Annotated in this window: 42 protein-coding genes and 1 other RNA gene (1 of these 43 cut by a window edge); 22 read left to right on the top strand and 21 right to left on the bottom strand. The window is 51.3% G+C overall.

Annotation, left to right across the window (positions count from 1 at the left end; all coding sequences use genetic code 11):
• Positions 1-176: 176 nt before the first annotated feature.
• The 9 genes from cyuA to tdcA form a co-directional block, all read right to left on the bottom strand.
• Positions 177-1,487: a cysteine desulfidase gene (gene cyuA / locus FEK66_RS19265; RefSeq protein WP_130210816.1), complete on the bottom strand. Its 1,311-nt coding sequence runs from the start codon at positions 1,485-1,487 to the stop codon at positions 177-179.
• A 27-nt stretch (positions 1,488-1,514) separates the two neighbouring features.
• Positions 1,515-2,846, bottom strand: coding sequence for an amino acid permease (locus FEK66_RS19260; protein ID WP_130210814.1), 1,332 nt, complete (start codon positions 2,844-2,846; stop codon positions 1,515-1,517).
• 277 nt (positions 2,847-3,123) lie between these two features.
• The gene (gene tdcG, locus FEK66_RS19255; RefSeq protein ID WP_131160925.1) at positions 3,124-4,488 is read right to left on the bottom strand and encodes an L-serine ammonia-lyase; all 1,365 of its coding nucleotides are present in this window, start codon (positions 4,486-4,488) and stop codon (positions 3,124-3,126) included.
• A 69-nt stretch (positions 4,489-4,557) separates the two neighbouring features.
• A complete protein-coding gene (locus tag FEK66_RS19250) occupies positions 4,558-4,947 on the bottom strand; it encodes an enamine/imine deaminase (protein WP_064529572.1) in 390 nt (129 codons plus the stop codon).
• Positions 4,948-4,960: 13 nt separating this feature from the next.
• Positions 4,961-7,255 (bottom strand): 2-ketobutyrate formate-lyase/pyruvate formate-lyase, encoded by a 2,295-nt coding sequence (tdcE, locus tag FEK66_RS19245; protein WP_130210810.1) that lies wholly within the window; start codon positions 7,253-7,255, stop codon positions 4,961-4,963.
• 33 nt (positions 7,256-7,288) lie between these two features.
• Complete coding sequence (gene tdcD, locus FEK66_RS19240) at positions 7,289-8,497, bottom strand: propionate kinase (protein WP_130259083.1); 1,209 nt, start codon at positions 8,495-8,497, stop codon at positions 7,289-7,291.
• Between the two features lie 25 nt (positions 8,498-8,522).
• Positions 8,523-9,854, bottom strand: coding sequence for a threonine/serine transporter TdcC (gene tdcC / locus FEK66_RS19235; RefSeq protein ID WP_130210806.1), 1,332 nt, complete (start codon positions 9,852-9,854; stop codon positions 8,523-8,525).
• Between the two features lie 21 nt (positions 9,855-9,875).
• Positions 9,876-10,865: a bifunctional threonine ammonia-lyase/L-serine ammonia-lyase TdcB gene (gene tdcB / locus FEK66_RS19230; protein WP_130210804.1), complete on the bottom strand. Its 990-nt coding sequence runs from the start codon at positions 10,863-10,865 to the stop codon at positions 9,876-9,878.
• Positions 10,866-10,960: 95 nt separating this feature from the next.
• Positions 10,961-11,899, bottom strand: coding sequence for a transcriptional regulator TdcA (gene tdcA / locus FEK66_RS19225; RefSeq protein ID WP_130210820.1), 939 nt, complete (start codon positions 11,897-11,899; stop codon positions 10,961-10,963).
• Positions 11,900-12,212: 313 nt separating this feature from the next.
• Between tdcA and tdcR the strand changes: the two genes are divergently transcribed.
• Positions 12,213-12,443: a transcriptional activator TdcR gene (tdcR, locus tag FEK66_RS19220; RefSeq protein WP_214251106.1), complete on the top strand. Its 231-nt coding sequence runs from the start codon at positions 12,213-12,215 to the stop codon at positions 12,441-12,443.
• Between the two features lie 235 nt (positions 12,444-12,678).
• Here tdcR and rnpB read toward each other — a convergent pair.
• The 5 genes from rnpB to garP all read right to left on the bottom strand — a co-directional run bounded on the left by rnpB (position 12,679) and on the right by garP (position 17,369).
• An RNA gene (rnpB, locus tag FEK66_RS19215) (RNase P RNA component class A) lies at positions 12,679-13,055 on the bottom strand.
• 32 nt (positions 13,056-13,087) lie between these two features.
• The gene (gene garK, locus FEK66_RS19210) at positions 13,088-14,233 is read right to left on the bottom strand and encodes a glycerate 2-kinase (RefSeq protein WP_130204650.1); all 1,146 of its coding nucleotides are present in this window, start codon (positions 14,231-14,233) and stop codon (positions 13,088-13,090) included.
• A 95-nt stretch (positions 14,234-14,328) separates the two neighbouring features.
• A complete protein-coding gene (gene garR, locus FEK66_RS19205; RefSeq protein ID WP_130260155.1) occupies positions 14,329-15,219 on the bottom strand; it encodes a 2-hydroxy-3-oxopropionate reductase in 891 nt (296 codons plus the stop codon).
• Between the two features lie 29 nt (positions 15,220-15,248).
• The gene (gene garL / locus FEK66_RS19200) at positions 15,249-16,019 is read right to left on the bottom strand and encodes a 2-dehydro-3-deoxyglucarate aldolase (RefSeq protein WP_135407948.1); all 771 of its coding nucleotides are present in this window, start codon (positions 16,017-16,019) and stop codon (positions 15,249-15,251) included.
• Positions 16,020-16,034: 15 nt separating this feature from the next.
• Entirely contained in the window at positions 16,035-17,369 is a 1,335-nt protein-coding gene (gene garP / locus FEK66_RS19195; RefSeq protein WP_064529564.1) for a galactarate/glucarate/glycerate transporter GarP, read from the bottom strand.
• Positions 17,370-17,743: 374 nt separating this feature from the next.
• Between garP and garD the strand changes: the two genes are divergently transcribed.
• A complete protein-coding gene (garD, locus tag FEK66_RS19190; RefSeq protein ID WP_130204644.1) occupies positions 17,744-19,315 on the top strand; it encodes a galactarate dehydratase in 1,572 nt (523 codons plus the stop codon).
• A gap of 62 nt (positions 19,316-19,377) precedes the next feature.
• Here the strand turns inward: garD and agaR are convergent, their stop codons facing one another.
• Positions 19,378-20,202, bottom strand: coding sequence for an aga operon transcriptional regulator AgaR (agaR, locus tag FEK66_RS19185; protein ID WP_130204642.1), 825 nt, complete (start codon positions 20,200-20,202; stop codon positions 19,378-19,380).
• A gap of 248 nt (positions 20,203-20,450) precedes the next feature.
• Here agaR and kbaZ point away from each other — a divergent pair, with 248 nt between their 5' ends.
• From kbaZ to FEK66_RS19115, 14 genes are all read left to right on the top strand, one after another.
• On the top strand, positions 20,451-21,731 hold the full coding sequence (kbaZ, locus tag FEK66_RS19180) for a tagatose-bisphosphate aldolase subunit KbaZ (RefSeq protein ID WP_135493001.1): 1,281 nt from the start codon (positions 20,451-20,453) through the stop codon (positions 21,729-21,731).
• Positions 21,732-21,753: 22 nt separating this feature from the next.
• Positions 21,754-22,227 (top strand): PTS N-acetylgalactosamine transporter subunit IIB, encoded by a 474-nt coding sequence (gene agaV, locus FEK66_RS19175; protein ID WP_135495189.1) that lies wholly within the window; start codon positions 21,754-21,756, stop codon positions 22,225-22,227.
• A gap of 10 nt (positions 22,228-22,237) precedes the next feature.
• On the top strand, positions 22,238-23,017 hold the full coding sequence (gene agaW / locus FEK66_RS19170; RefSeq protein ID WP_000406209.1) for a PTS N-acetylgalactosamine transporter subunit IIC: 780 nt from the start codon (positions 22,238-22,240) through the stop codon (positions 23,015-23,017).
• Positions 23,007-23,885, top strand: coding sequence for a PTS N-acetylgalactosamine transporter subunit IID (gene agaE / locus FEK66_RS19165; protein ID WP_001295548.1), 879 nt, complete (start codon positions 23,007-23,009; stop codon positions 23,883-23,885). The genes agaW and agaE overlap by 11 nt, the downstream gene beginning before the upstream one ends.
• 17 nt (positions 23,886-23,902) lie before the next feature.
• On the top strand, positions 23,903-24,337 hold the full coding sequence (gene agaF / locus FEK66_RS19160) for a PTS galactosamine/N-acetylgalactosamine transporter subunit IIA (RefSeq protein ID WP_135495190.1): 435 nt from the start codon (positions 23,903-23,905) through the stop codon (positions 24,335-24,337).
• Positions 24,334-25,467, top strand: coding sequence for an N-acetylglucosamine-6-phosphate deacetylase (nagA, locus tag FEK66_RS19155; protein ID WP_135495191.1), 1,134 nt, complete (start codon positions 24,334-24,336; stop codon positions 25,465-25,467). Before agaF ends, nagA begins: the two co-directional genes overlap by 4 nt.
• 349 nt (positions 25,468-25,816) lie before the next feature.
• A complete protein-coding gene (locus FEK66_RS19150; RefSeq protein ID WP_135495192.1) occupies positions 25,817-26,971 on the top strand; it encodes an AgaS family sugar isomerase in 1,155 nt (384 codons plus the stop codon).
• A gap of 12 nt (positions 26,972-26,983) precedes the next feature.
• A complete protein-coding gene (gene kbaY, locus FEK66_RS19145; RefSeq protein WP_130219233.1) occupies positions 26,984-27,844 on the top strand; it encodes a tagatose-bisphosphate aldolase subunit KbaY in 861 nt (286 codons plus the stop codon).
• A gap of 166 nt (positions 27,845-28,010) precedes the next feature.
• The gene (gene agaB / locus FEK66_RS19140; protein ID WP_130259092.1) at positions 28,011-28,487 is read left to right on the top strand and encodes a PTS galactosamine transporter subunit IIB; all 477 of its coding nucleotides are present in this window, start codon (positions 28,011-28,013) and stop codon (positions 28,485-28,487) included.
• A gap of 38 nt (positions 28,488-28,525) precedes the next feature.
• Positions 28,526-29,329 carry a PTS galactosamine transporter subunit IIC gene (agaC, locus tag FEK66_RS19135; protein ID WP_130204632.1) on the top strand — a complete coding sequence of 268 codons (804 nt, stop codon included), beginning with the start codon at positions 28,526-28,528 and terminating at the stop codon, positions 29,327-29,329.
• Positions 29,319-30,110 (top strand): PTS galactosamine transporter subunit IID, encoded by a 792-nt coding sequence (agaD, locus tag FEK66_RS19130; RefSeq protein ID WP_000534351.1) that lies wholly within the window; start codon positions 29,319-29,321, stop codon positions 30,108-30,110. Before agaC ends, agaD begins: the two co-directional genes overlap by 11 nt.
• A 174-nt stretch (positions 30,111-30,284) precedes the next feature.
• On the top strand, positions 30,285-31,052 hold the full coding sequence (locus tag FEK66_RS19125; protein WP_135495216.1) for a galactosamine-6-phosphate isomerase: 768 nt from the start codon (positions 30,285-30,287) through the stop codon (positions 31,050-31,052).
• 36 nt (positions 31,053-31,088) lie between these two features.
• Positions 31,089-31,556: a type II toxin-antitoxin system RelE/ParE family toxin gene (locus FEK66_RS19120; RefSeq protein ID WP_240780233.1), complete on the top strand. Its 468-nt coding sequence runs from the start codon at positions 31,089-31,091 to the stop codon at positions 31,554-31,556.
• Positions 31,557-31,558: 2 nt separating this feature from the next.
• The gene (locus FEK66_RS19115) at positions 31,559-31,861 is read left to right on the top strand and encodes a helix-turn-helix transcriptional regulator (RefSeq protein ID WP_032281646.1); all 303 of its coding nucleotides are present in this window, start codon (positions 31,559-31,561) and stop codon (positions 31,859-31,861) included.
• A gap of 42 nt (positions 31,862-31,903) precedes the next feature.
• Here FEK66_RS19115 and rsmI read toward each other — a convergent pair whose 3' ends face one another.
• Positions 31,904-32,767, bottom strand: a complete 864-nt coding sequence (gene rsmI / locus FEK66_RS19110) for a 16S rRNA (cytidine(1402)-2'-O)-methyltransferase (protein ID WP_130204628.1) — start codon at positions 32,765-32,767, stop codon at positions 31,904-31,906.
• Between the two features lie 64 nt (positions 32,768-32,831).
• Here rsmI and lpoA point away from each other — a divergent pair, with 64 nt between their 5' ends.
• Genes lpoA through dolP form a run of 4 tightly spaced genes read left to right on the top strand, consistent with a single transcriptional unit; the run spans position 32,832 to position 36,416 of the window.
• The gene (lpoA, locus tag FEK66_RS19105; protein WP_135495193.1) at positions 32,832-34,868 is read left to right on the top strand and encodes a penicillin-binding protein activator LpoA; all 2,037 of its coding nucleotides are present in this window, start codon (positions 32,832-32,834) and stop codon (positions 34,866-34,868) included.
• Positions 34,826-35,221: a YraN family protein gene (locus FEK66_RS19100; RefSeq protein WP_130204624.1), complete on the top strand. Its 396-nt coding sequence runs from the start codon at positions 34,826-34,828 to the stop codon at positions 35,219-35,221. The genes lpoA and FEK66_RS19100 overlap by 43 nt, the downstream gene beginning before the upstream one ends.
• Positions 35,222-35,240: 19 nt before the next feature.
• Entirely contained in the window at positions 35,241-35,831 is a 591-nt protein-coding gene (gene diaA / locus FEK66_RS19095) for a DnaA initiator-associating protein DiaA (RefSeq protein WP_001158034.1), read from the top strand.
• Between the two features lie 9 nt (positions 35,832-35,840).
• Positions 35,841-36,416, top strand: coding sequence for a division/outer membrane stress-associated lipid-binding lipoprotein (gene dolP / locus FEK66_RS19090; protein WP_000646037.1), 576 nt, complete (start codon positions 35,841-35,843; stop codon positions 36,414-36,416).
• A gap of 102 nt (positions 36,417-36,518) precedes the next feature.
• Here dolP and FEK66_RS19085 read toward each other — a convergent pair whose 3' ends face one another.
• Together FEK66_RS19085 and FEK66_RS19080 are read right to left on the bottom strand one after the other, a co-directional pair.
• The gene (locus FEK66_RS19085; RefSeq protein ID WP_135495194.1) at positions 36,519-37,559 is read right to left on the bottom strand and encodes a permease; all 1,041 of its coding nucleotides are present in this window, start codon (positions 37,557-37,559) and stop codon (positions 36,519-36,521) included.
• Between the two features lie 72 nt (positions 37,560-37,631).
• Entirely contained in the window at positions 37,632-38,267 is a 636-nt protein-coding gene (locus tag FEK66_RS19080) for an NAD(P)H-binding protein (RefSeq protein ID WP_000084526.1), read from the bottom strand.
• Positions 38,268-38,394: 127 nt separating this feature from the next.
• Between FEK66_RS19080 and yhbO the strand changes: the two genes are divergently transcribed.
• A complete protein-coding gene (gene yhbO, locus FEK66_RS19075; protein ID WP_135495195.1) occupies positions 38,395-38,913 on the top strand; it encodes a protein/nucleic acid deglycase in 519 nt (172 codons plus the stop codon).
• Here the strand turns inward: yhbO and FEK66_RS19070 are convergent.
• Positions 38,893-39,336, bottom strand: coding sequence for a YhbP family protein (locus FEK66_RS19070; RefSeq protein WP_130204618.1), 444 nt, complete (start codon positions 39,334-39,336; stop codon positions 38,893-38,895). The two genes, yhbO and FEK66_RS19070, sit on opposite strands and share 21 nt — an antisense overlap.
• A gap of 50 nt (positions 39,337-39,386) precedes the next feature.
• Here FEK66_RS19070 and yhbQ point away from each other — a divergent pair, with 50 nt between their 5' ends.
• On the top strand, positions 39,387-39,689 hold the full coding sequence (gene yhbQ / locus FEK66_RS19065) for a DNA damage response exodeoxyribonuclease YhbQ (protein WP_130204616.1): 303 nt from the start codon (positions 39,387-39,389) through the stop codon (positions 39,687-39,689).
• On the opposite strand, the gene FEK66_RS19060 is transcribed toward yhbQ, so the two are convergent.
• Both FEK66_RS19060 and FEK66_RS19055 read right to left on the bottom strand, forming a co-directional pair.
• Positions 39,676-40,179 carry an N-acetyltransferase gene (locus FEK66_RS19060; RefSeq protein ID WP_000908553.1) on the bottom strand — a complete coding sequence of 168 codons (504 nt, stop codon included), beginning with the start codon at positions 40,177-40,179 and terminating at the stop codon, positions 39,676-39,678. The genes yhbQ and FEK66_RS19060 overlap by 14 nt on opposite strands.
• A protein-coding gene (locus FEK66_RS19055) for an SCP2 domain-containing protein (protein ID WP_046081285.1) crosses the window boundary here: on the bottom strand, positions 40,173-40,592 show its 3' portion. The gene runs 105 nt beyond the window's last position; the window shows 420 of its 525 coding nt (coding positions 106-525); its start codon lies beyond the right edge, outside the window — the gene reads right to left on this strand; the stop codon is at positions 40,173-40,175. The genes FEK66_RS19060 and FEK66_RS19055 overlap by 7 nt, the downstream gene beginning before the upstream one ends.

The following is a 40,592-nucleotide window of genomic DNA, read 5'->3' as shown; positions in this document are numbered from 1 at the left end:
CAAAACCCAACAACATCAACGAATTGCACAATCCGTAAGTCGGATAAGATGCGCCAGCATCGCATCCGGCACCAGGTACAAAACCCAACAACATCAACAAATCGCACAATCCGTAGGCCGGATAAGATGCGTCAGCATCGCATCCGGCATCAGGTATGACCTCCGAAATCCGGTGCTTACCTGGCCTTACTGGCCATAATCTCGATAATCTGCCGATCCGTTTGCTGCATTGAATGGCTTGCCAGCGCACACAGGTTGGCGATTGACTGCTCAACATCATGCGCCACAATCCCTTCATTGCCAGTCACGGCGGTATCATCCAGCGCCATTAACACCGCTTTCCACGCCGCCGACGCACTGGTCGAAACCTTCATCGCGCAACTGTTCGACGCGCCATCGCAAATCATACCGCTAACATCACCGATCATGCTGCTGATTGCCATCGAGATGGTTTCATAACGCCCATCCACCAGCCATGCCATCCCAGCGGCGGCGCCCATTGCGGCGGTCGTTGCGGCACACAGCGCAGACAAACGCGGTAACTGGTTATGGATATAAATCGCGCTCAAATGCGAAAGCATCAGCGCGCGCGCCAGCCGTTCATCATCTGCCCCGAAGTGTTCCGCGACCACCACCACGGGCATTGTCGCGGTGATCCCCTGGTTGCCAGAACCGGAGTTACTCATTGCCGGAAGCGTTGCGCCCCCCATACGCGCATCGGATGCCGCGCTGGTACGAATCACAATTGACGAGGAGAGATCTTTCGCCAGCAAACCGCGTGCACACTGTTTTTCCAGCGTCGCGCCAATATGCAGCCCCCAGTTCCCACTCAAACCTTCCTGCGATAACGCGCAGTTTAATTTCGCAGAATCGAGAATAAAGCGGATAGCCTCAAACGGCACTTCATTGACGAACTTCAGGATCTCGGCCAGCGTCGTTCTGGAGAGCACCGCCAGCGGCGACTCTTGCTCGCCCTCTGCCACACACGCCTGCTGGGTAAAAACCACGCCATTGTGCGTCTCGATATGCACAATGTTGGTATGTCCGCCGACGATGGTGACACAAGCCCACTGCTCACCGTTCCAGACTTTGGCGCGTGAGAAGAGGATTTCATCGCAAGGTTCCTGGATCTTGACCGAGACTTTCCCCGCCGCCAGCAACGCTTTGGCATCAGCAATTGCCTGCGCCGTTGCGTCTTTCAGCACTTCCAGCCCGGCGTTGGCATTTCCACCTAACGCCCCCAGCGCCGCGGCAATCGGCAGCCCCACCATTCCCGTACCGGGAACGGTGACGCCCAGACCGTTCTTCATCAGATTTGGCGAAACCCAGGCTTCTACACGTTCAACCGGACCTTCCAGTTCTGCCGCAGCAACCGCCGCCGCCAGCGCCAGTGAGATCGGTTCAGTACATCCCAGCGCCGGTTTTACTTCCTCCTGAACTGCAAGGATGTAACGCTGCCATAACGGATTTAGAGTCGAATCAAACATAATAAAAACCTTAAAATTTCAGGTAAATCATGAAAATGCCAGGAACGGAGAAACGCAAAGCAACAAACCGGTGACGATAATCAGGTACAGAGAGGCACCTTTGTATTTGTGCAATGCCGGTACTTTGTAAACCAACCACGCCGGGATCAGGCACCCTACCATGCCGAAAATCGGGCTACAGATAGAGGTAAAGCTCAACACTGGCGCATTCAGTACGATGGCGCTCCAGGCCAGTAAAATGGCGAAAATCATGATGCCGCGCTGAACGAGATTTTCGTTAATCTTCTCAGCTGGCATCTTGCGGCGCAGGATGTTCATTACGATCCCTTGCGTTGCTTCGCGAAAGCCTAAATAGACGCCAAAGAACGCTGTCATTACGGCAAAGATATTGAGGATGACGCTGACCACTTTCACCCATGCTGCACCGTCGCCGCTAATAAACTGTGCGGCAATCGCCAGCGCGGAAATATTCTGCTCATAGGCTTTTACTGCTTCGTCATGTCCCATCGCCAGAGTGAACGACACTGCGTAGAAAAAGACGGTGACAAACAGGATCCCAAACGCAATGTTCATCGCCCGCAACGCTTTGTGTCGTGCTACTTCGATCGATTTTTCTCGCGAGCGATAGGAAATCACCATCGGGCTTAACGTCTGAATAAACAGAATCGAGGTTAAGGTAAACGGCAGTGTGATAATGGCGTTTTTCACCAGCAGCCCCAGCGGCGGCAGCGAACCTACGTTATACAGATGCCACATCCCGACCATCGATACACCCAGCGCCGCCACCACCAGCAGTTTGGTCAGCACCATGCCGGTCGAAATTTTGAATAACAGTTTCTCGCCGCGTGAAGAGATCGCTACCAGAATACAAATCAGTACCAGGCCATAAAACGGACTGTCAGACAGCAATCCTTCCGTCACGCCGAAAGTATGCAGATAGGAGGCGCTATCGTTAGTGATGGCGGTGGAGTAAACAAACATCCAAATAACCAGCATCACAAAATAAAGTGCACCTAACAAAATGCCCCAGTTTTTACCCAAATAACCACTAATGACACTCGGGTAATCTTTACACTCTGGAGATTCCGCCAGCGTATTAATAAACAATCGCTGAAACAGATACATTGCCGGGTAGCCAATCACTGATGAGAGCAAAAATACCCACAATCCCATCAATCCGACCTGCACCGGGAGAAAAACTATCCCCGCGCCAATCGCCATCCCAATACTCATAATCACCCAACCGGTGTCGGTACTGTCGAATTTGATAGCTTCACGCCATTCACTTTCACTCATTCCAGCACGACCCGCCGGGGTCGAAGCGTCTGCAATGACGCCTTTATTCGTTGCAATTTCCATAAGTTCTCGCTCAATATTTTGTAGGGCTTATTATTTTTTTCGAGCCGCATCAAGGCGATACGCGGTCTACGTTTTTTTGCAGGCGAGTTATTAGAATGAAGAAATGATACGCGTGAGGTCAGAGAAAATCTTCACAATCAAGACTTTGAAATAGCAATTATGGATAATAATTTTCTATCAAATCAATCTTAGAGAAATAGTTATTCTCTATTTGCAGCAGATCACAATAAAAAAGGGTGCACATTTTGTGCACCCCAGTATAAACGCGGATGAGATATCAGCCGCAGACCACTTTAATGGCCAGTCCTCCGCGTGAAGTTTCGCGGTATTTATCGTTCATATCTTTGCCGGTTTCGTACATCGTCTCGATAACTTTATCGAGAGAAACACGCGGTGCGGAAGTGCGTCCCATCGCCATCCGCGCGGCGTTCACGGCTTTAACAGCATTAATAGCATTGCGTTCAATACACGGAATTTGCACCTGCCCGGCAACCGGATCGCAGGTCAGTCCCAGGTTGTGTTCCATAGCGATTTCCGCCGCATTGCACACCTGCGCCGGGCTGCCGCCCAGCAGTTCGGTTAACCCTGCCGCCGCCATTGAACAGGCCACGCCAATTTCGCCCTGACAGCCCACTTCCGCACCGGAAATGGAGGCATTCATTTTATACAGTGCACCGATAGCGCCAGCCGCCAGCAGAAAACGGGCAATGGAGCGCTCATTGAGCGGGCGGCGGAATTTATCGTAATAGGCCAGCACCGCAGGAATAATGCCGCAAGCGCCGTTAGTTGGCGCTGTCACAACACGCCCGCCAGCGGCATTTTCTTCGCTGACTGCCAGAGCAAACATATTGATCCAGTCGATCACGTTCATCGGATCGTTAGAGATATTGTCGCTGGAAACCAGCAAACGCCGCAGCGCCACCGCCCGACGTGGCACATTGAGCGGGCCTGGCAGCACACCTTCGGTATTCATACCGCGTTCAATACCGTCATGCATCACCTGCCAGATACGCGAAAAACCAGCATCAATTTCGGCTTTGCTACGTAGCGCCAACTCGTTTTGCAGCATCAAACCAGAAATAGATAACCCGTTGTAATCACACATTTTCAGCAGCTCACCTGCTGAATGGAAATCGTAAGGGACGAGCGTTTCAACATCCAGTGACAAGCCGAATTGTTCTTCTTCGACAATAAATCCGCCACCGACTGAATAATAGGTTTTGCTTAACAGTTCTTCCTGCTTTTTCCACGCGGTAATACGCATCCCATTCTCATGACGGGGCAGCGTTTCCGCATGGAAAATAATGTTCTTTGCCACTGGGAAATCAACGACATGTGCGCCCGCTGCCACCGGCAACCTTCCGCTGCGCGTCACTAATTCCATAAATGCAGGTATCTCATCAATAACAACGTCCTGCGGACTATTTCCTGCCAGTCCCATGATGATAGCGATATCCGTGGCGTGACCTTTGCCCGTCAGTGACAACGATCCATAAAGATCGACCACAATGTGGCTCGTCGCGGTTAATAAGCCGCTCTTCTCCAGTCGATCAATAAAACTTTTTCCGGCATTCATTGGCCCCACGGTATGAGAACTGGAGGGACCAATCCCAATTTTGAAAATATCGAATGCACTAATCATATCCACACCCTCGGATTGCCGTTCGTGAAGAGGAGCGGAGCGACCCTGCGATCGCCCCGCTCAGGAGCTTTATGCGTTGCGTACCGCGATAGCTTCAATTTCCAGCTTCACATCTTTCGGCAAACGCGCTACCTGCACGCAGCTGCGTGTCGGGTAGGTCGCCTGATGCTCGTCAAAAAACTGCTTGTAGACTTCATTGATGGTGCCAAAGTCATTAAGGTCGGTAATGAACACCGTCATCTTCACGATATCGCCAACGGTCAGCCCGGCAGCAACTACGATCGCTTTGACGTTTTCCAGACTTAAACGCGCCTGATCTTTCACGTCCGCAGGGATCTCCCCGGTCTGCGGACAAACCGGAATTTGCCCGGAGGTGAATACCATACTGCCTAAATCAACGCCCTGAACATATGGGCCGATTGCGCCTGGCGCACGTTGCGTTTCGATAATCTTTTTCATACATCCTCCGGCATCAAAGCGCCTGGGTAAAGGTACGTGAAATCACATCCTGCTGCTGTTCACGGGTCAGTGCGTTGAAGCGCACGGCGTAGCCAGAGACACGGATTGTCAGGTTCGGGTATTTTTCCGGGTGCTCAATGGCATCCAGCAACATTTCCCGATTCATAACGTTGACGTTGAGGTGCTGACCACCTTCCACATCCGCTTCGTGGTGGAAATAACCATCCAGCAGGCCGACAAGATTGGTTTTGCGTACCGGATCTTCTTTGCCCAGCGCCGCAGGGACAATTGAGAAGGTGTACGAAATACCGTCTTTAGCGTAGGTGAACGGCAGCTTGGCAACGGAGGTCAGCGAAGCCACGGCCCCTTTGCGGTCACGACCGTGCATCGGGTTAGCACCTGGTGCGAACGGTGTACCGGCGCGACGACCATCCGGTGTGTTACCGGTTTTCTGGCCGTACACCACGTTAGAGGTGATGGTCAGAATCGACTGAGTTGGTACAGCGTTACGATAGGTTGGCAGGGCTTTAATTTTCTTCATAAAGCGTTCAACCAGGTCGCAAGCAATGCTGTCTACGCGCTCGTCGTTGTTGCCGTACTGCGGATATTCGCCGTCGATTTCAAAGTCCACCGCCAGGCCGTTTTCGTCACGGATTGGTTTCACGCGAGCATATTTAATTGCGGAAAGTGAATCCGTCGCCACCGACAGGCCCGCAATACCACATGCCATCGTGCGATAGACATCACGATCGTGCAGCGCCATCAGTGAGGCTTCGTAGCTGTACTTGTCATGCATGTAGTGGATGATGTTCAGCGCGCTGATGTACTGCACTGCCAGCCAGTCCATGAAATGGTCAAGGCTGTTCATGACTTTGTCGTAGTCCAGAACGTCGTCCATCAGTGGTGCTGTTTTCGGGCCGACCTGAATCTTCAGCTTCTCATCCACCCCGCCGTTAATTGCGTACAGCAGCGTTTTCGCCAGGTTAGCGCGTGCGCCGAAGAACTGCATCTGCTTACCAATCACCATCGGGCTGACGCAGCAGGCAATCGCGTAATCGTCGCTGTTGAAGTCAGTACGCATCAGATCGTCGTTTTCATACTGCAAAGAAGAAGTGACGATGGAGACTTGTGCCGCATATTTTTTGAAGGCAATCGGCAATGCTTCCGACCACAGAATGGTCAGGTTAGGTTCCGGTGCTGGCCCCATAGTGTGCAGTGTATGCAGGTAACGGAAGGAGTTTTTGGTCACCAGTGTGCGACCGTCCAGCCCCATCCCACCGATGACTTCCGTTGCCCAGATAGGGTCGCCGGAGAACAGCGAATCAAATTCCGGCGTACGCAGGAAGCGCACCATGCGGATCTTCATGATGAAGTGGTCGATCAATTCCTGCGCCTGCTGCTCGTTGAGCACGCCGGCTTTGAAGTCACGTTCAATGTAGATATCGAGGAACGATGCAGTACGACCCAGCGACATCGCGCCGCCGTTTTGCGATTTCACCGCCGCCAGGTAAGCGAAGTAGAGCCACTGCACCGCTTCCTGCGCATTTTGCGCTGGACGAGAGATGTCGAAGCCGTATTTCGCCGCCATTTCCTGAATCTGCAGCAGCGCATGACGATGTTCTGCCAGCTCTTCACGCAGACGGATGGTGGCTTCCAGATCTTGCCCTTTTTCCAGACGAGACTGGAGATCGGCAAATTGCAGTTCGCGTTCACGGACCAGATAACTGATGCCGTACAACGCCACGCGGCGATAGTCACCGATAATACGCCCACGGCCATAACCGTCCGGCAGACCAGTCAATACGCCAGATTTACGGCAGCGCAGCATATCCGGTGAGTAAGCATCAAATACGCCCTGGTTATGGGTTTTACGCAGATCGGTAAACACGTATTCAAATTCGCTGTCCATTTCACGGCCATAGGCATGGAATGAACTTTTAATCATGTTGATGCCGCCAAACGGATGCAGCGCACGTTTCAGTGGCGCATCTGTTTGCAGGCCAACAATTTTTTCCAGCGGCTGGTTGATATAACCGGCATCATGGGCAGTAATGGTGGTGGCAATATTGGTATCGAAATCAACCGGCGCATGGGTCGCGTTTTCGATACGAATACCTTCCATCACCTTTTCCCACAATGCCGTGGTGGCTGGCGTCGCTTCAGCGAGGAAGGATTCATCCCCTTCATACGGTGTATAGTTATGTTGAATAAAATCGCGGACATTAATTTCGTTTTTCCAGTCCGTACCTTTAAAGCCAAGCCATGCGTCGGCGTAAAGCTTATCGCTGGTATCAATATCTACCTTCATGAAAAATAATCTCTCTACAATACTTCAACTAAATTATGCAAATTCTGCGGGTGCTTTAACTTTGCCTAAATGAATTGCATCTAGCGCAATCATTTTTTCTTCATTAGTCGGAATAACGGCGCAAATTACGCGCGCATTTTCACTGGACACAATTCTTTCACCGTAAGCGTTAGAGCGATTATTCATTTCTGCATCAATCTCTACGCCTAATACAGTCAAATGTTCCATGACCAGACGACGAATTAAACTTGAATTCTCACCTATTCCGCCGGTGAATATAATTCCATCCAGGCGATGTAATGAGGCAGCGTGTCCGGCAATATGACGGGCAATTCGGTGAACAAACGTTTTAATTGCCAGTTGTGCACGTTCATGACCTTCATGCCAGGCTTTTTCCAGTACACGCAGGTCGGAAGAAAGACCGGAAATCCCCAATAATCCCGATTCTTTATTCACCACGCGTTCCAGATCGCTAAGACTCTGGTTGGTTTGACTGGCCACCCAGGACATCGCACCGAAGTCGACATCGCCACTGCGCGTCCCCATCATCAGCCCTTCCAGCGGCGTCATACCCATTGAGGTATCCACACTCTGCCCGTTACGAACCGCGCAAATAGACGCGCCATTGCCAAGATGTGCCACCACCAGGCCGGAGTCTTCTTCCGCCAGATCCAGCAGAGAATGCGCACGCTGGGACACATAGCGGTGAGACGTGCCGTGGAAGCCATAGCGGCGCACACCCAGCTCTTCGTAATATTTCCACGGCAGGCCGTATAAAAACGCTTCCGGGGCCATTGTCTGGTGGAAGCTGGTATCAAATACCGCTACCTGAGTTACGCCAGGAAATAATTGCTGGGCCGACTCAATGCCACTTAAATTGGCGTAATTATGCAGCGGCGCCAGTGGAGAAACGCGACGGATATTATCAATGACTTCATCGGTAATAATGGCGGACTCGGTAAAAATACTGCCGCCGTGGGCGATGCGGTGGCCAATTAAGGCCACGCTGTCATTTAAATTCCGTTTTTCCAGTTCAAACGCAATTGCCTTCAGTGCACCTTCGTAGCTGTGGTGAGCCAGCGGTGCTGGCTCTCCTCCATTTACGGATAAGAATGCATTTTCCGAATTAATACCGTCGGCAATACCTGACATTAATACTTCACAGTTCGAGGCATCCAACACGGAAAACTTAATTGAAGACGAACCACAGTTAATAACCAAAACAACCGGAAATTCATTCATCTCTTTTCTCATCCTGAGTTACGGATTAAAACAGTTTGTATACGATGTTCAGGATGGTCAGCAGACCAATCACGGTAACAAACACGTTATCCAGACGACCACGGTATTTCGCCAGCGACGGCGCTTTACGAATGGCATACATCGGCAACAGGCACAGCAGTGAAGCGATAATCGGCGCGCCCATGGCTTCAATCAGGTCCAGAATGTTCGGGTTGGCGTAAGCAACTACCCAGGTGGAACCCATGATGAAGATCATGCTGATGGTGTTCAGTTTGCCGGAAGACACTTTCGTCTTATCGCCTTTGTAGCCGAACTTCAGTACCAGACCGTTCAGACCTTCCAGCGTTCCCAGATAGTGACCGAAGAAAGATTTGAAGATAGCAACCAGTGCGATAATAGAAGCGGCATATTCCAGTACGGTGGCGAACGTCGATTTCTCGCCGGACATGGAAGCAAAGTGGTTAGCCAGATAAGAAAGCACCGGAATGTTCTGTGCTTTTGCTTCCGCCATGTTTGCCGGAGACAGCGTAAACAGGCAGCTGAAGGCAAAGAACATGACCACGGCAACCATCAGCATGCTGGCACGGGAGATGATCTGTGAGCATTTCTGCTCGGTGAAGTCGCGACCGAAGTCTTTCTCATACTCTTCACGCTTAGAAACCACGAAGGAAGAGACGATTGGCGAGAAGTTAAAGGAGAAGACCATGATGGAAATCCCCAGCCAGACGGTAATCAAGATACCGTCATGACCGGTTAACGTCAGCGCACTGAGGTCAACTTGATCAATAACAGCAGAGTTCCAGTAAGGGATCAGTGACAGAGAAATCAGTACCAGGCTGGCGATAAATGGCCATACCAGGTAACTCATCACTTTAACCATCAGATCCTTACCAAACCAAATGACGAACGCCATCAGCAGCAGCAGGAACAGCGCCACGAAGCCGCGGTTCAACGCCGCAAAGCCAAGCTGGTTTTCCCAGAACGTCATAAAGGTGTTGGTAATGGTTACGCCATAAATCCACAACAGTGGGCAAATCGCGAAGAAGTACAGGAACGTGATGACCACGCCACCCGTTTTACCAAAGTGCTCTTCCACCGTTTCCGTAATGTTGCCGGAAGGGTTAGAGCCTGAAAGACACAGACGCGCCAGCGCCCGGTGGCAATAAAACGCGATGGGGTATGCCAATACCAACATCAGAAGAATCGGGATCAGTCCGCCAAAACCTGCGCGGATAGGGAAGAACAGCACGCCGGCACCAATAGCTGTGCCGAACAAACCCAACGTCCATGTGGTATCTGATTTACGCCAGGACGATTGTTTTGTCTGGCTGGATACAATGCTATCTGAAGTACTCATATCCTATCCTCAACGAGATGATTAAGCGTCAACGAAACCGGTAATTTGAGAGACGCGAGAAAGATCGATATTGCCGCCGGAAATAATGCTGACGGTTTTTCTGTTTTGAATATATTGGTCTAATTTACCGCTTAACAAAGCAGCACATGCCAGAGCGCCTGCGCCTTCGGTGACGACTTTATTGCGCTGAATTAAGGCAATCATACTGTTTCTGATTTCGTCTTCGCTGACCAGCACGATGTCATCGACTAATTCACGAACGATTTGGTAAGTTAAATTACCCGGGCGGGCGACATCACAACCATCCGCCAGGGTGCCGGTAGTTCGGTGCGTGGTTATTTCTCCCGAGTGGAAAGAAGCCGCCATGCCGTGAACGTTTTCTGATTGCACACCGATAACACGAATTGTCGGGTTAATAGATTTAATCGCTACCGCAATACCAGCAATTAAACCGCCACCGCCAATTGGCACAATCACATTATCGACATCATAGAGATCTTCCATAATTTCCAGGCCAATCGTTCCCTGACCGGCAATCACTTTCGGATCATCATAAGGTGGGATAAAAATACGGCCTTCCGTTTCGACAATTTCGCTAACTTTGGCGATGGTGTCGTTAAAGTTGTCGCCGTGCAGAACAACTTCAGCGGAGTAGTCACATGTCGCCGCGACCTTGGATTTTGGCGCGCCTTTCGGCATTACCACTTTCCCGTCGATGCCCAGCATTGCGCAGGAGAGCGAAACCCCTTGCGCATGGTTACCCGCAGAACAGGCCACCACACCTTTGCGTTTTTCAGCATCGGTTAAAGAGCTTAATTTATTAAATGCGCCACGAATTTTAAATGAACCAGTACGCTGCATATTTTCAAACTTAAGGAATATTTCACCTTTGCAACGTTCACTAAAATAATTGGATCGAGGCATGCCTGTTTTATAAATTCGCCCAGCCAATCGTTGTTTTGCTTCGATAATGTCATTAATAGCAACCGGGAGATCGTATGTAATATGCATGATAAACCTCTTAACCTGAATTAAATATGTAGGTAACCGTAACCGACACCCGAGAAAAGACAGGTGGATTATTTATGTTTGAGAAAAACAAATAACTAATCAGCTTCTATTAATTGTCTTCGTCTACACCCATTATAAGATGAATACTCTTTGGCTAGTTCAACCAAAACCGATGCTGCTTTTTTAATACGATAATTTTTTGACCATACCGCGGCATATCGCGCCACGGGCAACGTTTCTTCAACCGGAATAGTAATAAATTGATTAGAACCAAAAGGTGAAGTCATATCACAAGGAATAACGGTTAAGAAATCAGCATTGAGAACAAGATTATAAATTGTCACGACTGAGTCGGTTTTAACGATGTTTTCAATACTGATGCCATTTCTTTGTAACGTGGTGAGAAGTTCGCTGTAGTATCCCATATTAGTTTGCGGCAACACCCACTGTTCGTTTTTCAACGACTCCAGCGTGGTAGTGCCGGTGCATGTTCGGGACTTGCTGGCCACCAGCACAAACTCGGACTCGAACAGCGGCTCAACATGCAAATCCTGAAGCTTCATCTCTGCACTTAACGTACCAATCGCAAAATCGAGGCGTCCGTCGCGGATAGCAGGTAAGAACGAGGACAACTGTGCTTCATACATTGAGACTTGCGCTCTCGGGAACACCTCTTTGAATTTGTTGATCATCCCGGACATAAAGGTAAAGCCAATTAGCGAAGGAAAACCAAATGAGACTTCCACCACGGCTTCAGAGGACATACCGCTTATCTCATTAACCATATTTTTCATTTCGCGGGTAATGGATTCGGAACGTGAGAGCAACAATTGACCGGCTGGCGTCAGCGTTACACCGGTATTTTTCCGTACCACTAATTCCACGCCAAAATAATCTTCAATATCGTTAATGATTTTACTTACAGCAGGTTGAGTTAAACCTAATTCTTTTGCAGCCGAGCCAATAGAGCCACTTCTGATGACTTCCTGAAAGACTACCAGGTGCTGCGTTTTAGGAAGAAGAATAGTGCTCATATCGGCCTGCATTAATTACCTCATTGACGACATGAAGTGTATCAAAATGGAATGAATAGGATATGTGCGACCACTCACAAATTAACTTTCAATTGCTTTCCAGGCATCTACTTAAATCAATATAAATCTTTAATATCAATAAGTTAACATAATAAAATCCGCGTAAAGCCTGACTTTTATCAAAAAACAAAGGGGGGGATAACCATATTTTATGGCGATAACAACACGCTTTATATAACTTATTAAAAATGCCCTGCGACGATATTTCAAGCAAATATCGTGTATTTCTCAGTCGAATTTTAAGTTAAATTTAATGAGCAAGTTATCAAATTTTATTATAAACAAATCATATTTACAGGTAAATAATGCGCCGCGTCACATTTTTTCGCGGAATTTGTTGGTCACAAAACATTTATTTTATCAATATTTTAAAAAGTCGAATACAGATATTGATCATCTCGAACAATTGATTAACGTCAATTTTTACCATCATAGCAGGATGTCATTTTGTGAATGCAATCGTTTTCCATGGTTTCTGCTGTAATCATAATGCACGGATAGCATTTTGTGTTGATGATCACAAAACTAATAATTCATATTTGCAGGTAAGTAATCTCGGGAGACAAAAAGGGTGACGAAAAAAGAGTATTTATACTGAAAAAAAGAAACTGACCGATAAGCCGCTTTCTTTTGGGTATAGTGTCGTGGACAGTCATTCATCTTACTGCCGCGCAAAAGCAAAAACCCGCCAGTTTGCACTGGCGGGTTTTCGTTAAAATAGGTGAAACTGACCGATAAGCCGGGTTCTGTCGTGGACAGTCATTCATCTAGGCCAGCAATCGCTCACTGGCTCAAGCAGCCTACCCGGGTTCAGTACGGGCCGTACCTTATGAACCCCTATTTGGCCTTGCTCCGGGTGGAGTTTACCGTGCCACGGACTGTTACCAGCCGCGCGGTGCGCTCTTACCGCACCCTTTCACCCTTACCTGATCCCACTCGCGTGGGCCATCGGCGGTTTGCTCTCTGTTGCACTGGTCGTGGGTTTCCCCCCCAGGCGTTACCTGGCACCCTGCCCTATGGAGCCCGGACTTTCCTCCCCTCCGCCCGTCTCCCCCGAAGAGGACGACGACGAAGCGGCGACTGTCTGGTCAGCTTCGGCGCGCAGTATAGAGGGTTTACACGCCCTTGTCACCCCGCGTTGCGCATTCCAATCGCCAGTGTTGCAGCAATATTGCGCGAAGCTCGGTAAATATTGTCATAAGCCCCGCTGAAAGCTTCATCCAGCGTAACAATACTGTTTAACACGCTGAATACAGCATCGATACCATGCTGGTGCACAACGCCAACATCCTTCGTAAGACTACCCGCAATACCAATTACCGGTTTATTGTATTTCTTCGCCACATTAGCCACCCCAATCGGTACTTTGCCATGGATGCTCTGGCTATCAATGCGCCCTTCTCCGGTGATAACCAGCGTGCAATCATGAATATGTTCTTCCAGATTGAGCGCCGTAGTCACAATCTCAATGCCGCTCTTTAGCTCTGCGCCAAGAAAAGCCATCAACGCCGCGCCCATTCCGCCCGCCGCACCTGCACCGGGGACGTCTTTCACATCAACATGCAGCGATTTTTTGATGACATCAGCATAGTGAGAGAGATTCTTGTCCAGCTCGACAATCGTGGCTTCATTCGCCCCTTTTTGCGGGCCAAAGATCCGCGAAGCGCCACTGTCGCCCACCAGCGGATTGGTGACATCACAGGCGACGCGAATCGTACAATTCTTTAAACGTGGATCGAGGCCACTGATATCAATGGTATTCAGAGTATTAAGACTGCCGCCGCCAAAGCCGATTTCATTGCCATTGGCATCGCTTAACTTCGCTCCCAGCGCCTGCATCATCCCTGCACCGCCATCGTTGGTGGCGCTACCGCCAATACCGATAATGATGCTTGTTGCACCGCTCTCCAGCGCCTGCAGGATTAACTCCCCTGTGCCGCGTGAAGTGGTTACCAGCGGATCACGCTTTTCCGATGGCACCAGCGCCAGCCCACTGGCCGCAGCCATTTCGATAAACGCGGTTTTGCCGTCGCCGGAGATCCCCCAACTGGCATTCACTTTCTCGCCCAGCGGCCCTGTAACCCAGGCGTGACGTTCAGCCCCCTGGGTGGCAGCAATCATCGCTTCCACCGTTCCTTCGCCACCGTCGGCAACAGGAACAGAAACGTACTGTGCATCAGGAAAAATTTCCCGAAATCCTTTTTCTATCGCCTGCGCAACCTCGCTGGCTGATAAACTTTCTTTATAAGAGTCTGGGGCGATTACGATTTTCATATCTTTGCCTGTTACCACATGACGCCGGGGGCGTTTCTCTTATTCGGCCTGGATTCCAGGCCCGGATAGCAATAAGCCATCCGGGCACGACGTCATTAGCGAGTAACTTCGACTTTCGCCAGTTTTTCGTAGTAGCACGCAAGGGCGCTATGGTCTGCTGTTCCCAGACCATCGGCACGCAGCGCTTGCATCATCTCCATAACCGCAGCCGTCAGCGGCAGTTGCGCGCCAACGCCGTGGGAGGTATCCAGCGCATTCGCCAGATCCTTAATATGCAGATCAATACGGAAACCTGGCTTGAAGTTACGGTCCATCACCATTGGCGCTTTCGCATCCAGCACGGTACTGCCCGCCAGTCCACCACGAATTGCCTGATAAACCAGATCCGGGTTAACGCCTGCTTTGGTTGCCAGCGTCAACGCTTCTGACATCGCGGCAATATTCAGCGCCACAATGACCTGGTTGGCCAGTTTGGTGACGTTGCCTGCACCGATTTCCCCGGTATGTACCACAGACCCCGCCATCGCTTTCATTAAGTCATAGTATTTGTCGAAAATAGCCTTATCGCCACCCACCATCACTGACAGAGTGCCATCAATCGCTTTCGGCTCACCACCGCTAACCGGAGCATCAAGCATATCAATGCCTTTCGCTTTCAGCGCTTCGCTGATTTCACGGCTTGCCAACGGTGCGATAGAACTCATGTCGATCAATACCGTGCCGGGTTTCGCGCCTTCAATAATGCCATTTTCACCCAGCGCCACTTCTTTCACATGAGGAGAGTTTGGCAGCATGGTAATGATGACGTCGCACTGTTCAGCGATCGCTTTAGCCGTAGAAGCTGTTTCTGCACCTGCAGCTATCACTTCTGCGATAACTTCAGGGTTACGGTCAGAAACCACCAGCGAGTAACCTGCTTTCAGAAGGTTTTTACTCATTGGTTTACCCATAATACCCAGGCCAATAAAACCAACTTTCATAGTCATATCAATCATCTCTCTTGTTGCGGTGGTGGTTATTTTTTAAAGGTATCTGCCAGTTTCTGGGTGGCAGAGCGGAACACGCCGAGATCGCTACCAACAGCCACAAACGTCGCGCCCCATTCCAGATAACGACGCGCATCGGCTTCGACCGGTGCGAGGATACCGCTGGGTTTGCCGTGCGCTCTGGCACGGTTAAAAATATGTTGAATCGCTTTTTGTACATCCGGGTGTGATGCATTGCCGAGATGGCCTAATGCCGCAGCCAGATCGCTGGGACCGACGAAGATGCCGTCTACACCTTCGGTAGCGGCGATGGCATCGACGTTATCTACGCCTTGCTGACTTTCAATCTGGACCAGAATGGTGATGTTCTTGTTCGACTGAGCGAAATAATCCGCCACGGTGCCAAACATATTGGCACGGTGAGAAACGGAGACGCCGCGAATACCTTCTGGTGGATAACGAGTAGATGCCACTGCTTGTACCGCTTCCTCTTCTGTTTCGACAAATGGAATCAGGAAGTTATAGAAACCGATATCCAGAAGACGCTTAATAATTACCGGTTCGTTGGTCGGCACCCGCACCACTGGCGCGCTGGGGCTACCTTTCAGGGCCATCAGCTGGGGAATAAATGTGGAGATATCGTTTGGCGCATGTTCGCCATCCAGCACCAGCCAGTCAAAGCCAGCCAAACCAAGAACTTCAGTGCTTATCGGGTTAGAGAGAGCTGACCAGCAACCAATTTGTATTTGTTTCGCGGCCAATGCGGCTTTGAATTTATTGGGAAAAATATCGTTATTCATCGCTTATACCTTTGCTTATTTCTGCAATTCCATACGTTTAATGTCGCCAACCACGAAGAGGTAGCAGACCATCGCCATCAGCGCCGAACATCCCACGAAGACCAGTGCCGCATTGAAGGAGTGCAGTTCACTTACCAGGTAACCAATCACCAGTGGAGTGACAATGGAGGCAACATTGCCAAAGACGTTAAATACGCCACCGCAGAGGCCAACAATCTCTTTCGGCGCGGTGTCAGAAATCACCGGCCAGCCCAGCGCACCAAATCCTTTGCCAAAGAAGGCCAGCGCCATCAGCATGACCACCAGCGTGGTGTTGTTGGTGTAGTTACATAAGATGATGGTGGAAGCCAGCAACATTCCCAGTACAATCGGTAGCTTACGAGCCAGGGTCAGTGACAAACCGCGTTTGATCAGATAATCCGAGAAGACACCACCGAGCACACCGCCAGCAAAACCACACAGTGCCGGAATCGAGGCGACCAGGCCTACCTTCAGAATCGACATGCCTTTTTCCTGCACCAGATAAATCGGGAACCAGGTAAGGAAGAACCAGGTGATGGTGTTGATAAAATATTGTCCGAAAAATACACCCAGCATCATGCGGCTGGAGAGCAATTGCTTGATGTAATGCAGTTTGGGACCGCTTGCCACCGCACTGCCCGGCTTTTTGTGGTCCATATCAACCACCGCGCCATTTTCAGAGATAAACTTCAACTCTTCCGCGGACATGCGTGGGTGATCTGTCGGGTTATGAATCAACTTGATCCACAGCGCCGTCAGCACAAAACCAATCACTCCCATAACGGTAAAGACGTGCTCCCAGCCCCAGGCAAAAGTCAGCCAGCCAAGCAGCGGTGAGAAGAGCGCCAGCGAGAAATATTGCGCCGAGTTAAAGATGGCGGAGGCAGTACCACGTTCTTTCGTCGGGAACCAGGCCGCGACAATACGGGCGTTCGCCGGGAATGACGGCGCTTCCGAAAACCCCAGCATAAAGCGCATAAAGAACATGGAGATCCCAGCCCAGGCCAGCGGAAACATATCGACAAAGCCTTGCAGGAAGGTGAACAGCGACCAGAAAAAGAGGCTGTAAGTGTAAACTTTCTTCGAGCCAAACTTATCAAGCAGCCAGCCGCCGGGGATTTGCATCAGCAAGTAGGCCCAGCCAAAAGCGGAGAAGATGTAACCCATCGAAACCGCACTTAACTGCAACTCTTTTGCTACTTCGGTACCAGCAATAGACAGCGTTGCACGATCGGCGTAGTTAACGGCGGTAACAATAAAAATAATCAGTAATATTAAATAGCGGGTATGCACGCCTTTCTTTTTTTCGTCAACGGTGTCCAGAATCATTTTATTTACCTCGGGTACTTATGCTGATTTTTATTATTATGGGGAAGATGTTATTTATGAGTTTCATTTATGCCGTAATGACAATGAACTCGGGAATCAGTATAAGCAGCGCGAGAATAATAATCATTGTGCAAATGCTAATTTAATTAATACGATTTAAATATTATTTTGAGCATATGCACATAAGGTTGCGCGCTAAAGCACAGATTTATGCATTGCCTTACCGGGCGGTACTGCAATCCCTGAAATGATTGACATTGATCACATTTCTGCGTTTAAACTCCTGACATTCTTATTTCACCCAATGAAGTCATTTATTTTTAAATGAGACCAGGTCCTCATTTTAATAGTCCCTGGCTGGAGAATATTGCACAATGGCCAACATCGAAATCAGACAAGAAACGCCAACTGCGTTTTATATAAAAGTTCACGACACAGATAATGTGGCAATTATTGTTAATGATAATGGCCTGAAAGCAGGAACGCGTTTTCCGGACGGACTGGAATTAATTGAACATATTCCTCAGGGGCATAAAGTCGCATTGCTGGACATTCCAGCTAATGGAGAAATTATTCGTTATGGCGAAGTGATTGGTTACGCCGTGCGCGCAATCCCACGCGGAAGCTGGATCGACGAATCAATGGTAGTACTACCGGAAGCGCCGCCGTTACACACGCTGCCACTGGCAACCAAAGTCCCGGAACCCTTACCGCCGCTGGAAGGTTATACCTTTGAAGGCTATCGCAATGCTGATGGTAGCGTGGGAACCAAAAACCTGCTCGGCATTACCACCAGCGTCCACTGTGTGGCAGGCGTGGTGGATTACGTAGTAAAAATCATTGAGCGCGATCTGCTGCCAAAATATCCGAACGTCGATGGCGTAGTGGGGCTGAATCACCTGTACGGTTGTGGCGTGGCGATTAATGCTCCGGCGGCTGTAGTGCCTATTCGGACCATTCACAACATTTCACTGAACCCAAACTTTGGCGGCGAGGTGATGGTGATTGGCTTGGGATGCGAGAAATTGCAACCAGAGCGCCTGCTGGTCGGCACGGATGATGTGCAGGCTATTCCAGTAGAAAGCGCCAGCATTGTCAGCTTGCAGGATGAAAAGCATGTCGGCTTTCAATCAATGGTCGAGGATATTTTGCAGGTCGCTGAACGCCATCTACAAAAACTGAATCAACGTCAGCGAGAAACCTGTCCTGCTTCGGAACTGGTTGTCGGCATGCAATGCGGCGGCAGCGATGCATTTTCTGGCGTAACGGCAAACCCGGCGGTTGGATATGCGTCTGATTTACTGGTGCGCTGCGGTGCAACGGTGATGTTTTCAGAAGTAACGGAAGTGCGTGACGCGATTCATCTACTGACACCGCGCGCCATTAACGAAGAGGTCGGCAAACGGCTGCTGGAAGAGATGGAGTGGTACGATAACTATCTCAATATGGGAAAAACCGACCGCAGCGCCAACCCTTCGCCGGGCAACAAGAAAGGCGGTCTGGCAAACGTGGTAGAGAAGGCACTCGGCTCCATTGCTAAATCGGGTAAAAGCGCAATTGTTGAAGTGCTGTCGCCCGGTCAACGCCCGACTAAACGCGGATTAATTTACGCCGCGACGCCAGCCAGCGATTTTGTTTGTGGCACGCAACAGGTGGCTTCGGGTATTACCGTGCAAGTGTTTACGACCGGTCGCGGCACGCCGTATGGCCTGATGGCGGTACCCGTCATTAAAATGGCGACCCGCACCGAGCTGGCAAACCGTTGGTTTGACTTAATGGATATCAACGCAGGCACCATCGCCACCGGCGAAGAAACCATTGAAGAGGTGGGCTGGAAGCTGTTCCACTTTATTCTCGACGTCGCCAGCGGGAAGAAGAAAACCTTCTCGGATCAATGGGGACTGCATAACCAGCTGGCGGTGTTTAACCCGGCACCGGTGACCTGATATACTCATCATACTTCAAGTTGTATTATGCCCGATATCGCTTGTTTATCGGGCATAGTGAGTCACAGCGAAGACGCGTACTCCTCGACCAGAATCACTTCAACCCCAACCTTTCGCAGCCCTTCCAGGCTATCTGCAGGAATGCCTTTATCGACAATGATCATGTCGATCCGCTGGGTATCGATGATCTTATGTAGGCTGGAGCGGTTGAACTTACTGGAATCGGTGACTACGATGATCCGTTCCGCAACTTCGCACATCCGACGGTTTAAACGAGCTTCATCTTCATTATGCGTGCTGACGCCACGCTCCAGATCAATAGCATCTACGCCAAGAAACAGCATATCGAAGTGGTAATTTTGCAGCGATTGTTCAGCCTGATCGCCGTAAAAAGATTGCGACTGACGGCGCAAATGCCCGCCGGTCATCAGCAGCTCAACGCCTTCCGCTTCCAGCAAAGCATTGGCCACGTTCATACCGTTGGTCATCGCAATTACGTCAGTGTGCTTGCGCATCAGACGAGCAATCTCAAAAGTGGTGGTCCCGGAATCGAGGATCACCCGATGACCTGGCTGAATCAACTCAACGGCAGCTTTCGCAACGCTGCGTTTCATCGCCGTGTTGAGCGCACTTTTATCTTCCACTGATGGCTCGACTGACGGCGTCGTGCTATCGCAGATCAACGCGCCCCCATAGGCCCGCACAGCGATCCCCTGCTTTTCCAGAAACGCCAGATCGTTACGGATCGTCACAGTAGATACACCATACAATGCCGATAGATCATTAACTTGCACACTTCCTTGCTGGCGCAGGCGTTGAATGATCTGCTCTCGTCGCTCACTGGTGCCAGTCACTCGCTTCTCGCCTGAAGCGTCGGTATTACTCATAGTAAGTCCTTTCGTAAAACTTTCGTTTCATTTCGTTTTGCCTATTAACGCCTTTCTATTAAGCAATTGCAAGCCCACCTTGCCCATTGACGCAAGCTACGCTTGTTTCAGTGGCTTTCATTATGTTTCTTTTGTGAATCAGATCAGAAAACTATTATCTTTCGTTTTATTTTTATCTCACCATGTCGCAGTATCAATTGAAACAAAACGAAAGATTAAAGTTGCAGTAATCTGAACTGGAGAGGAAAGTGAAACATCTGACAGAAATGGTGAGACAGCATAAAGAGGGCAAAACAAATGGGATTTATGCCGTTTGTTCCGCACATCCGCTGGTGCTGGAAGCTGCAATCCGCTACGCCTGTGCAAACCAAACGCCGCTACTGATTGAAGCGACGTCCAATCAGGTGGACCAGTTCGGCGGTTATACCGGAATGACGCCAGCCGATTTTCGCGGCTTTGTTTGCCAGCTTGCTGACTCGCTGAATTTCCCACAGGACGCGTTGATTCTGGGTGGCGACCATCTGGGGCCAAACCGCTGGCAAAACCTGCCTGCCGCTCAGGCGATGGCCAATGCCGATGATTTGATTAAAAGCTACGTCGCGGCAGGATTCAAAAAAATTCACCTTGATTGCAGCATGTCCTGTCAGGACGATCCGGTTCCCTTAACCGATGGCATCGTTGCCGAACGCGCCGCTCGTCTGGCGAAAGTGGCGGAAGAAACCTGCCGTGAACATTTTGGCGAGGCCGATCTGGTGTATGTCATTGGCACCGAAGTTCCGGTGCCTGGCGGCGCACATGAAACCTTAAGCGAACTGGCTGTCACCACACCGGATGCCGCCCGCGCCACGCTGGAAGCCCATCGTCACGCTTTTGAAAAGCAAGGTCTGAATGCCATCTGGCCGCGCATCATCGCGCTGGTAGTTCAGCCTGGCGTCGAATTCGATCACACCAACGTTATTGATTATCAGCCCGCCAAAGCGGCTGCCTTAAGCCAGATGATCGAAAACTACGAAACGCTGATTTTCGAAGCTCACTCTACGGATTATCAAACGCCGCAATCGTTACGTCAGTTGGTTATTGACCATTTTGCCATTCTGAAAGTTGGCCCGGCGCTGACCTTCGCCCTGCGCGAAGCTCTGTTCTCTCTGGCGGCGCTTGAAGAAGAACTGGTGCCAGCGAAAGCCTGTTCCGGTCTGCGTCAGGTACTGGAAAACGTGATGCTCGACCGCCCGGAATACTGGCAAAGCCACTACCACGGTGACGGCAACGCGCGTCGTCTGGCGCGTGGTTATAGCTACTCGGATCGCGTGCGCTACTACTGGCCGGACAGCCAGATTGATGACGCTTTCGCTCATCTGGTTCGTAATCTGGCGGATTCACCGATTCCGCTACCGCTGATCAGCCAGTATCTGCCGCTGCAATACGTGAAAGTTCGCTCCGGCGAGCTGCAACCGACGCCACGGGCGTTAATTATCAACCACATTCAGGACATCCTGGCGCAGTACCACACAGCCTGTGAAGGCCAATAACCAAAACAAAGAGGAAGACGCTATGCCAAATATTGTTTTAAGCCGGATTGATGAACGCTTGATTCACGGTCAGGTCGGCGTTCAGTGGGTCGGATTTGCGGGGGCAAATCTGGTGCTGGTAGCCAATGATGAGGTTGCCGTAGATCCGGTACAACAAAACCTGATGGAAATGGTACTGGCAGAAGGGATAGCCGTACGTTTCTGGACGATGCAAAAAGTTATCGACAACATTCATCGCGCCGCCGATCGACAGAAAATCCTGCTGGTTTGTAAAACACCTGCCGATTTCCTGACGCTGGTGAAAGGTGGCGTCCCGGTTAGCCGCATTAACGTTGGCAATATGCACTACGCCAATGGCAAGCAGCAAATCGCCAAAACGGTTTCTGTGGATGCGGGCGATATCGCAGCATTTAACGACCTGAAAGCCGCTGGGGTGGAATGCTTCGTTCAGGGCGTCCCGACAGAGCCTGCTGTGGACCTCTTTAAATTACTTTGAGGGATTCATCATGGAAATCAGTCTGTTGCAGGCATTTGCGTTGGGCATTATCGCCTTTATCGCTGGTCTGGATATGTTTAACGGCCTAACCCATATGCACCGCCCGGTGGTCCTCGGCCCGTTGGTCGGGCTGGTACTTGGCGATCTGCATACCGGTATTTTAACCGGCGGTACGCTGGAACTGGTGTGGATGGGGCTGGCTCCGCTGGCGGGCGCACAGCCGCCTAACGTGATTATCGGTACTATCGTCGGCACGGCGTTTGCCATAACCACCGGCGTGAAACCCGATGTCGCGGTCGGCGTAGCCGTACCTTTCGCGGTTGCGGTACAGATGGGGATTACCTTCCTGTTCTCGGTGATGTCTGGCGTGATGTCCCGCTGCGACCGAATGGCGGAGAACGCCGATACACGCGGCATTGAGCGTGTGAACTATCTGGCGCTGCTGGCGCTCGGCATCTTCTATTTTCTCTGCGCTTTCCTGCCTATCTACTTCGGCGCGGAACATGCAAAAACCATCATTGATGTCCTGCCGCAACGATTAATCGACGGCCTCGGCGTCGCGGGCGGCATCATGCCAGCAATCGGTTTTGCCGTGCTGCTGAAAATCATGATGAAAAACGTCTACATCCCCTACTTCATCCTGGGCTTTGTTGCCGCTGCCTGGCTCAAGTTACCGGTGCTGGCTATTGCTGCCGCTGCGCTGGCGATGGCGCTGATCGACCTGCTGCGTAAATCTCCTGAACCGACTCAACCTGCGGCACAGAAAGAGGAATTTGAAGATGGCATCTAATCAAACTACCCTGCCGAACGTCAGCGAAAATGAAGAAACATTGCTGACTGGCGTCAATGAAAACGTGTATGAAGACCAGAGCATTGGCGCGGAGCTGACGAAAAAAGATATCAACCGCGTCGCCTGGCGTTCCATGCTGTTACAGGCTTCTTTTAACTACGAACGTATGCAGGCTTCCGGTTGGCTGTACGGTCTGCTGCCAGCACTGAAAAAGATCCACACCAATAAACGCGACCTGGCGCGCGCCATGAAGGGGCATATGGGTTTCTTCAATACCCATCCGTTTCTGGTGACGTTTGTTATCGGCATTATCCTTGCGATGGAGCGTTCTAAGCAGGACGTTAACAGTATTCAGAGCACCAAAATTGCCGTCGGTGCGCCGCTCGGCGGGATTGGCGATGCAATGTTCTGGCTGACGCTACTGCCGATTTGTGGCGGGATTGGAGCCAGTCTGGCATTGCAAGGCTCCATTCTTGGCGCAGTCGTCTTTATTGTGCTGTTCAACGTGGTACACCTGGGGCTGCGTTTTGGTCTGGCGCATTATGCTTACCGCATGGGCGTGGCGGCGATTCCACTCATTAAAGCGAATACCAAAAAAGTCGGCCATGCTGCGTCTATCGTTGGGATGACGGTAATCGGCGCGCTGGTGGCAACCTATGTTCGTTTAAGCACCACGCTGGAAATCACAGCGGGCGACGCAGTGGTTAAGTTACAGGCTGATGTTATCGACAAACTGATGCCTGCCTTCTTACCGCTGGTCTACACCCTGACCATGTTCTGGCTGGTACGCCGCGGCTGGAGTCCGCTGCGCCTGATTGCAGTTACCGTGGTTCTCGGCATCGTCGGTAAATTCTGCCATTTCCTTTAAATACAATGAGGTATTAGATGTTAAGTATTATTTTGACAGGGCATGGCGGGTTTGCCAGTGGCATGGAAAAAGCAATGAAGCAAATCCTCGGTGAGCAATCGCAGTTTATCGCCATCGATTTTCCCGACACCTCAAGCACCGCGCTGCTTACATCGCAGCTTGAAGAAGCCATCGCCCAACTGGATTGTGAAGACGGCATTGTTTTCCTGACGGATTTGCTGGGCGGCACGCCGTTTCGCGTGGCTTCAACGCTGGCGATGCAAAAACCGGGCTGTGAAGTGATAACCGGCACCAATTTACAACTGCTACTGGAGATGGTGCTGGAGCGCGAAGGGTTAAGTAGTGAAGAGTTCCGTGTGCAGGCGCTGGAGTGCGGACACCGTGGGCTGACCAGTCTGGTGGACGAACTTAGTCGCTGCCATGAAGAATGTCCGGTCGAGGAAGGAATATGACACAAGTTCTGCGCGCCAGAAGGCTGCTGACTGAAGAGGGCTGGCTTGATGATCATCAGCTGCGCATTGCTGACGGTGTGATCGCGGCAATCGAACCGATTCCACCAGGCGTGACTGAACGCAATGCGGAACTGCTCTGCCCCGCTTACATCGACACCCATGTGCACGGCGGTGCGGGCGTTGATGTGATGGATGACGCACCGGATGCGCTCGACAAGCTGGCAATGCACAAAGCGCGCGAAGGTGTCGGCAGTTGGTTGCCGACTACCGTAACCGCGCCGCTTAATGCCATTCATGCGACGCTGGCGCGTATTGCTCAACGTTGCCAACGCGGCGGACCTGGCGCACAGGTGCTGGGGAGTTATCTCGAAGGACCGTACTTCACGCCGCAGAATAAAGGCGCGCATCCGCCGGAGCTGTTCCGCGAGCTGGAAATTACCGAGCTGGATCAATTGATTGCCGTTTCTCAGCACACCTTACGCGTGGTGGCGCTGGCACCGGAAAAAGCGGGCGCGTTACAAGCCATTCGTCATCTTAAACAGCAAAACGTACGGGTGATGCTGGGGCATAGCGCGGCGACCTGGCAACAAACCCGCGCCGCGTTTGATGCTGGTGCCGACGGCCTGGTGCATTGCTATAACGGGATGACAGGTTTACATCACCGCGAACCGGGAATGGTTGGCGCGGGATTAACGGACAAGCGCGCCTGGCTGGAACTGATAGCCGATGGGCATCATGTACATCCGGCGGCGATGTCGCTGTGTTGTTGCTGTGCGAAAGAGAGAATCGTGCTGATCACCGACGCGATGCAGGCAGCCGGGATGCCGGATGGTCGCTATACGTTATGTGGTGAAGAAGTGCAGATGCACGGTGGCGTTGTCCGTACCGCGTCCGGTGGGCTGGCGGGCAGTACGCTGTCTGTCGATGCGGCAGTGCGCAATATGGTCGAGTTGACGGGCGTAACGCCTGCGGAAGCCATCCATATGGCGTCGCTGCATCCGGCGCGAATGCTGGGTGTTGATGGTGTTCTGGGATCGCTTAAACCGGGCAAACGCGCCAGCGTCGTTGCGCTGGATAGCGGGCTGCATGTGCAACAAATCTGGATTCAGGGTCAATTAGCTTCGTTTTAATTGTTTGCTCCGTTATTGGGCCTTCACTTCCCCCGTAAGGCCTTTCTTTTTCTTTCGTTTTAATCTGTGTAGCGGTGTCGGATGCGACGCTAACGCGTCTTATCCGACCTACGGCAGTGATTGCCAGGCCGAATAAGGCGTTAACGCCGCATGCGGAAATCCCTTTTACTTCCCTTATCTTTTCTTTCAACGATCACAGATTTCGTTTTATTTCCTTTTTCTCCATTGAACTTTCAGTTTCTTTTCTATAGATTTTAATCAACGAAAGAAATCACCAAGTGAAATGAAACGAAAGACGAACGAAAGCTACCACGCCGGAAGTCAAGTTCATCAGACTAAGGATTGAGTTATGCCAGAAAATTACACCCCTGCTGCCGCGACCACCGGTACATGGACCGAAGAAGAGATCCGTCATCAGCCTCGCGCATGGATCCGTTCCCTCACCAACATCGACGCGTTACGTTCCGCGCTCAATAACTTCCTTGAATCGTTACTGCGCAAAGAGAATCTGCGGATCATCCTGACCGGAGCCGGAACCTCGGCATTTATCGGTGACATCATCGCGCCGTGGCTCGCCAGCCATACCGGTAAAAACTTCAGCGCCGTACCAACCACCGATCTGGTCACCAATCCGATGGACTACCTGAACCCAGCTCATCCGCTGCTGTTGATCTCCTTCGGGCGTTCCGGCAACAGCCCGGAAAGCGTTGCCGCCGTGGAACTGGCGAATCAGTTTGTACCCGAGTGCTATCACTTGCCGATCACCTGCAACGAAGCGGGCGATCTTTACCAAAACGCGATCAACAGCGACAACGCGTTCGCCCTGCTGATGCCCGCAGAAACGCACGATCGCGGCTTTGCGATGACCAGCAGCATTACCACCATGATGGCCAGCTGCCTCGCGGTTTTCGCACCTGAGACGATCAACAGCCAGAGCTTCCGCGATGTGGCGGATCGTTGCCAGGCGATCCTGACCTCACTGGGCGATTTCAGCGAAGGTGTGTTTGGTTACGCACCGTGGAAACGGATCGTTTATCTCGGTAGCGGTGGCTTACAGGGCGCAGCACGCGAGTCGGCGCTGAAAGTGCTGGAACTGACGGCGGGTAAACTGGCGGCCTTTTATGATTCCCCGACCGGATTCCGTCATGGCCCGAAATCGCTGGTCGATAACGAAACGTTGGTGGTGGTATTTATCTCCAGCCACCCTTACACCCGTCAGTATGATCTTGATCTGCTGGCAGAACTCCGCCATGACAACCAGGCAATGCGCGTAATCGCCATCGCCGCGGAAAGTAACGATGTTATCGCCGCTGGCCCGCATATCATCCTGCCGCCATCCCGTCACTTTATCGACGTTGAACAGGCATTTTGCTTCCTGATGTACGCCCAGACGTTTGCACTGATGCAGTCGTTGCACATGGGCAATACGCCGGATACCCCATCCGCCAGTGGCACCGTAAACCGCGTGGTGCAAGGCGTAATCATTCATCCGTGGCAGGCATAAGAGGATCGCATTATGAGCATTATCTCCACCAAATATCTGTTACAGGACGCCCAGGCCAATGGCTACGCGGTGCCAGCCTTTAACATTCATAACGCCGAGACGATCCAGGCGATCCTCGAAGTATGTAGCGAAATGCGATCGCCAGTGATCCTCGCCGGGACGCCGGGGACCTTTAAACATATTGCGCTAGAAGAGATCTACGCTCTGTGTAGCGCCTATTCCACAACCTACAACATGCCGCTGGCGCTGCATCTCGACCACCACGAATCACTCGATGATATTCGCCGAAAAGTCCACGCAGGCGTACGCAGTGCGATGATCGACGGCAGTCACTTCCCATTTGCCGAGAACGTGAAGCTGGTGAAATCGGTTGTCGACTTCTGCCACTCGCAGGATTGCAGTGTGGAAGCAGAACTGGGCCGCCTGGGCGGTGTTGAAGATGACATGAGCGTTGACGCCGAAAGTGCATTCCTGACCGATCCACAAGAAGCTAAACGCTTTGTCGAACTGACTGGCGTCGACAGCTTGGCAGTGGCGATTGGTACGGCGCATGGCTTGTACAGGAAAATACCAAAAATTGATTTCCAACGGCTGGCGGAAATTCGTGAAATGGTAGACATCCCTCTGGTACTGCATGGCGCCAGCGATGTCCCTGATGAATTTGTTCGCTGGACGATTAAACTGGGTGTGACGAAAGTTAATGTCGCCACGGAATTAAAAATTGCCTTCGCAGGCGCAGTAAAAACCTGGTTTGCAGAAAATCCGCAGGGTAATGATCCTCGTTATTATATGCGCGTCGGTATGGATGCGATGAAAGAAGTTGTCAGAAATAAAATTAATGTCTGTGGTTCAGCGAATCGAATTTCCGCGTAATCATTAATTTTATACGATTTTTCAGAATGCACTGCCCGATTAATATCGGGTAGTGCCTTAACGGCAAAGGAGATAACCAAACATTAATAAATACATCAGTACAATATCGCAACAATAATATATTTAAAAAGATTATATTATTCAACTTTATGGTGAGGATGACACAATGAGCAGTCCAAATATTCTCTTAACCCGTATTGATAACCGTCTGGTTCATGGCCAGGTTGGCGTGACCTGGACATCCACTATCGGTGCGAATCTGCTGGTGGTCGTGGATGATGTCGTCGCGAACGATGATATTCAACAGAAATTGATGGGGATTACCGCGGAAACCTACGGCTTTGGCATTCGTTTCTTTACTATCGAAAAAACCATTAACGTTATCGGAAAAGCTGCGCCACATCAGAAAATCTTCCTGATTTGCCGGACGCCGCAGACGGTACGTAAATTGGTCGAAGGTGGCATTGATCTGAAAGATGTCAACGTCGGCAATATGCATTTCTCGGAAGGGAAAAAGCAAATCAGCAGTAAAGTGTATGTCGATTCTCAAGATCTCACGGACTTACATTTTATTAAACAACGCGGCGTGAATATTTTTATCCAGGACGTCCCCGGCGATCAAAAAGAACAAATTCCTGACTAAATCTAAAATCGCCTTAATATTGGTTTGAGGTAATAAAAATGCATGAAATAACCCTAATTCAGGGATTATCCCTGGCGGCGTTAGTTTTCGTTCTGGGGATTGATTTTTGGCTGGAAGCCTTATTTTTATTCCGCCCGATAATCGTTTGTACCCTTACTGGCGCTATTCTCGGTGATATTCAGACCGGTTTAATTACCGGTGGTCTGACAGAGCTGGCTTTCGCCGGATTAACCCCTGCCGGTGGTGTTCAGCCGCCCAACCCGATTATGGCGGGTCTGATGACCACCGTCATTGCATGGTCCACGGGCGTTGATGCCAAAACGGCAATTGGTCTTGGCCTGCCGTTTAGTTTGTTAATGCAGTACGTCATTCTGTTCTTCTATTCGGCATTCTCATTATTTATGACCAAAGCCGATAAATGCGCGAAAGAGGCGGATACAGCAGCGTTTTCCCGGCTTAACTGGACCACGATGCTGATTGTCGCTTTAGCGTATGCGGTGATTGCTTTCCTCTGTACTTACCTGGCGCAGGGCGCGATGCAGGCGCTGGTGAAGGCGATGCCCGCCTGGCTGACCCACGGCTTTGAAGTGGCTGGCGGCATTCTACCTGCCGTTGGTTTTGGTCTGCTGCTGCGCGTGATGTTCAAAGCGCAATATATCCCTTACCTGATCGCTGGTTTCCTGTTTGTTTGCTACATCCAGGTCAGCAACCTGTTGCCGGTTGCCGTGCTGGGCGCAGGCTTTGCGGTGTATGAGTTTTTCAATGCGAAATCCCGGCAGCAAGCGCAACCGCAGCCCGTTGCCAGTAAAAATGAAGAAGAGGACTACAGCAATGGGATCTGAAATCAGTAAAAAAGATATCACCCGTCTGGGCTTTCGTTCGTCGCTGCTGCAAGCGAGCTTTAACTACGAAAGGATGCAGGCGGGCGGTTTTACCTGGGCGATGTTGCCGATCCTGAAAAAGATTTATAAGGACGACAAACCGGGCTTAAGCGCGGCGATGAAAGATAACCTCGAATTTATTAACACTCACCCGAATCTGGTCGGATTCCTGATGGGATTGTTAATTTCGATGGAAGAGAAAGGGGAAAACCGCGACACCATTAAAGGTCTGAAAGTGGCGCTGTTTGGCCCAATCGCCGGGATTGGCGATGCGATTTTCTGGTTCACTTTGTTGCCGATTATGGCGGGAATTTGCTCATCATTTGCCAGCCAAGGAAACCTGCTGGGGCCGATTCTGTTCTTCGCCGTTTACCTGCTTATCTTTTTCCTCCGCGTCGGCTGGACCCACGTTGGTTATTCAGTCGGCGTAAAGGCTATCGATAAAGTGCGAGAGAACTCGCAGATGATCGCCCGTTCGGCAACCATCCTCGGGATCACGGTAATTGGCGGGCTGATCGCTTCATATGTGCATATTAACGTGGTGACGTCGTTTGCTATCGACAGTACCCACAGCGTCGCTCTGCAACAGGATTTCTTCGATAAAGTCTTCCCGAATATTTTGCCGATGGCTTATACCCTGCTGATGTATTACTTCCTACGGGTGAAAAAAGCGCATCCGGTGCTGTTAATCGGCGTGACTTTTGTGCTTTCCATCGTTTGTTCCGCCTTCGGCATTTTATAAATAAAACGAGGCACTGCGTCTGGCGGTGCCTCAGATTGTTAACAAAGATCGCTTTGTTCATGCCGGATGCGGCGTTACCGCCTTATCCGGCCTACAAAATCATGCAAATTCAATATATTGCAGAAACGATGTAGGCCTGATAAGCGTAGCGCATCAGGCAATTTTGCGTTTGCCATCGGTTTGAGCATCGCACCTGACGGAGCCTCTTTACTTAAGGAATTTCATCCTGTGCAAATCCTTCAGCAAGTTGAAAACTATACGGCGTTAAGTGAACGCGCCAGCGAATATTTATTGGGTGTGATTCGTAGTAAACCGAACGCCGTGATCTGCCTGGCGACCGGAGCCACGCCATTACTGACGTATTATTATCTGGTGGAGAAAATCCACCAGCAGCATGTTGATGTCAGCCAGCTGACCTTCGTCAAGCTCGACGAATGGGTGGATCTGCCATTAACCCTGTCCGGCACCTGCGAAACCTTCCTTCAGCAACATATCGTACAGCCGCTGGGGCTACGTGAAGACCAGTTCATCAGCTTTCGCTCTGAAGATATTAACGAGACGGAGTGTGAGCGGGTAACGAATCTGATTGCGCTCAAAGGTGGGATCGATTTGTGCGTACTTGGACTGGGGAAAAACGGTCATCTGGGGCTGAACGAGCCGGGAGAAAGCCTGCAACCGGCCTGCCATATCAGCCAACTTGATGCCAGAACGCAGCAACATGAAATGTTAATAACCGCGGGTCGCCCCGTAACCCGGGGGATCACCTTAGGACTGAAGGATATTCTCAATGCCCGCGAAGTTTTGCTACTGGTGACTGGCGAAGGAAAGCAGGATGCAACAGCGCGTTTTCTCACGGCTAAAGTCTCCACCGCTATCCCGGCTTCGTTTTTATGGCTGCATAACCATTTCACATGCGTGATTGATGAGATGTGTCGTCGTTAACATTCTCTTTTGCCCGGCAAAATAAGAAAAGTGCTCATGAGTTTTGAGCACTTCGTTCCGGTTCAGTATGAACGTCCTCCGTTATTATGCCATCACAATGTAAACCTAAAGGTTGACAAAAAGATGGTGAAAAATCAGACTAACAAAAAACGTGATAAAAATTTTCCAGTCATGCTGTTAAGTGTGGCCAGAAAGGAATTGTTTGATCTTAGTGCAATCGATCGAGCGGAATTCATTGCTGCTATTGACGATTTCGAAGAATTAGGTCCCTGCTCTTCCCTGGTGAATACCGAAAAAGTTCAAGGGGATATGTATGAAATTAAAACACATAGTCAGAGCCATTGGTTAAGGGGTTTTTATTTTCACTTTCATCAAGGGCTATGGGTCATCACACATATCTTTGCTAAAAAAACGAACAAAACGCCTAAAGCCAACATCGAGTTAGGTTTAGCACGTTATAAGGCCTTACTTTCGACAAACAAAGCAAGCCTCCAGGAGAAATAGAAATGAAGAAAAATAACGAGTTACATCACTGGGAAGACGTGAAAACAGAATTACTTAAGGACGAAGCAACCGCTAATGCTCTTGATGTTGTTGTACAACGCAAAGCGGTTCTTTCCCAACTCGTGGAAAAACGCAAAGCCCTCAATCTGAGCCAAACCGCCGTGGCGAAGCAACTTGGTGTTACCCGACAAGCGGTGAGTAAATTTGAAAAAGGAGAAAGTTCACCAACATTAGATGTTGTTTTTAGCTATGCAAATGCTATCGGCATCGATCTGTTCGGCTCACTAAAAAGACTGATTGTTTAGCAAGTGGCCCCTGGGTTCTTCAAACGGGGCCACGGAGAGATATCACTCCCCTTGCTGCTCCAGCGCGTACTTATACAGCGCGTTTTTCTTCACGCCGTGAATTTCTGCTGCCAGCGCCGCCGCTTTTTTCAGCGGAAGCTCGGCCTGTAACAGCGCCAGCGTGCGCAGTGCATCGGCGGGTAAGTCGTCTTCCTGCGCCTTATGGCCTTCGACAATCAGCACCATTTCGCCTTTGCGGCGGTTTTCATCTTCCTTTACCCACGCCAGCAGCTCGCCAACGGGCGCGCCGTGAATGGTTTCCCAGGTTTTGGTGAGCTCACGAGCCAGCACCACGTAGCGCGATTCGCCCAATACCGCAACGATATCTTCCAGGCTATCTAACAGACGGTGGGTCGATTCATAAAAAATCAGCGTACGTGGTTCCGCTTCAATGGCTTTCAACGCATCGCGACGACCTTTTGATTTGGCAGGCAGGAAGCCTTCATAACAAAAACGATCGGATGGTAAACCCGCAGCGCTTAACGCAGTGATGGCAGCACATGGCCCCGGTAGTGGCACTATGCGAATCCCCGCTTCACGGCAGGTACGCACCAGATGGTAGCCAGGATCGTTAATTAGCGGCGTTCCAGCATCGGAAACCAGCGCAATGTTTTGCCCCTCTTGCAGCTTCGCCAGCAGCGTTTCGGCTTTTTGTTGTTCATTATGGTCATGAAGCGCGAACAACCGGGCGTTTATCCCAAAATGTTGCAGCAGTAAACCGGTATGACGGGTATCCTCGGCAGCAATCAGATCAACGGCCTGCAATACCTCAAGCGCACGCTGGGTAATGTCCGCCAGATTACCGATTGGCGTAGGTACAATATAGAGCTGGCCTTGAGAATTATCCGCCGATTGGTGTTGTTTCATTGTGTCGTCCGTATTGCCGATTTAATATTGAGCATTGCGTAAAAAAAATATCACTGGATACATTATGGTACCCTCAACATTTTCTCGTTTGAAAGCCGCGCGTTGTCTGCCTGTTGTTCTGGCAGCCCTAATTTTCGCCGGTTGTGGCACCCATACCCCCGATCAGTCCACTGCCTACATGCAGGGGACGGCGCAGGCCGATTCTGCCTTTTATCTACAGCAGATGCAGCAAAGCTCTGATGATACCAGGATCAACTGGCAATTACTCGCCATTCGTGCACTGGTGAAAGAAGGCAAAACCGGGCAAGCGGTGGAGTTGTTTAACCAACTACCGCAAGAACTAAACGATACCCAGCGTCGCGAGAAAACGCTGCTGGCGGTAGAAATCAAGCTGGCGCAAAAAGATTTTACTGGCGCACAGACCTTGTTGGCAAAAATCACGCCGACCGATTTAGAACAAAACCAGCAAGCGCGCTACTGGCAGGCGAAAATCGATGCCAGCCAGGGACGTCCTTCCATTGAATTACTGCGTGCGTTAGTCGCCCAGGAACCTCTGCTCGGCGCGAAGGAAAAGCAACAGAATATTGACGCTACCTGGCAAGCGCTATCGTCCATGACCCAACAGCAGGCGAATACGCTGGTGATTAACGCCGACGAAAATATCCTGCAAGGCTGGCTGGATCTGCAACGCGTCTGGTTTGATAACCGTAACGATCCCAACATGATGAAAGCCGGGATCGCCGACTGGCAAAAACGTTATCCGAACAACCCGGGCGCGAAAATGCTGCCAACACAGTTGGTAAACGTAAAAGCTTTCAAACCAGCGTCAACCAATAAAATCGCCCTGCTGCTGCCGTTGAATGGTCAGGCTGCGGTATTTGGTCGCACAATTCAACAAGGCTTTGAAGCGGCGAAAAACATTGGCACTCAGCCAGTGATCGCCCAGGTAGCTACCGCGCCTGCCGCTGACGTGGCAGAACAACCCCAGCCACAAACCGTGGATGGCGTTGCCAGCCCGGCACAAGCCTCGGTTAACGATCTAACGGGTGAAGAAACCGCAGCGCAGCCGGTGCCTGTAAGCGCCCCTGCGGCAAGTACTGCGGCGGTAAGCACGCCAGCGAATCCAGCCGCAGAACTGAAAATCTACGATACCTCTTCACAACCGCTTAGCCAGATCTTAAGCCAGGTTCAGCAAGACGGCGCGAGCATTGTGGTCGGTCCGCTGCTGAAAAATAATGTTGAGGAGTTGCTGAAGAGCAACACTCCACTGAACGTTCTGGCGCTGAATCAGCCGGAAAATATCGAAAACCGCGCTAATATCTGTTACTTCGCGCTATCGCCGGAAGATGAAGCACGCGATGCGGCACGTCATATTCGTGACCAGGGGAAACAGGCGCCGCTGGTGCTGATCCCGCGCAGTTCGCTTGGCGACCGCGTAGCAAACGCCTTCGCGCAAGAGTGGCAGAAATTGGGTGGCGGTACCGTTCTGCAACAAAAATTTGGTTCCATCAGCGAATTACGCGCGGGCGTGAATGGCGGCTCCGGCATCGCTTTAACGGGTAGCCCGATTACCCCCAGAGCGACAACTGATTCCGGCATGACCACAAACAATCCGACGCTGCAAACCACACCAACCGATGACCAGTTCACTAATAACGGTGGTCGTGTCGACGCGGTCTATATTGTGGCAACGCCGGGCGAAATCGCTTTCGTCAAACCGATGATCGCCATGCGTAACGGCAGCCATAGCGGCGCAACGCTGTACGCCAGTTCCCGCAGCGCACAAGGCTCCGCTGGCCCTGATTTCCGACTTGAGATGGAAGGATTACAGTACAGCGAGATCCCGATGCTGGCAGGCGGTAATCTGCCGTTAATGCAGCAGGCGCTCAGCGCGGTGAATAACGATTATTCGCTGGCTCGCATGTATGCAATGGGTGTTGATGCATGGTCGCTGGCAAATCATTTCTCACAAATGCGCCAGGTTCAGGGTTTTGAAATCAACGGTAATACCGGAGGTCTGACGGCTAACCCGGATTGCGTGATTAACAGGAAGTTATCATGGCTACAGTACCAACAAGGTCAGGTAGTCCCCGCCAGTTAACCACTAAACAGACCGGCGATGCGTGGGAAGTACAAGCGCGTCGCTGGCTGGAAGGCAAAGGACTGCGGTTTATCGCCGCTAACGTGAACGAGCGTGGCGGCGAGATCGATCTGATAATGCGTGAAGGCCAGACCACCGTTTTTGTCGAAGTGCGCTACCGCCGCTCTGCCCTATACGGCGGCGCGGTAGCCAGTGTGACCCGCAGCAAACAACACAAATTATTACAGACTGCCCGCTTGTGGCTCGCGCGTCATAATGGGAGTTTTGATACTGTGGATTGCCGGTTCGATGTGGTAGCCTTCACCGGGAATGAGGTTGAGTGGATTAAGGATGCCTTTAATGACCACTCATAATTAAGGTTTAAGGATTAGCGTGCAAGAAAGAATTAAAGCTTGCTTCACTGAAAGCATTCAAACTCAAATTGCGGCGGCAGAGGCGCTTCCGGATGCCATCTCCCGTGCAGCCATGACGCTGGTTCAGTCTCTGCTCAATGGCAACAAAATCCTCTGTTGTGGTAATGGAACCTCCGCTGCCAACGCACAGCATTTTGCTGCCAGCATGATCAACCGTTTCGAAACGGAGCGGCCCAGCCTACCTGCCATTGCACTAAATACTGATAATGTTGTCTTAACGGCGATTGCCAACGATCGCTTACATGATGAAGTGTATGCAAAACAGGTACGAGCGCTGGGTCATGCGGGAGATGTATTGTTAGCCATTTCTACTCGCGGTAACAGTCGCGATATCGTTAAAGCTGTTGAAGCCGCCGTTACGCGTGATATGACCATTGTGGCATTGACCGGCTATGACGGCGGTGAACTTGCAGGTTTGTTAGGGCCACAGGATGTGGAGATCCGCATTCCTTCGCATCGTAGTGCTCGCATTCAGGAAATGCATATGCTGACGGTAAATTGCCTGTGCGATCTGATCGATAACACGCTTTTCCCTCACCAGGATGATTAAGGAGAATACATGAAGGCATTATCGCCAATCGCGGTCCTTATTTCCGCGCTGCTGTTGCAAGGTTGTGTTGCCGCTGCCGTAGTGGGTACCGCTGCTGTGGGTACCAAAGCCGCAACTGACCCACGCAGTGTCGGTACCCAGGTGGACGATGGTACTCTGGAAGTGCGCGTGAACAGCGCATTGTCGAAAGACGAGCAGATTAAGAAAGAAGCGCGCATTAATGTAACGGCCTATCAGGGCAAAGTGCTGCTGGTTGGGCAGTCACCAAACTCTGAACTTTCGGCTCGCGCCAAACAGATTGCTATGGGCGTAGATGGCGCGAATGAAGTGTATAACGAGATTCGTCAGGGCCAGCCGATTGGTCTGGGCGAAGCATCTAACGATACGTGGATCACCACCAAAGTGCGTTCGCAGCTCTTAACCAGCGATCTGGTGAAATCGTCCAACGTGAAAGTGACTACCGAAAACGGTGAAGTGTTCCTGATGGGGCTGGTGACTGAACGTGAAGCGAAAGCAGCGGCAGATATTGCCAGCCGGGTGAGCGGCGTGAAGCGTGTGACCACGGCGTTTACGTTTATTAAATAGCAGCCCCTTGTAATGCCTGATGCGACGCTTGCCGCGTCTTATCAGGCCTACAACGATACAAAACGTAGGCCGGATAAGGCGCTCGCGCCGCATCCGGCATATTTAGAACAACAGCGCCAGCCCGCCGACAATCACGCCTGACACTGCCACCATCGCCCCCGTCAGCCATAAGGCTTTCGCCGGAAACGCTTTACGCAACATTATCAACGACGGCAAACTTACCGCTGGAAGCGTCATCAACAATGCCAGCGCCGGAGCAGTTCCCATACCTGCCAGCATCATCGTTTGTACAATCGGAATTTCTGCTGCCGTGGGAATGACAAACAAGCATCCCGCTACCGCCATCGCCATTACCCACATCAGGCTGTTATCGACAGCGCCATCGGCATGGGGGAATAACCAGACGCGAGCGGCACCCAACGCCAGTACTGCAAGGATATAAACCGGGATCGTACTCCAGAAAAGCGTCCATAGCGCCCTGCCCCAGCGGCTAAAAAACCCGCCCTGCACTTCCGGCATGTCAATTTCGACCGGTGCCTGCGTTTGCGGTGTTTCACGCACCCATTTTTGCACCAGCGTCGCAATCAGCAACACCATCACCAGCCCCGCCACCAGACGAATCGCGGCAAAGCCCCAGCCGAGGACAAATCCCATAAACACCAGCGTCGCCGGGTTTAACAACGGATTCCCCATCCAGAATGCCAGCGCACCGCCCATCGACACCTGTTGGCGACGCATTCCCGCCGCGACCGGAGCCGCACAGCAGGTACACATCATACCCGGCAGCGAAAACAGCGTTCCCAGCAGCGTGCCGCGAAAGCGCGATTGCCCAAGCGTGCGCAGCAGCCAGTCACGCGGGATCAGCACCTGAATCAACGAGCCGAGGATCACACCCAGCACCGCCGCTTTCCATACCGCGAGGAAATAGATCATCGCGTAATCCAACGCCGCTTGCCACGGATTAGCATCCGCCTGCGCAAGGATAGATTTACCGATACTGTGGGTTTCAGCGGCAGTAAAGGCTTTGCCGTAGTAAGGTTGCCATTTCACATACCAGAGACCGGCAATGACAACGAGAAAGAAAAGCGCGGGTTTCCACCACTGAATGGGCGTTGCCGCCTGAGATGAAGACTGACCAGTCATAGCATTCCCCAGGAATAAGTTATGATAATTGAGCGCGTGAATATTACGCTCGCTATCAATTCTTGGGAATAATTATTCAGCTCTTTTGCGTAATTCTGAAGAGCTTAAAATGGTCACGCCTTCATGCTCTGGCCGCATCGCCTCTGCCAGCATGACCCGCGCCACGTCTCTCGCATCAATGGATTTCCAGTTACCGGGTAACAAACGGAACAGCGGCGCAAAAAGCGTTTCGTTCATCCGCTGTTTGCTACGATCGCCCAGCAACATCGACGGGCGAGCGATGGTTAGTTTCGGCCAGTTCTGGGCGATTAATGCTTCTTCCATCTCCCCTTTGACGCGGTTATAGAAAAACGGCGAGTGGGCATTGGCACCCATAGCACTAACCACCAGCATATGCTGAGCGCCCAGTCGCCGCCCGGTTAATGCGGTGTCCACAACCAGCGTGTAATCGGCATGAATAAACGCCTCTTTGCTCCCCGCTTCTCGCCGCGTGGTGCCGAGACAACAAAACACAATGTCGATGGGATCGGTGACCTGCGCCAGCGCGTCGGTCAGTTGCGGATCATGGGGATTAAACACGCCAGGCATATCGCCCAACGGGCGTCGCGTCGGCGCGGCTATGGCGTTAACTTTCGGTTCATTAATCAACATCCGCAGCAGGTGACCGCCCACCAGCCCCGTTGCGCCTGTAATCAGTACCTGACTCATCTTCGCTCCTTTACAGAATTGTCCGCCTTGCGCTCCCTGGTACATGCACCAGGCTTAATAGTCTACGAGGTAATTATCCCCGATCGTGAGAAATTCGCCTCATCCAATGCAACAACGCGGAGGAAACATGAGTAAGAAGATTGCCGTTTTAATCACTGATGAATTTGAGGATTCAGAATTCACTTCACCCGCAGACGAGTTCCGTAAAGCCGGACACGAAGTGATTACCATTGAAAAACAAGCGGGTAAACCGGTGAAAGGCAAAAAAGGAGAAGCCAGCGTGACCATCGATAAATCCATCGATGAAGTGACGCCAGCAGAGTTTGATGCCCTGCTGCTACCAGGCGGTCATTCACCGGATTATCTGCGTGGCGACAACCGTTTTGTCACCTTTACCCGAGATTTTGTGAATAGCGGCAAACCTGTTTTCGCCATCTGTCACGGCCCGCAGCTGCTGATCAGCGCCGATGTGATTCGGGGGCGCAAACTGACCGCCGTTAAACCGATCATTATTGATGTTAAAAACGCGGGCGCGGAATTTTACGATCAGGAAGTGGTGGTCGATAAAGATCAGCTGGTTACCAGCCGAACACCGGACGATTTGCCAGCGTTTAACCGCGAGGCGTTACGCCTGCTCGGTGCCTGAATTACGTAGCCAAATCATTTTTTTACCAAAGCCCAGCGTATTGTCGGTGAATTTGATTTCATCGAGCCGGATTTCCCACACCGGCGCCGACAGCATTCGGGCAACCGGAAAGCGACGATTGTACGCCTTGCGCGCGTGGTCGCTTTCCTCACCTTCCAGCCTGCGGATCTCGCCTTTAAACTGCACGCCACGGATTAACGCTACCGTTTTCGGCTGCCCGTTTACCGTTCCGGCAACCGCCGCCTGCGGCCCGCTCATCTGCGCGTGGCGCGTTTTTTCTTCCGTCAAAATGTAGAAGGCAACTTTCTGCGCATCAAAAAGATAAAAGGCATTAGCGCACCAGAGTTCCCCTTCCTGCTGCACACACCAGGTGACAACATGTTGTTTTGCCAGCCAACGGCTGATGGCGGTGAGTGTTTCCATTGCTGTTCTCTTTTATACTGTGGGCCAGACCTTAACATGTGACGCAGACGATGACACCCTGGTTTCTTTACTTGATCCGTACCGCCGACAATAAGCTTTATACCGGGATCACCACGGATGTCGAACGCCGCTATCAGCAACATCAGAGCGGCAAAGGGGCAAAAGCACTGCGTGGGAAAGGTGAACTAACGCTGGCGTTTTCCGCGCCAGTGGGTGACCGTTCGCTGGCACTACGGGCGGAATATCGCGTTAAGCAACTGACCAAACGGCAAAAAGAGCGTCTGGTAGCGGAAGGCGCAGGGTTTGCAGAGTTATTAAGGAGTCTGCAAACCCCGGAGATTAAAAGCGATTGAAGTGATCGTGATACTCAACCAGCCCGGTTACGCCGTTCAGCGCGTCATCCGCTAAACGATGTACCTGGAAGGCGCTTTCAGTGCCCGGCCAGCGACAACGCAAATCGTGATGTGCAGCCAGCTCAAAGCCGAAACGACTGTACAGCGCAGGATCGCCCAGCGTCACCACTGCGGCATAGCCGAACTCATTAAGCGAATCGAGTCCTTCATAGACCAGTTGGCGTGCCAGCCCCTGTCCACGGTATTTTTCATCAACCGCCAACGGAGCCATGCCGACCCATTGCAGGTCTTCGCCCTGCACATCAACCGGACTAAATGCCACATAGCCAATGACCTGACCTTCGTCATCTGTCGCCACCAGGCCCAGCGTCAGAAAGCCATCTTCACGCAGATCGTGAACCAGCTTCGCTTCCGCATCGCTTTCGAATGAACGACGCAGCAGGGCATCAATACCCGGCGCATCAATGGGAATTTCTACTCGAATTAGCATGGTTCACCTACCGATGTCTGTTTGGTTTCAGGCGCGGTTTTCATTCCCGCCTCAACAAAATCCGCCAGTTGCAGCAGCATCATACGTAAGGCTTTCGGCATCTGCTCCAGTTCAATGGCGTCCATCAGGTTTTTCACATACAGCCCCAGCTCCGTATCGCCTTCAATCATCAGCCGACGTTGGAAGAAGAGCGTGTCTGGATCTTGTTTACGCGCCGCAATCATCAGCAGATCGCTGGCGTCGGCACTAAAACTCACATCAGCTTGCGCGTTCTGGCTGACAACCAGTTTGCCATTCACCACCGAGGTAAACCATTGCAGGTCAATATCACGCACATGAATACTTAACCAGCGGCCTTCAAGAAACTCCAGCTCGCCGTCGTCCAGCGCCTGACGGAATTGCCAGCTTAAGAC

It is taken from the genome of Escherichia sp. E1130 (assembly GCF_005781065.1).
GTDB lineage: Bacteria > Pseudomonadota > Gammaproteobacteria > Enterobacterales > Enterobacteriaceae > Escherichia.
Note: the sequence above shows the minus strand (reverse complement) of the source record. Positions and strands in the feature narration are given on the sequence as shown.

Bases quoted from the DNA above. Each gene is read 5' to 3' on its own strand.
- cyuA (WP_130210816.1), bottom strand. From the start codon at position 1,487: ATGTTTGATTCGACTCTAAATCCGTTATGGCAGCGTTACATCCTTGCA.
- FEK66_RS19260 (WP_130210814.1), bottom strand. From the start codon at position 2,846: ATGGAAATTGCAACGAATAAAGGCGTCATTGCAGACGCTTCGACCCCG.
- tdcG (WP_131160925.1), bottom strand. From the start codon at position 4,488: ATGATTAGTGCATTCGATATTTTCAAAATTGGGATTGGTCCCTCCAGT.
- FEK66_RS19250 (WP_064529572.1), bottom strand. From the start codon at position 4,947: ATGAAAAAGATTATCGAAACGCAACGTGCGCCAGGCGCAATCGGCCCA.
- tdcE (WP_130210810.1), bottom strand. From the start codon at position 7,255: ATGAAGGTAGATATTGATACCAGCGATAAGCTTTACGCCGACGCATGG.
- tdcD (WP_130259083.1), bottom strand. From the start codon at position 8,497: ATGAATGAATTTCCGGTTGTTTTGGTTATTAACTGTGGTTCGTCTTCA.
- tdcC (WP_130210806.1), bottom strand. From the start codon at position 9,854: ATGAGTACTTCAGATAGCATTGTATCCAGCCAGACAAAACAATCGTCC.
- tdcB (WP_130210804.1), bottom strand. From the start codon at position 10,865: ATGCATATTACATACGATCTCCCGGTTGCTATTAATGACATTATCGAA.
- tdcA (WP_130210820.1), bottom strand. From the start codon at position 11,899: ATGAGCACTATTCTTCTTCCTAAAACGCAGCACCTGGTAGTCTTTCAG.
- tdcR (WP_214251106.1), top strand. From the start codon at position 12,213: ATGAGCAAGTTATCAAATTTTATTATAAACAAATCATATTTACAGGTA.
- garK (WP_130204650.1), bottom strand. From the start codon at position 14,233: ATGAAAATCGTAATCGCCCCAGACTCTTATAAAGAAAGTTTATCAGCC.
- garR (WP_130260155.1), bottom strand. From the start codon at position 15,219: ATGACTATGAAAGTTGGTTTTATTGGCCTGGGTATTATGGGTAAACCA.
- garL (WP_135407948.1), bottom strand. From the start codon at position 16,019: ATGAATAACGATATTTTTCCCAATAAATTCAAAGCCGCATTGGCCGCG.
- garP (WP_064529564.1), bottom strand. From the start codon at position 17,369: ATGATTCTGGACACCGTTGACGAAAAAAAGAAAGGCGTGCATACCCGC.
- garD (WP_130204644.1), top strand. From the start codon at position 17,744: ATGGCCAACATCGAAATCAGACAAGAAACGCCAACTGCGTTTTATATA.
- agaR (WP_130204642.1), bottom strand. From the start codon at position 20,202: ATGAGTAATACCGACGCTTCAGGCGAGAAGCGAGTGACTGGCACCAGT.
- agaV (WP_135495189.1), top strand. From the start codon at position 21,754: ATGCCAAATATTGTTTTAAGCCGGATTGATGAACGCTTGATTCACGGT.
- agaW (WP_000406209.1), top strand. From the start codon at position 22,238: ATGGAAATCAGTCTGTTGCAGGCATTTGCGTTGGGCATTATCGCCTTT.
- agaE (WP_001295548.1), top strand. From the start codon at position 23,007: ATGGCATCTAATCAAACTACCCTGCCGAACGTCAGCGAAAATGAAGAA.
- agaF (WP_135495190.1), top strand. From the start codon at position 23,903: ATGTTAAGTATTATTTTGACAGGGCATGGCGGGTTTGCCAGTGGCATG.
- nagA (WP_135495191.1), top strand. From the start codon at position 24,334: ATGACACAAGTTCTGCGCGCCAGAAGGCTGCTGACTGAAGAGGGCTGG.
- FEK66_RS19150 (WP_135495192.1), top strand. From the start codon at position 25,817: ATGCCAGAAAATTACACCCCTGCTGCCGCGACCACCGGTACATGGACC.
- kbaY (WP_130219233.1), top strand. From the start codon at position 26,984: ATGAGCATTATCTCCACCAAATATCTGTTACAGGACGCCCAGGCCAAT.
- agaB (WP_130259092.1), top strand. From the start codon at position 28,011: ATGAGCAGTCCAAATATTCTCTTAACCCGTATTGATAACCGTCTGGTT.
- agaC (WP_130204632.1), top strand. From the start codon at position 28,526: ATGCATGAAATAACCCTAATTCAGGGATTATCCCTGGCGGCGTTAGTT.
- agaD (WP_000534351.1), top strand. From the start codon at position 29,319: ATGGGATCTGAAATCAGTAAAAAAGATATCACCCGTCTGGGCTTTCGT.
- FEK66_RS19120 (WP_240780233.1), top strand. From the start codon at position 31,089: ATGAGTTTTGAGCACTTCGTTCCGGTTCAGTATGAACGTCCTCCGTTA.
- FEK66_RS19115 (WP_032281646.1), top strand. From the start codon at position 31,559: ATGAAGAAAAATAACGAGTTACATCACTGGGAAGACGTGAAAACAGAA.
- rsmI (WP_130204628.1), bottom strand. From the start codon at position 32,767: ATGAAACAACACCAATCGGCGGATAATTCTCAAGGCCAGCTCTATATT.
- lpoA (WP_135495193.1), top strand. From the start codon at position 32,832: ATGGTACCCTCAACATTTTCTCGTTTGAAAGCCGCGCGTTGTCTGCCT.
- FEK66_RS19100 (WP_130204624.1), top strand. From the start codon at position 34,826: ATGGCTACAGTACCAACAAGGTCAGGTAGTCCCCGCCAGTTAACCACT.
- dolP (WP_000646037.1), top strand. From the start codon at position 35,841: ATGAAGGCATTATCGCCAATCGCGGTCCTTATTTCCGCGCTGCTGTTG.
- FEK66_RS19085 (WP_135495194.1), bottom strand. From the start codon at position 37,559: ATGACTGGTCAGTCTTCATCTCAGGCGGCAACGCCCATTCAGTGGTGG.
- FEK66_RS19080 (WP_000084526.1), bottom strand. From the start codon at position 38,267: ATGAGTCAGGTACTGATTACAGGCGCAACGGGGCTGGTGGGCGGTCAC.
- yhbO (WP_135495195.1), top strand. From the start codon at position 38,395: ATGAGTAAGAAGATTGCCGTTTTAATCACTGATGAATTTGAGGATTCA.
- FEK66_RS19070 (WP_130204618.1), bottom strand. From the start codon at position 39,336: ATGGAAACACTCACCGCCATCAGCCGTTGGCTGGCAAAACAACATGTT.
- yhbQ (WP_130204616.1), top strand. From the start codon at position 39,387: ATGACACCCTGGTTTCTTTACTTGATCCGTACCGCCGACAATAAGCTT.
- FEK66_RS19060 (WP_000908553.1), bottom strand. From the start codon at position 40,179: ATGCTAATTCGAGTAGAAATTCCCATTGATGCGCCGGGTATTGATGCC.